This is a genomic window from Cupriavidus sp. CPT47-8839-RL05A, from assembly GCF_058792255.1.
This window is the reverse complement of sequence record NZ_JBYTEG010000001.1, coordinates 398,429-453,504: the sequence shown is the minus strand read 5'-3', so window position 1 is coordinate 453,504 and position 55,076 is coordinate 398,429. Positions and strand designations below refer to the sequence as shown.

Sequence of the window (55,076 nt, the reverse complement as noted above, 5' to 3'; positions counted from 1 at the left end):
CCCCCCCCCCCCCCCCCCCCCCCCCCCCCCCCCGCAACGCTGGGGCCAGACGCTCAGATGGTCACGCCGCCGTCCACGACCAGCGCCTGGCCGGTCATGAAGGTGCTGGCTGCCGACGCCAGGTAGACCGCCGCCCCGGCGATCTCGACGGGTTCGCCGATGCGGCGCAGCGGCGCGCCCTGGGTGGACTGCTTGTAGCGCTCGGGATCTTCCCACAGCGCGCGCGCAAAGTCGGTCTTGATCAGCCCCGGCGCGATGCAGTTCACGCGCACGTTGTGCGGCCCGAACTCGACGGCGAGGTTGCGCGCCAGCTGGAAGTCGGCGGCCTTGGAGATGTTGTACACGCCGATGGTGGGCGAGCCGCGCAGGCCGCCGATCGACGACACGATGATGATCGAGCCGTCCTTGCGGTCGATCATCTGCGGGGCCACCATCTGGATCAGCCAGTGGTTGGAGATGACGTTGTTGTCCAGCACCTTGCGGAACTGGTCGTCCGACACGCCGCTCATGGGCCCGTAGTACGGGTTGGACGCGGCATTGCAGACCAGCACGTCGATCTTGCCGAAGGCGCGGTTGGTCTCGTCGACCAGGCGCTGCAGGTCGTCCTTCGAAGAAATATTGGCAGGGACCGCGATCGCGGTGCCGGCGCCGTGGCGGGCGTTGATGGCATCCACCACTTCCTGGCAGGCCTCGATCTTGCGCGAAGAAATGACCACCTTGGCGCCCTGGACGGCCATCTGCTCGGCGATGGCGCGGCCAATCCCGCGCGAGGAGCCGGTGACGATGGCAACCTTGCCCGTCAGATCAAACAATGACATGGAGTCTCCTGTATGGCTGCGCCGGCGTCAGGGGCCGGCTTTGTCCTGGCGACGCGCCCGCAGGCAGCATCGCCGGGACATTATGGTGGCGCCGCTGGCCTCAGTCCACAGGCCCGGGTGCCGCGCGCCGGCCATATCAGGATTCTTTCTGCGGGCAATGCGCGCCGTGCATGGCAGGCATGCTGCATAGCAGAATAATGGCGCCTCAGGTGCCGGAGGATGCCGTTGCGGGCGCCAGCAGCGCTGGCAGGGCGTCGGCCAGGCCACGCCGCAGCTCATCGTCCAGCAGCACGCCAAAGCGATCCGACAAGGCCCGCACCACGGCCTCGGGCGAGGCCAGCCGGGTTCGGCGCACGGCGCCGTCCGGTGCGCGCTCGGCCAGGTCGCCGTCGGCCAGCGTCACGCGGGTGTCGCCGTCGGTGCGCGCGGCCATCAGCCGCTGCAGGAATACGCTGTCAGGGTGCGTCGATACATACCAGTTGCGCGGCACGAAATCGATCCACGGCTGCGGCGTCAGGTCGAAGCGGTAGACCTTGATCCAGCCGGCATCGCCGCGCGCCTCCAGGTCGTAGCTGTGGAACGCGGTGGCGGAGGTCTGCGGCGGCGAAGGCGCCAGACGGTAGGGGAAGCTGTCATCGGCCGGCTCGGACAGCGGCATCGCCCGGTATGGCGTGGGGCCGCCGAAGCCGACATCGGCCAGGTAGCTGCGATGCGCCACCTCCACACGCAGCAGCATGTGCGAGGTCGCGGTCGGCACGTCGTCGGGAACGCCCCAGCGCACGCGCGCGGCCAGCGGCGTCACGGCGTAGCCGAGCGCGCCCAGCCCGGCCGCCAGCAGGGTATTGAGTTCAAAGCAGTAGCCGCCGCGCCGGCGCGTGACGAGCTTGTCGAAGACCGCATCCAGCTCGATCCGTACTGGCCGGCGCAGCAGCGGATCGACGTTTTCGAACGGAATGCTGGCCAGGTGCGCGGCCAGTACGATATCCAGCGCTTCCAGCGTGGGCGAGGGCGGGGCGGCGATGCCGAGGCGCGCCAGCCAGGCATCCAGTTGGGGGGCATCCAGGGTCATCATGATGTGCGGGGCTCCGGTGCGATGCGTTCAGTTGAGCGCTTCCAGCGCCGGCAGGTCAAGCAGTTCGATGCCGCCATACTCCAGCCGCAGCAGCCCGCGCGCTTCCAGTTCGCGCAGCGCGTGGTTCACGGTCTGGCGCGACAGGCCCAGCATCTGCGCCAGCTGCTCCTGCGGGATGCGCACGCGCTGCGTGGCCTGGGCCTGCGGCAGGTTGCCGTAGCCATGCGCGATCGCGGCCAGGCGCCGGGCAATGCGGGCCGCCGGCGGCAGCAACTGCGCTTCCTCGACATAGTTGAAGGCCTGGCGCGTCTTGGCTGCCAGCAATTGCCCGAAGGCCCGCCACCATGCCGGCTGCTGCGCCAGGCGCTGCTCCAGGCTGGCGCGCGGCACATGCCACAGTGTCGTGGTGCTGACCGCGCGCGCGTCGTGGGTGCGCGGCAGGCCGTCGAACAGGCAGATCTCCCCGAACCAGGTGCCGGGTTCCAGCAGCCCGAGCAATGCCGCCTTGCCCGATTCGCCGCTGGCGTGGATCTGCATGGTGCCGCTGGCGACACAATACAGGCCGTCGAAACGGTCGCCGCGGGCAAAGAGCGTCTCGCCGGCCACCAGCCGGCGCAGGCTGCCGTCATCGAGCAGTGCCTGGCGCAGTGCGGGCGGCAACTGGCTGAACCAGGCACCGGCACGTACGGCAGCAAGCGCATCGTCGCGCAACGGCACCGGGGCGGGCAGTGTGCCGGCGAGTTGCGGTTGAGGGTGTTGCGGCGGGCGCGCCAGTCCCATGCCGGTCTCCTTTCATATGGGGTTGTGCCGGGTGTCAGCAGGGACACACAAGGGCACGCAGCGACGGTCCGGACTGTCAAAAACCTGACAGACCGCACGGTGCGCGCCCACTACTATAAATCCACATCGCGCCCCCCGCGCAGCAGCAGGCGGCAGCGTCCGGCCGCCCTTGCGGCGCGGAACGCGCACGCCTGCGCATACAAGGAGATACCCCCGTGAAAACCCTGATCGAACACCTGGCCAACTACGCCGCCTACCATCGCGACCCGCGCAACGTCTTTACGCACTTCATCGGCATTCCGATGATCGTGCTGGCAGTGACGACGCTGCTGGCGCGCCCGGCGCTGACGCTGGGCGACGGCTCTGCCTACCTGACGCCGGCGATGCTGCTGTACATCCTGTCGTGCCTGTTCTACCTGCGCCTGTCGCTGGTGTTCGGGGTGGCGATGGCGGTCATCCTGGCGTTCTTCCTCTATGCCGGCGCGCACATTGCGGCGATGCCCACCGCCTGGTGGCTTGCCATCGGCCTTGGCCTGTTCGTGGTGGGATGGGTGATCCAGTTCATCGGCCACTATTACGAGGGGCGCAAGCCGGCCTTCGTCGACGACCTGGTCGGCCTGCTGATCGGTCCGCTGTTCCTGGTGGCGGAAACCGCCTTTGCGCTGGGGCTGGCACGCGGCACGCGCGAGGCCATGGCCGCCCGCGCGCACTGATCAGGGCAGCCCCGCCGGCAGCCGCAGCCGCGCCGCCAGCCCGCCCAGCGGGCTCGATGCCAGCGCCAGGCTGCCGTCGTACATCGCCGCGATTTCCGTCACGATCGCCAGGCCCAGCCCGCTGCCGGCAGCGGCCTCGTCGAGCCGGCCAAAGCGGGCGGTGGCCAGTGCCTGCGCTTCCGGCGGCATGCCCGGGCCGTCGTCCTCGACCAGTATTTCGAGCTCGCCATCCGCTTCCTGCAGCGTGACGCGCACGCGCGTGCGCGCCCACTGGCAGGCATTGTCGAGCAGGTTGCCGAGTATTTCGACCAGGTCTTGCCGGTCGCCGGCAAAGTGCCCGGCGCCCTCAACCGTCAGCGCCAGCGCGCGCTCAGCGTGCAGCCGCGCCAGTGCTCGGGTCAGCTCCCGCACCGGCGCGCCGGCATCGATGCGTTGGCCGCGCGCCGCCGCGGCGCCCGCGGCGCGGGCGCGCGCCAGATGGCGGTCGACCTGCCGGCGCATCGCTTCAACCTGCGCCCCCACGGCTTGCGCCGGCGCCCCCGGCAGCGCCGCGGCCTCGTTGGCGAGCACTGCCAGCGGCGTCTTGACCGCGTGCGCCAGGTCCGCCGCCTGCCGGCGCGAGCGTTCCAGCGCCTGGGTGTTGCGTGCCAGCAGGGCATTGATCTCGGCCACCAGGGGTTCGACTTCGGCGGGCCAGTTGCCGCCCAGGCGTGCCTCGCGCCGCGCCTGCATCGTGCCCAGCGCGCGCCGCAGCCGCGCCAGCGGCGCCAGCCCAAATTTCACCTGCGCCGCAACCGCCAGCATCAGCCCCAGTCCCAGCGCCGTCAGCGACCACGCCAGCGTCCGGTTGAAGCTGCGGCGCGCGGCACGCAGCTCGGTCCGGTCCAGCGCCACCGAGATCTCCACCGGGGTATCCGCGGATGGCAGCACCAGTTGCCGCGACACCACCAGCAACGACTGGTTGCTGGGGCCCGGGCGCACGTCGGCCTGGGCGCCGGCAAGGCGGCGCTCCACCGTCACCGGCATTTCCGTATCCCACAGCGAGCGCGAGCGCAGCAGCGCGCCGGGCGCGCGCGCCTGCCAGTAGGTGCCGGAGTAGGGCAGCTCGTAGCGGGGATCGGCAGGGGTACGGGTGAGGACCAGCTTGCCGTCGGCGCTCCAGTCCAGCGCCGCGGCCAGGCCCGCCAACTGGTGGTCGAGCTGGCGCACATAGGTGTTGTTGACGTGGCGCTCGAACAGCGTCGACAGCAGCCAGCCGCTGGCGCCCAGCGCCGCTGCCAGCCAGACCGCCGCCACTGCCAGCAGGCGCAGCGCAAGGGATCGGCGCAGGCGGGCGGGCATCTAGGGCTGCAGTGGCGACGGCGGCCGCATGCGGTAGCCCTGGCCGCGCACGGTCTCGATGACATCCACGCCAAGCTTGCGGCGCAGCCGCCCGACAAAGACCTCGATGGTGTTGCTGTCGCGGTCGAAGTCCTGGGCATAGATATGCTCGGTCAGCGCGGTCTTGCTGACGATGGCGCCGGGATGGTGCATCAGGTAGTCCAGCACGCGGAATTCATGCGAGGTCAGTGCCACCGGCTTGCCGTCGACGGTGACCTTGCCTGCGCGCGGATTCATGCGCACTGGGCCGCATTGCAGCTCCGGCGCCGGCATGCCATGCGCGCGCCGGATCAGCGCGCGGATGCGCGCGAGCAGCTCTTCCATGCGGAATGGCTTGGCCAGGTAGTCGTCGGCGCCGGCATCGATGCCTTCGACCTTCTCGGTCCAGCTGTCGCGCGCGGTCAGGATCAGCACCGGCACGCTGACCTGCGCGGCGCGCCAGCGGCGCAGCACCGAAAGGCCGTCCAGCCGCGGCAGGCCCAGGTCCAGGATGACGGCGTCGTAGGGCTCCTGCTCGCCCAGGTGGCAGGCATCCAGGCCGTCCGCGGCCACGTCGACGGCATAGCCGGCGTCGGCCAGGCTGGCACGGACCTGGGCGGCGAGGGCGGCTTCGTCTTCGACCAGCAAGATGCGCATCGGGGGTTTCCTGTCGGTCAGGGTTTGCGGCGGGCGTTTTCCAGCCCACGCCCCTTCGCCTTGAGCAGGGCGGCCGTGCGTGCATCGTACTCGAGCTTGGCCACCGAACCACCCGGCAACAGCAGCTTGACCTCGTATTGCCAGATGCCGTCGTCGCGGTCCAGCTCAACGCCGATGACGTCGCCCTCGTACTGGCGCGACACCGTTTCCAGGATGCGCGACAGCGGCAGGATTTCGCCGGACTGCACGGCCGCGCGGGCGCGGTCGGCGTCCTTGTCGGCGTGCGCGGCCGGCATCGCCGCCAGCGCCAGCAGCGCCGCGGCGACCAGCATGCGGGGGTGCAGGAGGGCCGGGAATTTGAACTTCATGGCCCGGAGTTTGCATCAGATTGCCTGAATGCGGGCTGAACGCAGCCCTCGTGGCCAGGCCGCAAACGGTAGCGCCGCGGCTCGCGCATCGCTGCGCGCGCCGGCACCGAAGCGTCTGCCGCGAACGCCAAAACGGGGGGACGTAGGCCGTATTCGCGTTTCCACTGAGGCAAAGCCGCGACAAAACCCGGGGTTTTCACGGGGTTTTACGTTTCGCCTGCACGAAAACCCCTTGACTTACGGTACTTTCCGCTATGATTCAGTGGGCATCGAGAAGACGATTGCGCAACGCTGAGAAGCAATGCGAAACATCTGCCGACACCCATCTGTTCAACTTACGAATATCGATATGGCGACCAAAGCGAAACCGACCGCGAAGACCGCAACCAAGCCCGCTGCCAAGAAGGCCGCGGCAACCAAGGCACCCGTGAAGGCTGCCGCCAAGAAGGCCACGCCGGCCAAGAAGGCTGCTCCCGCCGCTGCGCCCGTTGCGCGCCCGCTGAAGGACACCTTCAACAAGTCGAGCCTGGTCGCTCACCTGGTAGCCCAGACCCAACTGGAAGCCAAGGCCGTGAAGACGGTGCTGGCCCATCTGGAAACCACCATCATCGGCGCGCTGAACAAGAAGGGCGCTGGCGAGTTCACGCTGCCCGGCCTGCTGAAGGTCACGGCGCAGCAAGTGCCGGCCAAGAAGAAGCGTTTCGGCAAGGACCCGTTCACCGGTGAAGAGCGTTGGTTCCCGGCCAAGCCGGCCAGCGTCAAGGTCAAGGTCCGTCCGCTGAAGAAGCTGAAGGACGCCGCAGCCTGATCTGCGCCACGTTGTCCTGACAAGAAAGGAGCCGCTTGCCGGCTCCTTTTTTATTGCGCGAGCGCAATACGTGCCGCGCGTTCCTGCATTTTCAGCCGCCGGCGACAGACCGGCGCGGGGGAGACACGATGCCGAGTCTGCAAAGCCAGCTGTGGCGGATCGCCTTGCGGCTGGTGCGCCGCAAGCAGCGGTTTGCCAGCGCCCAGGCGCTCCATGATGAAATCCGGCGGCGCCGTATTGTTGGGCGCGCCTATCCGTCCCGGCGCCTGCGTGCGCGGCAAGCGGTCAGCGAGGAGCGGATCGCCGGGATGGAGGTCTACACCGTGCAGCCCAGGAACGGGCCTGCGCACGGTAAACCCCGTCATGTCCTTTACCTGCACGGCGGCGGCTATGTTTTCGATATCGTCAGCCAGCACTGGAATTTCATCGGCAAGCTGGTGGACGCGCTGGGCTGCGCGGTGACCGTGCCGGTCTATCCGCTGGCGCCTGAACATACCCACCGCGACGTGTTCGCGGCCATGGTGCCGCTGTGGCAGGTGCTGCAGCAGCGCTATCCGGGCGCAGACCTGACCGTCATGGGCGATTCCGCTGGCGGCGGCATGGCACTGGCGCTGGCACAGGTGCTGCGTGACAGCGGCCAACCGCTGCCGCAGCGCCTGGTGTTGCTGTCGCCGTTCCTGGATGCCACCGGCGACAATCCCGGCATCGATGCCCTGGAGCCGTTCGACCCGATGCTGTCACGCCCCGGGGGCATTGAATGCGGGCGCGTCTATGCCGGCGCGGATCCTGTCACCTTGCCACAGGTCAGTCCCATGCACGGCGTGTTGCGCGGGCTGCCGCCCACCACGTTGTTTATCGGGACCCATGACATCCTGCTGCCCGACTGCAGGAAGTTCCGCCAGATGGCCGGCGAGCAAGGCTTGCCGCTTCGGTATCACGAGGGCGAGGGAATGTTCCACGTGTGGATGCTGCTGCCGATGCCGGAAGCGGACGCGGCGTTTGCCGAGATTGTGCGGTCAGTGCTGGCCGACGACGCACATGGCACGGAGGGCAGGGACGGGCTGGCGCCTGTGCGCGCTGCCGTTGCCCCGCAGGAGGTAACCGACCCAGGTTGATGCCGGCCGCCCGGTGACTCATGCCAGGCTGGCCGCAACCGGATCCGACTGGAGCAAGTTTAACCTGCGTCAAATGGACAGGACGGGCGCCCCCCTAGAATCGGTCAGGTCATGGGTGCGGGGGCGCTCCCCATGACAGAGCTTCCGGAATCTTCCTGAAGCTTCCGCCCGCGGCCGCAATGGCCGCGGGTTTTTTATTTGGCGGCGACCATCCGGCCCGCCAACTCAGGCCACCACCTGCTTGGCATAGGTTGCCCGCGCCATCTCGCAGACCTCTACCGAGACCTGCACGTCCTGGCCGGTGCCCGAGCCGGCCCGCACCGCTTCGGCGATCACGTTGCAGACGGCCTGCGCCAGCGCCTGGCGCACGGCGGTGTCGCGGCCGTCCAGGATCGACAGGCGCGCGTGGACAAAGGCCCGCTCGACCGCGTCCACACCCTGGCGGTAAGTCGACAGCGTGATGCAGCGCGACTTGATGTCCGCCTCCTGGAACTGTCCGGAGGCCAGCAGGGCGGCATTGGCTTCATCCAGCAACTCTTCCTGCGAGCAGTTCAGGCGGGTGTTTTCGGTGAGTTCGATGACGAGGTGAGGCATGGCGGCGTCCTGACTGTGTTCCGGTGAAACCGAGCATGATACGGGATCGCCGGCACGTGGCGGGCGCAGCAATGCAAACGGGGCGCCTTGGAGCGCCCCGTCGGGATGTGCTGCTGGTGCGGATCAGGCGTGGACGGGCGTGCGCTCGCGTGCCGGTGCCAGCGCGTTGCCGAAGCGGGCCGGATTCTCCCGGGCGAGTTGCTGCAGCTGGGCCAGCTTGGCCTTCAGGCCGGCATCCAGTTTCGGTGCGGGCATCACCGTGGACGGGCAGGCCACCCCCAGGATGCCGAGCGCCTGCTGGAAGTTCTCCAGGGTCAGCCCGGCAGCCGGGTCAACGGTCACGAGGTGCTCGCGCATGGCCTCGGGCATCGACTCCGGGGCGGCGCACGAAATGATCACGTAGTGGACCGGCTTGGCGCCCTGGGCGAAATAGGCTTCGATTTCCGCACCATGGCCGCCTGCGGCCGGCGGGGTCATGGCTTCGACCTGCAGGTCCAGCTGCTGCAGGATTGCCGCGGGCGTGCCGCGGCGCCAGGCGTCGGACACCACCACGCGGGCGCCGGCCACGCCGAACAACCTGCGTACGAACCCCAGCGCGACAGGATCAAAGAACCGGACGTCGCGCAGCGTGCCCGAATCCGGAATGCCGCCGAGGCGGGTGCGGGAGCGGTCGGAATACAGGACGCCGGGTACGTCCAGCATGATGAGTCGTTCAGCCATGGTTTCCTGTGCGGGTGACAGTTCAGTTGGTGTGAACCAAGATTACTCGCCACGGGCAGGCTGACACGTAACCGGCACCAGTTCAGTTGCAACAGATCTGTAACTTTATCGGGGTAGACGTAAATGCCGGTTACGTCGCCATGACAAATGTTTCGCCCAGACACATCTGCCCGTTACAAAGATGACACGCACTAGAAGCGGAAGCGGGCCACATCGTCGGCCAGTGCCGCTGCCTGCTGGTCCAGCCGGGCTGCCTGGCTGGCCAGGTCATCGACCAGCGCCGCGTTCTGCTGGGCGGTCTGGCGCAACTGCGATAAGGATTGTCCGGCGGCCTGCACGCTGCCGGCCTGCTCGTCGGCAAGCGTGCGCAAGGTCTCGGCCAGCGCATGGCTGTGCCCGACGGTAGCCGCGATGCGGTCCATTGCCGCCACCACGCTGGCGCTCAGGCGCGCGCCTTGCTCGATCTCGTGGGTAGCGGTGCCGACGATGCCGCCGATCTCGCGCGCCGCATCGGCGCTGCGCTGGGCCAGCGCGCGCACTTCTTGCGCGACCACCGCAAAGCCGCGGCCGGCGGGGCCGGCGCGGGCCGCTTCCACGGCGGCATTCAGCGCCAGGATATTGGTCTGGAAGGCGATGCCCTGGATCACGCCGACGATCTCGGCGATATGGCGCGAGTGGCCGTGCAGCGTATCCATCGCGCCGCGCATCTGCTGCACCACGGCAGCGCCGGCATCGGTGGCGGCGCGTGCCTGGCTGGCCATCTGGCTCGATTCGGTGGCCTGGGCGTGCGCGTCGGCCACGCGTGCGGCCAGTGCCTGCATGCTGCCGGTGGTGGCATCGAGCGCGCTGGCCTGCCGCTGGGTGCGCGCCGACAAGGCGTGGTTGTCTTCGGCGATCTGCTGGCCGGCCGCGGTGATCTCCTGGGCGCTGGCCTGGATACGGGCCAGCACGCCGGCAAGCTGGTCGCGCATGCCGGCCATGTGGTGCAGCATGCTGCTGTGGTCCGACGGGCGCAGGGCGATGGTGGCGGTCAGGTCGCCGGCGGCTATGCGGCGAGCGATCTCGGCGGCGTCGCGCGGCTCGCCGCCAAGTTCGGCACGCAGGCTGCGCGCCGCGATCCACGCCAGCGCGGCGGCCGCCAGCAGGCTGGCGCCGAGCAGGGCGGCCATCCATGCCTGCGCGCGCAGCTGGCTGGCCGCCACGCTGGCCACCGTGGCGGCGGCCTTTTGTTCCTGCTGCTGGCGCACGGCTTCCACCTGCCGGCTGAGGGATTGCAGCTGTTCAGTAACGAAGTGGCCGTCGACCGAGACCGCGCTGTCGAATTGCAGCGAGTCCAGCGGCTGCTTGCGCAGCAGCGCCACGTAGGCCTGCACCAGCTCGCCGGTGCGCTGGCGTTCGCGCAGCAGCGGCGCGGCCTGTGCCGCTGCGGCCTGGCGTACGCCGGCCAGCGCAGCATCGAGCTGCGACAGGCTGCGCGCGACGTCGGCGGCGGCATCGTCGCGCTCGGTGCTGCTAGTGGCCATGGTCAGCGCCAGTTGGGCACGGCCAAGGGTGGCCAGTGCCGACTGCGCGCGCTCGGCCGAGATGGCACCGTGCATGTCGTGCTGGTACAGGGTGTCGGTGCGCGCCTTGATCGACACCAGGTTGGCGATCCCCGTCAACCCGACCGCGGCACCGAACAAGTACACCAGGGCAAAGGCGCCGCACAGGCGCGCCACCAGCGGCAGGCGGCCCAGTCGTACGGAAAACCGCGTGAACAGCCGAGCGGGGGCAGCTGCCCGGCTGCGGCCGGGCAGGCGTGTCTTGATGACTTGCAACACGGAGAAGACTCCAAACGGGCGTGCTGGCTCCAGAAGGATGCACGGCCCGGGCTTGACCCGAATTGCCGCGCGCGCTGTCCTCTGTCCGGGACGGTCGCAGGCGGCGCACGGATGGTCGGTCATCAACGTGACGCCGGCGTGACATGGGATGAGGATTTTTGTCATCACGCTGTCATATCCATGTCATGCAATGTCGCTCGCCCTCTTGCTCTATCCCCGGATTTCCCGCCATGACAGGCCTGCCTGCCGCCACGCCTTTGCACGACCGCGCACCTGTCGCAGCTGGTACCCCCATCGCGGCGGCGCTCGCGCATGCGCGGCTGCCGCCGCTGCATGCGGTATTCCAGCCGATCGTGCAGGCGGACAATGCCGAGATCCTCGGCTACGAGGCGCTGATCCGGGGCCCGGCTGGCTCGCCCTGGGCGAGCCCGGACGCGTTGTTCCGGCTGGCGCAGGGCGTTGCCGCGACCATGGCGCTGGAGATCCACGCGGCGCGCACCGCGCTGGCCGCCTGGCGTAGCCTGGACCTGCCCGGCAAGCTCTTCCTCAATTTCAGCCCCATGACGTTGCGGCACCTGCTGGCCGAGCGCGGGCGGCTGATGGCGGCGCTGCTGGAGGCCGGCATTGCGCCGTCGCGCCTGGTGATCGAAATCACCGAACAGACCCCGATCGGCGATGCCGCCAGCTTTGCCCAGGCGATGGCGGTGCTGCGCGAGCTTGGCATGCAGTACGCGCTGGATGATTTCGGCACCGGGCATGCCAACCTCGACCTGCTTGCGCACCTGTCGCCGCAGTTCGTCAAGATCGACAAATCGCTGGTGCGGGGCATTGCGTCCTGCTCGCGGCGGCTGGAGATCCTGCGCGCGCTGCTGCGCGTGATGAGCGCCTTTGGCGGGCGCGTGATCGCCGAAGGCATCGAGGACGAAGACGAGCTCGCCGTGATCCGCGACCTGGGCGTGGCCGGCGCCCAGGGCTACTACGTGGGCCGGCCCTCGGCGCGGCCGGCCGCGCAGGCGCCGCAGCACGTGCACCAGACGCTGGCTTCGAGGCATATCGCCGTGTTTCCGCAAATGGTGCGCTCAGGCTGGTCGGGCATCACCGCCGGGCGCCTGCTGCGGCCTGCGCCGACGGTGTCGCCTGCCACCAGCAACGATGCGGTGCTGCGCGTCTTCCAGGACCAGCCCGACCTGCAGGCCGTGGCCGTCGTCAATGACGAAGGCCGGCCGCTGGCGATCATCAGCCGCCAGGCCTTTATCGACCGCTACGCGGCGCCGTTCCATCGCGAGCTGTATGGCAAGAAGGCCTGCATCGCCATGGCCAACCGCGAGCCGGCCTGCTTTGACCATCGCGCCAGCCTGGAGGAGATGGCGCAGATCCTGTCCGGCGAGAACACGCGCTCGCTTGCCGATGGTTTCGTGATTACCGAACAGGGCCGCTATATCGGCCTGGGCACCGGCGCTGACCTGATCCGGGCCATCACCGAAGTACGCATGGAGGCGGCGCGCTACGCCAATCCGCTGACCTTCCTGCCCGGCAATATCCCGCTGAACCAGCATATCGAGCGCCTGATCGAAGCCGCCAGCGAGTTCCGCGCATGCTATGTCGACCTGAACCACTTCAAGCCCTTCAACGACAAGTATGGCTACTGGAAGGGCGATGAAATGCTCAAGGGCGCGGCCGCCATCCTGGCCGAGGCCTGTGATCCCGCACGCGATTTTCTCGGCCACGTGGGCGGCGACGACTTCCTGGTGCTGTACCAGAGCAGCGACTGGGCCGCGCGCCTGCAAGCTGCGATCCGGCGCTTCAACGACGCGGCGCGCGCCATGTATTCGCCCGCCGATCGCAGCGCCGGCGGCATGCATGGCGAAGACCGCCACGGGCGGCCGGTCTTCTTTGCGCCAGTGTCGATGGCGGTTGGCGTGGTGTGTGTGAGCGGCGAGGGCGTGGCGGGCCTGCAGCGGCTGGGCAGCCAGCATATCGGCGCCGCGGCGGCGGCGGCCAAGCGCGAGGCCAAGCGCTCGGCAACCGGCATGGCCGTGCTGGATTTCCTGTCGCTGGCCGCGACGCTGTCGGTCTAGCGGTCCGGCTGCCTGCGCCTGGTGACCCGGCGGTCCGCCGCGGGCAGCCTGGGCGCGGCGCCCCCTTCCAGTACGTCGAGCCGGTAGCCGTGCGCGTAGACGACGGTGATGACGATGCCGTTGGCGATGCCGATGCGCAGGGTCTTGCGCAGGCGCGAGATCAGTCCCGCCAGTGCCCGCGACAGCGGCGCCAGTTCATGCCGCCACACGGCTTGCTGGATGCGGTCGCAGGACAGGACCCTGCCGACATTGGAAAACAACAGCATGGCCAGGTCGAATTCCTTCGGCGTCATTTCGATGCGCTCGTCGCGCAGCGTGGCAAAGCGGCCCACGCTGTTGAGCTGGTAGGGGCCCACGCGCACCACCAGGCCCTGGCGCAGGCGCTCGCCGGTCACCCGGCGGCGCAGCGCCGTGATGCGTGCCATCAGCACGCGCACATTGAGCGGGCGGCACACGTAGTCATCAGCGCCGGCATCGAGTGCATCGATGAGGCCGTCTTCACTGCTGTCGGCCGCAAGCATGATGATGGGTACATCGCGTGAGCGCGCACAGCGCACGGCACGGATAACGTCGATGGCCGGCAGGTCTGGCAATTCATCATCGATCAGCAGCATGTCGAACGGTACCTGGCTGACACCGTGGATCAGGTCGCGGCCCGTTTCAAACACGTTGCAACGATAACCGGAACGTGCCAGCAGTTCCGGCACCGGCCGGAGTTGGGGCGACTTGCCCATGAGCAGCGCAATATTCATCGATGGCGAAATACGAGAGCCGTGGCAGGGACGGCCGGACCGCGGCAGGGCTGGAGCCGGACAGCGAGGGAACGAAGGCAGGCGCCAGGCGTGCGCGCAGCACTACCGTTCGCATGCAGCAAGCGTACAAAAAGTGTGGTCCACAGGACAATCAGACATTTCTGAAATTTCTGCTGTTTTTTGATGGTGCTCGCGTTGGTCGCGTGACGAGCGTTTGTCGGCGGGGCCGATGGCGATATGGAAAGTTGTCCACAGCTCCTGTGGACAAGCCAGTGCGCAGTGGCCGGACTGCGGCCTGGCACCGTGGTGCTGTCGGCGTGCCAAAAAAGAAGGCAGCGCGCGGGCACTATGGGCGCCGTGCTGTCAACATTCGGGCAGGGTGTGCCAAAATAGCGCGCATCGCGTTCCGGTCCGGGGACTCAAGCCCACCGATGCTGCAGAGCCCGAGTGTCATCGCCATCATCGTCCTGTGCTTTCACGTCGTCGGCGTGGTGGCTGCCCTGCATGCCGTCATGACGGTGCGCACCGCGCCCGGCGCGATCGCGTGGGCGGGGTCGCTGCTGATGATGCCGTACTTCACGCTGGTGCCCTACCTGATCTTCGGGCGCAGCACCTTCGCCGGCTATGTCGACGCCCGGCGCTTCAATGACGACCACCTGCGCGAGCTGCGCCACGGCATGACCCCGCGCGAGCGCGAGGCGCGCAGCGCCTGCGTGGTCCATGCGCCGGCGCAGGCCTGCATGCGTGCACTGCCCCGGCTGACCGGCATGCCGTGCCTGGCCAACAATGACGTGCGCTTGCTGGTCAACGGCGAGCAGACCTTCGAGGCGATCTTTGCCGCGATCGCGCGGGCCAGCCAGGTGCTGATCGTGCAGTTCTTCATCGTGCATGACGATGCGCTGGGCCAGCGCCTGCAGGCGCTACTGTGCGAGCGCGCGCGGGCCGGCGTCAAGGTGTACTTCCTGTTCGACCGCATTGGCTGCCACGCGCTGCCGCGCCGCTACGTGCGCACGCTGGCCGAGGCCGGCGTCGATGCGCGGGCGTTCTCCACGCACCGCGGCTTTGTCAACCGGTTCCAGCTCAATTTTCGCAACCATCGCAAGCTGGTGATCGTCGATGGCAGCGAGGCCTTTGTCGGTGGCCACAACGTCGGCGTCGAATACCTGGGCGAACGCCCGCCACTGGCGCCGTGGCGCGACACCCATATTGCACTGCGCGGCAGCGCCGTGCTGGACCTGCAGATGGCCTTTGCCGAAGACTGGTTCTGGGCCGCGCGCGAGGTGCCGCACCTGCTGATGCCGCCGCCAGAAGTGGGCGGGCGCATGACCTGCCAGGTGGTGCCGTCAGGCCCTGCCGACGCGCAGGAGACCTGTTCGCTGTTCTTTGTCGAGGCCATCCAGGCGGCGCGCCACCGGCTGTGGATCACGTCGCCGTATTTCGTGCCCGACGAGGCGGTGTTTGCGGTGCTGCGGCTGGCCGTGCTGCGCGGCGTGGATGTGCGCATCCTGATTCCGGCGCGGCCCGATCACCTGGTGGTCTATGCCGCCTCCACCATCTATGCGTACCAGGCCGTGTCCGCGGGCATCAAGCTGTATCGCTACCAGCCGGGCTTCCTGCACCAGAAGGTCATCCTGATCGACGACGAAGCCGCGGCCGTCGGCACGGCCAACCTGGACAACCGCTCGTTCCGGCTCAACTTCGAGCTGATGGTGATGACTGCCGACAAGGGCTTTGCCGCGAGCGTGGCCACCATGCTCGAAGCCGACTTCGCCCAGGCCCAGCGCGTCGGGCTGAACGAGTTCCTCGATGCGCCGGCGCCGCTGCGCGTGGCGATGCACGTCGCCAAGCTGTTTGCGCCCATCCTCTGAAGCCCGCGTTCCGGTCCGCTGGTTCCTGCAATCCTCAATGCAACAGACTTGTTGCGGCCTGATTGTGTACACTGTTCACTATAAGCGTATGCACATCATGAACCGTTATCCATATTCAAGGGGAGCCGCATGACCCGGGCTGTCCCCGCGCCTCCGGCGCGCGCCACCTACCGCCACGGCGACCTGCGCCGCGCGCTGCTGGACGCAGGCATCGACCTGGCACGCGAGGGTGGCCCCGACGCCATCGTGCTGCGCGAGGCCACACGCCGTGCCGGCGTGGTGCCCAATGCCGCGTACCGGCACTTCGCCAGCCGGCAGGACCTGCTGCAGGCAGTGCGGGCCTCGGCCTTGTCGTCGCTTGCCATTGCCATGGAAGGTGAAATCGGCGGGCTGCGCCCGGGCCGTGGAGCCGCTGCGCATGCGCGTGCCTGCCTGCGTGCGGTCGGCACCGGCTACCTGCGCTTTGCGCTGGCCGAGACCGGACTGTTCCGCACCGCGTTTTCGATGCCGGATGAAGTGGAAGATGATGCCGATCCGGCCAAGGCAGGCAACAGCGGCCTCAATCCGTTCCAGCTGCTGGGCGCGGCGCTGGACAAACTGGTGGAAGCCGGCGTGCTGCCGCCCGAGCGCCGGCCGGGTGCGGAGTACCTGGCGTGGTCGGCCGTGCATGGCTTGGCCATCCTGCTGATCGACGGCCCGCTGCGCAGCCGCGCCAGGGAGCAGGCAGAGATCCTCGGGCAGCGCCTGCTCGACATGGTCGAGAAGGGCCTCTAGCGCCTGCAGCAGGATCACGGCGAAAAAAATGCCACGATGGCGAGAACCATCGTGGCAGTGTAAGGAACCAGGAAGGGGGTCAACCTGGCTCTGTCGGGGCACCCGCGGGCCGGGTGCAAGAGGACTGTATTCCGTTGCTTCTCATCTGAATATCGGACATTTCTTAAATATCGCCCTGAATTGTCTCGATCTACGCACGTCGATTGCCGCGCGCTATCAGGGCGCGTCCGCATTTCGAGGAATTGCGCGGCCTGCAGAACAGTCTAACTTGCTGTCAGGCAGCCGAACGCCGGCGCCACGGTGAGGAGCGGATCATGCGATATGAATTGGGAGCGGCCCTCTGCGTGGCAGTGCTGGCTGGCTGCGTCGCCTATCCCTATGCAGGCGACTCTTACTATCCGGCTTATCCGGCTTATCCGGTTTCCTCTGCCTACTATGACGGTTACCCGGCGCCGGCGTACTACCCGTACTACCGTCCTTGGCCGGGCTACGGTGGTTTCTACGGCAGCTTTACCTATATCCACGGCGGCAGCTACGGCAGGCATGGCGGGCATCACTGGCATGGCGGTGGTGGCCGTGGGCACGGCGGCTGGCATGGGGGCGGGCGCGGCGGCAGGGGGCGATGAGCCTGCGTCGCCGTGATGGCAATGCGGCCTGCACGGGACTACCATCGGCTCATGGATGCCAACGGAGCCCCATCGCCATGACCAAGCCCGCAACGCAGAAGCACCAGACGCCAGCCTCCCGTGAACAACAGCGCAAGGATGAACTGATCGAGCGCGAACTGGACGAGGGGCTGAAAGAGACATTCCCGGCGAGCGACCCGGTGGCAGTCGATACCCATGCGCCGCGCAAACCCAGGCCGGAACCAAAACCGGCGAAGTAGGCGGACAGGCTATGCCGCGGCGCGCGCAACGCGCCCGCGCGGTCCGGCGTGCTATGGCAACTGGCGCAGCTGCCCGATCACCGACATCAGCCGTCCGTGCGCCACGATGACGCCGGACTCGTCCTGCAGGGCTTCCTGGTAACGCTTGCGAAAGGCCGGGTCAGAACCGTCGCTGAACAGTCTTTCCGCTGCGCGTCCGACTGCACGGCAGGTTTCGTCGTGGTGTTCCTTGGCCTCCAGCTCTTCGTCGATCTCGATGATCAGGCGCGACAGCGGGTCAAGCCAGCGGAAGTAGTTGTCTTCAGTCACCAGTTGCACAAACAGGCCTGCAGGAATCGGGCCGTTCAGGCGCTCATACTGGGTCCTGTCATAGCCGATGACTTCCTTGTGAACCTGCAGCAAGGCAGCCCGCAGGGCTTTCAGCCCCGAGCGCCGGGTTTCCTGGGTGGCGAGGAATTGTTCGTTGGGCATCCCCATCTCCGCGTTTCTACTTGTTCCGGTCCAGGCAGGCGGTGCGCAATTGCATCCCATGGGCCGCCGCATCGTGCCAGTGGCGATTGCCTGCCGGATTTTCCGGGCGCGGCCGGCCATGCCTGGCACTGTGCGGCGCGCTGCCAGTATAGGCACCCCCCGCAGCCCGAGCCAGCGCTGCCAGCTAGCGAAATACCCGTATTTGCGCCGGCTGCGCGGCATGATTGGCGCCAGTTGCAAGCCGCCCTCAGTCGCCTCCGGCGGATTGCGGCGCTTGCGCCAGCAGGTCGGCAGCACGCGAGCGCCGTGCGTCCGCGGCGCGGAAGTAACGCACTACCGTCGACACGCTTGCATGGCCGGTCATGGCCATGGTCTCGGCCAGTGGCACCTGTTGCGCAGCAGCCTCGGTGACAAAGCCCGAGCGCAGTGAATGCGCTGAGTAGTCGCCCTCCAGTCCCGCCAATGCGCAGCGCGTCTTGACGATGCGGCTGACCGCCGCATCGGACAAACCTTCTCCCACATGCCCGCCGCGGCGGATGCGGCGAAACAGCGGCCCGCTGTTGATGCCGGCGGCAGCAAGCCATGCCTCCAGCGCCTGGCCGGCGGCACCGGTGACGGGCTTGGCGGTATCGGCGCGCTCGTTGCCTGACTGGTTGGTCTTGGACCAGCCCAGTGCATAGACGAAATCACCGGGGCCGAGCCGGGTGAGGTGGCCGAGGGTCGCGCGCGCGACTTCAGAGCGGCGGCGCCCGCCACTGGCCCAGGCAAACAGCAGCAGCGCGCGGTCGCGCAAGCCGCGCAGCGAGTCATCGCAGGTATCGAGCAGGCGCAGCAGCGGATCGCGGGTCAGCGCCGCCTTGCGCGCCTGGCGCTGTCCGCGGCGCGCATAGGCGCGCCGGATGCCAGCCATCAGTTCGCGCACCGCAGCTTCGGCGCAAGGGTTGGGCAAGGCCTGCAGGCGGTGGGCCTTGGCCAGTACCGCCAGCCGGTGCGTCAGCGTGGACAGCGCGGGCGGGCCGGGTCGTGCCTTGTATCCGTCATCGACCAGCGCCTGGTCGATGACCGCGGGCATCTCGCAGACAGGGCCTTGCGGCGTCTGTCGCGTGGCGTGGTCGACGATGAACTGGATGACGACGGCAGGCGCGAGCGGGAGCTGCACAGGTTGTCGGTAGCGCAGGACATACCAGGCAGACCAGTAGCGCAGTGCGGACCGGTAGCTTGCCACCGTGTTTCGGGATTCGCCTTCGCGGCGCAAGGCATTGGCCGCTTGCTCGGCAAGGGGATCCAGTTCGGACGGGCGAAGCGGCGCCGGTAGTTCGACATCGGATGCAATCGGTGGAAAGTAGGCTTCGTGGGCTTCTCGGATTTTTATCATATTAAATATGATGTATGCTGTAATATATCATACGAAATAGACAAATAGCAGCCGATAAGTCTCCATTATCGAACCTTATTTGCCTTCCTCAAAGACTTTTGCCGGATCCCATCATGGAAACCCTCCGCAGCCGTGGCATTACCCGAGACGACGTCTGGCAGGCCGCCGACAGCCTGCTCAAGGCCGGCCAGCGGCCCACCATCGAACGCATCCGCCTGCACCTGGGGCGGGGCTCGCCCAATACGGTCAGCCCGCACCTGGATGCCTGGTTTGGGGCGCTGGGTGGACGTATCCAGGATCCACAGGGCTTTGCGCCCGCACCCGGATGCCCGGAGCCAGTCACGGAGGCAGCGCGCTACCTGTGGGAAGCGGCGCTGCAGGTGGCCAAGGCTTCGGCCGAGGCCGCGCTGGTGCAGCGTGAGGCGGCGCTGGCCGAGGCCCGGGCGGCTCTGGAGCAGGAGCGCGAAGCCCTGGAGCAGGAGCGCCAGGTCATGCAGGCCCGACTGGAAGGGGCCGAGGCGGCAATGGCGGAACTGACACGTGCCCGCGACGTCGCCACGGAGCGCGCCGCGCGCGCTGAAGCCGCAGCCACCGCCCTGCAGCATCAGGGGGAGACAATGCGCGCAGAGTCGGCCGCGGCTCTGTTGGCACACAACGCGATGCAGCAGGATTTGGGGTCGCTTCAGAAAAGGGAAAATTTTGCACGCTAAGCGATTACGAGCCCACCGCCAGGCGCCAACTACTGGGTGACGAAGACCGGATCCGTAGAATTCGGAGATCCTGTTAATCCCTTCAGTTCCGAGCCACCCGCGGTCGCTTTGGAGGCACAGCCCTGGCAGGCCCCTTCCACGCCGGCCGCCGCGTCGAGCCGGCGACCGTCTGCTAGTACCCCCAAACCTAGCCCCCCAATGGATCCGCATCGGCGCACCGCCTCGCATGTACACCTACCCGTACACCCCACGTTCGCGGCGGCATTTCTTTATTTTATGACCAGCCGATTCTGCTCAACGAGGCGCAAGCCGGCGCTGCCGTCGAGGGCATATTCCAGCGAGTGGCGCTTGGATTACATTTGCGATTAACTTTGCCACGGCTTTGGCGATTAAGCCATGCACCGGCATGTTTGGGCGCAGTGCAACGGGAGCCCCCGGATGCGATGCCAAGCGAATGTGACCAAGGTGACCGGTGCAGCACGAATCGCCCGACGTCTTTTCGCGGAACGGCGCAGACTTGCCCCCTTGAAATTTGCGTGGCCAATTACTATTTTATTTTCGCTCAGGCAGTCGCGATCATTGCGCGCTGCGTGTTTCTGTTTGTTTGCCAGCAGCTTGGCAGGTGGATGGGAGCGCGTATGCCCCTTCGCCTCCTTGCTGCATCGAAGGAGGATACGACCATGAGCGATCTTTTCTTAGGAACCGACCTCTTCAGCGAACTCGACCGCATGCAAAGGCAGATGGCGAGTTTGTTCGGCGGCTTCCCATCCAGCATCCGCTCCGGCCGCTTCGGGGCATTTCCCCCCGTCAATATCGGCGCCACGGACGATTCCATTGAGATCGTCGCGTTCGCACCGGGGCTCAAGCCAGACAAGTTCGAGGTGTCGATCGACAAGGGCTTGCTGACCATCAGCGGCGAGCGTGAAGCGGCGCAAGCGGAGGATGATCCGGAGGTCCGGATGTACGCGCAAGAGCGATTCACAGGCACGTTCCGGCGTGTGGTCGAATTGCCGCAGAGCGCCGACCCCGACAAAGTTCAGGCGCGCTATGCCAACGGCTGCCTGTCTATCAGTGTCGGCAAGCGCGAAACCTCGAAGCCCCGGGCGATCACGGTTCAATAACGCGAGGAGAATGCCATGAACGAGACTACCCAAGTGGCGGAACGCAACCAGAACGCGGTGACAAAAGGTCAGGAGGACAGGTCGACGCCGACGATGACGCTGCTTCCCGCGGTCGACATCGTCGAGGACAGCAATGGCGTCACCCTCTGGGCGGACCTTCCAGGTGTGACCAAGGACAAGCTCGAGGTGAATGTGCACGACGGCAACCTTCATATCGAGGCGGAAGCGGTCGTACCCACCCCCCAAGGACTGCGGGTGCAACACGCGGAAATTCGCCAGCCGCACTTCGCACGCGCTTTCTCGTTGAGCGCGGATCTTGACGCGTCGAAGATCGAGGCGAACCTGCAGGACGGCGTGCTCAAGCTGACGATCCCGCGTCGCGACGAAGCGCGTCCACGCCGCATTGCAGTCAACGTGGCGTGAGTTGCCGTCGCCCCCTCGGGCACCGGTGGCGTCCGCAAGGGCGCCACCGCAGTGCCCGCGGCAATTGGCTGACATTCGGTGAGGACAAGATGAAAACAGACCTGGGCAAATGGAACCCCTTCAAGTTCCTACGCAAATCGACAGAGGACAGGCAACCGACGGGCGAGTCGTCCAATGCTCCCGCGCCAAGGCACTGGACACCGGACCGGCCTGACATTTCGCGGCTGTTTTCCAGCGATCCCTGGCGTGCGATGGGCGAGTTTCTGCATGAACCTTTTGCGGGCTTCGGGGGATTGGATCGATGGTTCGGCGACTTCAGTTCGTCGCGCTTCCAGCCGCGGATCGATGTGGTCGATGATGGCTCGGCGCTGAGGATCACGGCGGAGCTACCCGGCATGGATCGCGAGGACCTGACGACCACCATCGAAGATGGTGCGCTGGTGTTACGGGGAGAGAAGAAGCAGGACATTCGGAGCGAGGAAAACGGCTGCTACCGGCTGGAGCGGGCATACGGCGCCTTCATGCGCAGTATTCCGCTGCCCGATGGCGTCGACCTCGATCACATCGATGCGAAGTTTGACCGAGGTGTCTTGACGCTGCGTCTGCCAAAGACCGGTACGTCGCAGTCTTCGGTAAGGAAGATCGAGGTGAAGTGAGCGGAAGATGGCGAGCTGCCTCAAGATTATTGGCACCCTTGAGCCTGCTGCGCTCAGCCAGGAATTCCTGCTGGCCATGCATGGCGCCGCCCATGCCCCTCCCTGGTATAGGCGGCGCTCGGAACGCGCGGTGCTGGCTTGCGGCCCAGCAGCAGATCCGGGGGCGATGCTGAGGTCTTGAAATCGCCGGACTGGGCTCTATTTTGGCGGCAAGCACTTTCCAAGATGGAGACTTCGATGGAATTCGATTCTGAGTGGGTGACGCTAGGCAGGCATCGGGTGCGGCTTAAGTGCACGCGCGGCTTTCCTACCGAGCGGACGCGGCGCGTGGCGGAGTTGGTCACAGTCGCGATCGATAATAACCTCAGCGCGCGGGCCCGCTTGGTCGACGTCACGGCGCAAGGCGATGCTTACGTGATCAGCATCGGCACGACGTTCGAAAAGGACAGAGTGGCGGCTCCCCACCTCGAAGTGGCGCTGGCCACGATGTTCGGCTTGACGCCTGAGCAGGTCACGATTGACATCGTCGTCGTCAGTCAGGCTGAGGTGGATACGCATTTTGGCGTGTATGAGCGAATGCTGGCGGAGAAGCTCGGGACCGTGCCGCCCATTCAGTGAAGCGCCACACTCGGGCTTCCTGGCCAATGACGCTTATGCCGTGAATCCAGACACCGGCGTCGAGGCTTTCGCGCCCTGAACGCGGACGGGTCGGCCGGACAAGCCGGTGATCACAGAGATCGGACGAGGAGCAAGGCTATGAACATCCGTCCACTACACGATCGCGTCATCGTCAGACGCCTGGACGCAGAGCACAAGACGGCCGGCGGTATTGTCATCCCCGATGCCGCCGCCGAAAAGCCGGACCAGGGCGAAGTCCTGGCTGTCGGCCCCGGCAAGCGCCTGGGCGATGGCCATGTCAGCGCGCCGAGCGTGAAGATTGGCGAGCGCGTGCTATTTGGCAAATATACGGGCACCACCGTCAAGCTTGAAGGCGAGGAGGTGCTGGTGATGCGTGACGAGGACATTCTGTGCGTCGTCGAATAGAGGAAGGAACAGAAGGCTAGCGTCTCGCGAGGAGTCTCATCATGGCAGCCAAGGAGATCCAGTTCCAGGAGTCCGCGCGCCGCCGCATCGTAGCGGGTGTCAATCTGCTGGCCAACGCGGTCAAGGTCACGCTCGGTCCCAAGGGGCGCAATGTGGTCCTCGAGCGATCGTTCGGGGCCCCGCTGATCACCAAGGATGGGGTGTCGGTCGCCAAGGAAATCGAGCTGGGCGACAAGTTCGAGAACATGGGGGCCCAGTTGGTCAAGCAGGTTGCGTCCAAGACTTCTGACGTGGCCGGTGACGGCACCACGACCGCCACCGTGCTGGCCCAGGCGATGGTTCAGGAAGGCATGAAGGACGTGGTGGCGGGCCTGAACCCGATCGATTTGAAGCGCGGCATGGACCTCGCCGTGGGGGCCGTCGTCGAGGCGTTGCGAGAACTGAGCCGGCCCTGCACTACGAGCAAGGAGATCGGCCAGATCGGCGCGATCTCCGCCAATGCCGATGAGGCGATCGGCAAGATCATCGCTGACGCGATGGCCAAGGTCGGCAAGGACGGGGCCATCACGATCGAAGACGGCAAGTCGCTGGAGAGCGAGCTGGAGGTGGTCGAAGGCATGCAGTTCGATCGCGGTTACCTTTCCTCGTACTTCATCAACCAGCCCGAGAAGCAATCCGTCATGCTCGAAGAGCCGTACATCCTGCTGCATGACAAGAAGATCTCGGCGATTCACGATCTGCTGCCGGTGCTCGAGGCCGTGGCCAAGACCGGCAAGCCGTTGCTCGTCGTGGCCGAAGACGTGGAAGGCGAGGCGCTTGCGACCCTGGTCGTCAACTCCCTGCGCGGCACCTTCAAGGCCGCCGCGGTGAAGGCACCGGGCTTCGGCGACCGGCGCAAGGCCATGCTGGAAGACATTGCCATCCTGACCGGCGGCACGCTGATTGAGGAACAGACGGGCCAGCAGCTCAAGCATGTCGTGCTGGACGATCTGGGCCACGCCAAGCGCGTCGAAATTGAGAAGGAGAACACGACCGTCGTCGGCGGCGCGGGCGAGCACGCGGCAGTCGAAGCCCGCATCAAGGCCATCCGGCGGCAGATCGACGAGGCCACCAGCGACTACGACAAGGAGAAGTTGCAGGAGCGGGTCGCCAAGCTGGCCGGTGGCGTGGCGGTGATCCGGGTTGGCGCCGCCACTGAGGTGGAAATGAAGGAGAGGAAGGCGCGCGTCGAAGACGCCCTGCACGCCACGCGGGCCGCGGTCGAGGAAGGCATCGTGGCGGGCGGCGGCGTCGCGCTGCTGCGCGCCCGCGCCCAGCTTGCGCCGCTTCAGGGCGCCAACGCCGACCAGGAAGCCGGCATCCGAATCGTGCTGCGTGCCCTGGAGGAGCCGCTGCGGCAGATCGCCGCCAATGCCGGCGAGGAAGCGTCGGTGGTGCTTAGCCGGGTACTCGGTCATGACGGCAACTTCGGCTGGAATGCGGCCACCGGTGAATACGGCGACCTGTTCGAGATGGGCGTGATTGACCCAACCAAGGTGACCCGTACCGCACTGCAGAATGCGGCTTCGGTCGCCGGGCTGATTCTGACCACGGACGCGACCGTGGTAGAGATGCCGAAAGACCACGGCAAAGTCGCAGCGGTGTCACCGGAGCTGGAGTATTGACGGGGACACGCAAGGCGTGCGGCCGGTCCCATAGGCTGTGGAGGACATCATGAGCAAGATCATCGGCATTGACCTCGGCACTACGAATTCGTGTGTGGCGCTGATGGAAGCCAACCAGGTCAAAGTGATCGAGAACTCCGAAGGCTCACGCACGACACCATCCATCGTCGCCTATGTGAACGACGAGGAAATCCTCGTCGGCGCACCGGCCAAGCGACAGGCCGTCACGAATCCAAAGAACACGCTATTTGCGGTCAAGCGGCTGATCGGCCGCCGCTATGAGGAAAAGGAAGTGCAGAAGGACATCGGCCTGATGCCCTTCATGATCTTGAAGGCCGACAACGGCGATGCCTGGGTCGAAGCGCAGGGCACGAAGCTCGCCCCACCGCAAGTTTCGGCTGAAGTGCTGCGCAAGATGAAGAAAACCGCCGAAGACTATCTCGGCGAGCCCGTCACCGAAGCCGTCATCACGGTGCCCGCCTACTTCAACGACAGCCAGCGCCAGGCGACGAAGGATGCTGGTCGCATCGCCGGCCTCGACGTCAAGCGGATCATCAACGAGCCGACCGCGGCGGCGCTCGCGTTCGGCCTGGACAAAAAGGAAAGCCGCGACCGCAAGATCGCCGTGTTCGACCTCGGCGGCGGCACCTTCGACATCTCCATCATCGAGATCGCTGACGTGCAAGGCGAGAAGCAGTTCGAAGTGCTGTCGACCAATGGTGATACGTTCCTGGGCGGAGAAGACTTCGACCAGCGGATCATCGACTACATCATCGGCGAATTCAAGAAAGACCAAGGCGTTGACTTGTCGCGCGACGTGCTGGCGCTGCAACGCCTGAAGGAAGCTGCGGAGAAGGCCAAGATCGAGCTCTCGTCGAGCCTGCAGACGGAAATCAGCCTGCCATACATCACTGCCGACGCCAGCGGGCCGCGGCATTTGAACCTGAAGCTCACGCGTGCCAAGCTCGAAGCCCTGGTCGAAGACCTGATCGAGCGCACGATGGAGCCGTGCCGCATCGCCATCAAGGACGCCGGCGTATCGGTGGAAAAGATCGACGACGTGATTTTGGTGGGCGGCATGACCCGCATGCCCAGGGTGCAGGAGAAGGTCAAAGCGTTCTTCGGCCGCGAGCCGCGCAAGGACGTCAACCCCGACGAGGCGGTGGCGGTGGGTGCGGCGATCCAGGGCGCGGTACTCACCGGTGAGCGCAAGGACGTGTTGTTGCTCGACGTCACCCCGCTGTCGCTCGGGATCGAGACCCTGGGCGGTGTGATGAGCAAGATGATCACGAAGAATACCACCATCCCGACCAAGTTCTCACAGGTCTTCTCTACGGCCGACGACAACCAGGCGGCAGTAACCATCAAGGTGTACCAAGGCGAACGCGAGATCGTTACGGGCAACAAGATGCTGGGCGAGTTCAACCTGGAGGGCATTGCACCGGCGCCGCGTGGCATGCCGCAGATCGAGGTGACGTTTGACATCGACGCCAACGGCATCCTGCACGTGTCGGCGAGGGACAAGGCCACCGGCAAGGAGAATCGGATCACCATCAAGGCCAACTCCGGCCTGTCTGAAGGCGAGATCGAGCGCATGGTGAAGGACGCCGAGTCCCACGCCGACGAAGACCGTCGACAACGCGAGTTGGTCGATGCGCGCAACCATGGCGACGCACTGGCGCACAGTACGCGCAAGGCGCTGGCCGAATTCGGCGAGAAGCTGGAGGCGGGCGAGAAGGAGAAGATCGAAGCCGCAATCAAGGACCTCGAGGCGGCACTGAAGACCTCCGACAAGGCCGAGATCGAGGCCAGGGCGCAGGCCCTGGCCTCGGCCTCCCAAAAGCTTGGCGAAGAAGTCTATGCGGACGTTCAGGCTCAGCCGGACAGTGGCTCCGATCGCGCCGCGGACGCGAAAGAGGCGAGCGCCGAGAAGAAAGACGAGAACGTGGAGGATGTTGAGTTCAAAGAAGCAGGGGCCAAGCAGTAAGCCAGCCGACGTCAAACGTGGGGTGTCCTCAAGAAACGGCTCTCTTGTGCGTTAGCGACCTCTGCCGGTGTTTTCTTGTAATGACTTCGCGGCCGGCATATACGGCCAAGAACACGCCTATGTGTGGCCGCGACAGTCAGAGGCTCATCAAACCGGTTAGCACCGACTGACGCCTTCGCCGGGAACCAAAGACCAATTCGTACGGGTGTCATAACCTTACCGAAAACCGCCCCCAATACCGGTCCTGCTGCGGCTGCCATCTGTGAGATGTCTTCATGGAGATTACCCCGTGTGCTATTTGTGAACCGTCAGAAAACCGCACATCAGTGGGCTCCTGCGGCCCACAGATCATCGACGATGCGGCTGACACCGATTGGAATCCGGTTCTCCTGCCAGACCTCTTAATGGAGGATACGATGAACACCGACCCGAAAAAGTGGAATCTCTTCAAGTTCCTTCGCGGGGCGGCCCGCAAGTCCGATGCGGACAGCCCGGAAAGCCCGCCGGCAAGCGAACAGTGGCGTGCCTCCTGGCCTGACATTCCGCGACTGTTCTCACGCGAACCGTGGCGCGTAGTGGAGGAGTTCTTTCATGACCCGTTTGCCGGCCGTGGTGCGCTCGAGCGATGGTTTGGCGACTTCAGTTCCTCGCGCTTCCAGCCCCGCATCGACGTGGTCGACGAAGGGCAGGTGCTGCGCGTGACCGCCGAATTGCCAGGGATGGAGCGCGAAGACCTGAACGTGAGCGTCGAGGACGGGGCGATCGTGCTGCGCGGCGAGAAAAAGCAGGACGTGCGCAGCGAGGAAGATGGCTGCTACCGGCTAGAGCGCGCCTATGGAAGCTTCGTGCGCACGATTCCCATGCCGGAAAACGCCGACCCCGATCACACCCTGGCAAAGTTTGACAATGGTGTGCTTACGTTGACCGTGCCGAAATCGGAGCCGGCGCGATCCGCGAGTCGCACGATCGATATTGGCTAGCAGGCAAGAAGTGGCTTGGTGTCGGGCGGATATCGTGCGAGCCGTGCCATTAGCTCAGCAGCAGCGGACAGCGGACTCTTAATCCGTTGGTCGCTGGTTCGACTCCAGTACGGCCTACGGGACAAGGGCACCGGTGATCACCGGACGCATTCAGGTCCCGCCTGTCTCCGGCTCCCTGAGACTCACCGGAAAATGGATCTCAAAGCTTGTGCCGTGCCCTTTACGCGATTCGAAAAGGATGACGCCCTCAAGCGTCCGGCAAAGCTCCTTCACGATTGCCAGTCCCAGTCCGTTGCCCGGGATGTCCCCCTCTGCCGCCCGCTCGAATTCGTTGAACACGCGTGCCTGGTCAGATGGCGCAATGCCCACGCCCGTATCCGACACCCGCAGATACCAGTGATCCGCGTCCACCCTGCCCACCGTCAGGCGAACCTCGCCCTCGGGCGTGTACTTCAGGGCGTTCGACAGCAGATTCGTCGCCACCTGCTTAAGCCGGAGCCGGTGCGAGCGAACGGAACTCAACCCGGGATCCCGCTCGGCTTCGAGCCGCAAGCCTCTTTCTTCAACCAGCGGACGTGAAGTCGCCACCAGTTCGTCGAAAAGCTCGCCCAGGTCAACCGTGTCGGGGAGGACTGGTGAGACGTCGCCGAGGACGACTGAATACTCCACCATCTGGTCGACCAGTTGCTTCATGTCGGCCGCCTGCCGGCTCGCCAGTGCAACGCCGGTTTCCGCTTGCGCCGGCGCGCGGGAGATCAGTTGCAGCGCAATCGAGAACCCATTCAGGAAATTGCGCAGGTCGTGCACGACGCCGCGCGTGATCTGCATGCGCGACTCGTGCAGCTCGCTTACCAGCCGCTGCCTGAGTTCGAGCTCATGATTGGCGCGCTCGAGACGGGCAGTATATTGGTCGATCTTGCGCTCGCGCTCGGACACGACCGCCCGGATCGATGTCCGCGTCACGAAACTGCGCGCCTCATCGATCAGGCGGCGCGCGCGGGCTTCGTATTGTCGGCTGAAGCTCGGGACCGACTGCGCATATTCGTCGAGCGCGTCATCTAGCACCTGACCGAACAGGTCCAGCTCACGCACCAGTTCCACGATCTGGTAACCCTGACGCCAGCGCACATTGCCGTGCTGACGCGCCTCCCGTCCGATCTCCGGCTCGGCATGGTCGAGATCTTCCGCCTCGAGCGCCACGCAGATGCCGTCGAAAATCTGGGGCAGATGGTCAGCGAGCTGTTCGTACGTCAGCCGGTCGGCCTCCGTCAGGATTTCATCCGCAGATACAGCGCGCATCCACCGCTCAGTCAGGGCGGTTCGGCGCCGCTGGAGAAAGGCGGCAAAGCCGCGAAGCGGCGCCGGTTGCAGGTCGGGCATGATCAGATTGGGTCGGCAAATGGGAAACGAGGGTTGGCCCGGACGGATTGGCGCGTGACCAGCGACGAGGCTGCATGGGTTGATTCTCCGTCAGACCGGCCCTCTGGACCGGGACTTACATGATGCAGGGGCAATCTACACAGTATCAAGCTCAGACTCGCCGTGGAACCTACGTGTGTGACCCCGTCCATTAGCGCCCCAGCCAGCATCGACCCCGCGTACCCAACGTCCAATCCCGACATCTGCTCAGGTGTCAGCCAGTTGGTCCGCCGTCTCGGTACCGTCACCTGCTCGCCTGTGTCGTTTCTGGCCAGTCCCACTCACTGGTTGCAGCCCGACCTCTTCGAGCCTGGCCTTGAGAAAGGCATCGGCGTGATCCAGCCAGCTGCGCACTTCGCCTTCCGGTGTGTTCAGCAAGCGCGCAATGTTGTTCACTGGAACGTCGTCCACGCGTGCTAGCAGCACAGTTCGACGCCACTGGTTAGGCAGCTGCGATAGCAATTTGCCGACAATCTCGTGCAATTCGTTCTGGGCGGCTACCGCGTCCGGGCTAATGGCAGCGTCAGGCACCATATCTTCCATCCGCAGCAACTCATCCGGTTGCCAGTACTCGAACACCGCGTCATCAATCTCATCATGAGGGCGTGCCGGCAGAACCGTGGCCTTGGCCTCGAGCGAGACCCAGCGGCCTTCTTCGCTGCGCCGCCGCACAACCTCAGCTTCCAGCACGGCCAGCGCGAGGCCATGCAGTTCATCCTCGCTCAGTACCACCTGCGGAGCCTGGTTCAGTCGCTCGAGGGCGCGAGTCAGTGTCTCGTCGACCACATCGTCCAAGGTCGGATCCGTTTCTGCCAAGTCGCCGCGTGCCCGCAGATAGGACAACTCGCGCTGCGCGAAGCGTCGCAGTGGCGACAGCAGTGCCCGAACCTGTTCGTCGAAACGTGCCGATTCCGCCGGGGTCGCCGTGGTGGCGGCCTTAATTCGTCGCAGCCCCTCACGGCGCTGCTTGCGCCGCCAAGTATCTTCCCGGCGCAGGCGTGCGAGGTGGCGCTCGATCTGGCGTTCAAGGTCGACGAACGACGCCCTCAGCGCGCTTCGGATCGACTTCCCGTCTTCTGTGCTGACTAACGTGCCACGCGGCAGCGCCAGCCGCAGCCTGACATGATAGGAGGGGTGGGCGGCGTCCATCGCTAGATCGGCGCGCAGCAGCGCCCGTTCCGCCAAGAACCGTTTGAGATGACGCTTGAGATAATGCGCAGCAGACTCAGTGAGCATCTGCTCGCACCGCGCGTGCGAGGCCTCGGCGATGTTTTGGTATCTCACCAGCAGTTTCACGACATCCCCGCAATGTGTTTGCAGCCACGTGGTCGTATCTCGGGTGCCCCGACTGGCTAACGCGCCCTGTGTTGAACACAGTCGGCTGCAATAGCCTATCGCGCCGCGGGACGATTGCAGCCAACATCCGACTTCTCTTCACGAAGGGCCTCACCACGCGTGGGCCTCGCCAGCACGCTTGCGGCCGCATTCCCCCGGGGGGCCAGTTGCTGTTGGGCTGAAGTTGCCCGCTTCGGCTGGCCTGAGCCAAAACACCAAGGGCAAACTCCCCCTGGCACCACGGCGTGCAACCAAAACTCGCAAGTGGGTGTGCCGGTTCAGGGCACCCAACCAATCCGATCGCCAATGCACGGCCGTTACAGGGCGAAACGGAAATGCCCACTGTGCAGCACGATATTGCGTGATCCAGTCAAGTCAAATAGGGTGCGTGCGACGCTTTCAATATTATCGCGATGTCCCTGTAGGGCCTGTACCAGCTCCTCTGGCCGATGCGAGCCGCGCCCCAAAGTGATCCTCAAGCGCCTCCGCCGTAATGGCATAACATGCGGGCGTTCCGTCCACGCGCGCGGCGCATTCGAGGCTTAAGTCAGCAGCACGGTTCGGTGCGAGGGAAGTCAATCTGTTGCATTGCAATACCCCAGGAGCGAAACCGAGATTGCCATCGAACTCGGTCGCCGAGTCGGTTTGTTGCCAGTGTAGGCAGCTACAGACGGACTACAAGGTCGCGCAGCACGCCGTACGGCTAGCCGGTTCGTCAGCATTGCCAGCTATGTGGCCGGCGCGCCATGCAGCCCGGCGGCAGAGGCGGCCTATCGCTTGCGTTATGGCCCCCCCATGAGAGCTTGGACCATGGAGCGAGCGTCGGGCGAGCCATGCCCGGATCGCCGGCTACCCTGGGCGGCCCGACGAATCGAAATCCGGCGACTCGTCGTCCAGAATTTCGAACACCTCTTCCGCCTTGCGTCCCAAGCTGGACTCAGGGTTGCGCAATTGAGGCTCGTCGGCGCGCAACCGTTCGCAGGCCCGCCGCACATCCTCAACTGTCGGCTCGATGTCCAGGATCCGTGCGATCACTTCATCGTCAACGGGACCCACAATCTCGCGGATCTCACTTGCGCTCGCCAATCGCGAATCGCTCTTGGTCGTGTTCATGGCGATGTCTCCTATGCGGTGGAGGCGGCGTCTTGCCGAATCCGACGCCCGTACAGAATACAGACGCCGCAGCCTGAAGCGATGTGCCATCTGATCCTAGGTGGTTCCCGAGGGCGGCGCCAAGGGCTTGTCTTCTTCGCACCGGTTGGGGTAGGTGGTCGCCGCCTTCATCAGCCGTTCTTGCGTGTAGGCGCCGGCGAGCTGACCGTCCACCAGCAGGTAGAATTTCCACGGCTGGTCACTCCCGCGCGTGGCGTTCTGGTCGAGCAGGATCGCGGTGCGACGTACCACCTCTTGCCAGTCTCGGCTGACGACAATGTCGTGCGCGCTCTGATTGGCGCCATCGGGACGGTAGGTGACCAGTGTGTAGGTCAGCGTGTTCATGCTCCCTCCTCTTTGGTGCCGTTGTGCTCGTCTTGCCTCCGCGAGCGTAAAGCCTACGAACCGAGGACCCGCCCGGCTTCGCCCCTAATAGCTGAGCGCACTTGGCTGGTGCCTCTGGCGCACACGCATATCTCGCGCCACAGGTGCTCGCCCGCATGGGCATACGATGGGGGATCAGCCCGCGCTCAGCCCGGCCATCGCGGCTGGCAGCGTGGCAGGCGCTTGCAACGCGCCTGCTCGCTTGTAATATTAAGTGAGGCGGTGTGCGCGAAGGTGGCCCGCCTCGCTTGCGCTTGGAGCCGGCATGATCCCCGTGCCGACGGGCGCCGGTAGCACACTCGGATAGCCAAGAAGTGTCGCGTCGTGGCTGGATTTTCGCTGGCGTGGCAGTCGCCCTGTGCGTGGGTGGCTATGTCGCCTACGGCCTTGTTGCCAACGAAGTGCGCACTTCGCAATGGCAGGCGCACTATCTTGGTCGCTTCACCAGGCAGTTGAGCTTCGACGTGCAGTCGGGCGCCAGCGACAGCATCCGCTTTCCCCATTCCGGCCCCTATGACGCGCGTCTGGGTTACGGCCGGATGCCGGACTTCACCGAGCGGCTGACGCAACACGGCTACGTACCAGCGGAGCAGGCGCGCATGTCGCCTGCAATGGTTCGGCTGATGGACTACGGCATCTTCCCGCCCTACCGCGAGAAGAACCAGGCCGGCCTGGCGCTGCGCGACTGCAACGGCCTGACGCTGGCGTTCGAACGCTATCCGCAGCGGCAATATGACAACTTTGCGGCCGTGCCGCCGGTACTGGTCGGCGCGCTGCTGTTCGTCGAGAACCAGGGACTGCTGAATCCGGAGTACCCGAACCTGAACCCAGCGCTCGACTGGAAGCGCCTGTCGCGGGCGGTGATGGACCAGGTGATCCGCCTGGCCGACCAGTCGCACGAATCGCCCGGCGGCAGCACGTTGGCCACGCAGCTCGAGAAGTATCGGCATTCCCCGGATGGCCGCACGCAGTCGATTGCGGAGAAATTCCGGCAGATGGCCTCGGCCTCGCTGCGCGCCTATCTGGATGGGCCGGACACGCGGCGTGCGCGCGAACGCATTGTGGTCGACTATCTCAACACGGTGCCGCTATCGGCGCGGGTGGACTTTGGCGAGGTCAACGGCATTGGCGATGCGCTGTGGGTCTGGTATGGCGAGGATTTCGCCGAGGCCAACCGGCTGATGACGCAGATGGACCCGCACGCTCCCACCGGCCGCGAGGCGCAGGCGTTCAAGCGCGCGCTGGCGCTGATCATTGCGCAGCGCCGGCCTTCCTACCACCTGCGCCGTGACGACACCAACCTGGAGGCGCTGACCGGCAGCTACCTGCGTCTGCTGGCGGCCAACCGCGTCATCACGCCCGCGTTGCGCGACGCCGCGCTGCGACAGCCGCTGGCCAAGGCGGCACCGCCGCCCAAGCCCGAGCCGGAGCCCTTCGTCACGCGCAAGGCCGTCAACCGCGTGCGCGCGGATATCAGCCGGGTGACCGGCATCGACAACCGCTACGACATGGACCGCCTGGACCTGACCGCGGACAGCACCATCAACCGGGAGGCGCAGCGCATCGTCACCGATATCCTGCTGCGGATGCGCGACAAGGACGAAGCCCGCAAGATGGGCCTTTACGGCCACAACCTGCTGCGCGACCAGGATGACCCGTCCAAGCTGACGGCGAGCTTCACGCTGTTCGAGCGCGTGGGCAATGCCAGTGTGGTGCGGGTGCAGGCGGACAATGTGGATCAGCCGTTCGATGTCAATAGCGGGGCGCGCTTCAATCTGGGATCCACCGCCAAGCTGCGCACGCTGGTGACCTACCTGGAAATCGTCGCCGAGCTGCACGGCCGCTATGGCGGCATGAGCCGCGCGGAGCTCGCCGGCGTGAAGCTGGCGAAGCAGGATTCGCTCAGCCACTGGGCGGTCGATTACCTGAGCCAGGCGCGCTCCCCGGCGGAGCGCGAACTGACGCCGATGCTGGAAGCGGCCATGGAACGCAAGTATTCCGGCAACCCGGGCGAAGCCTTCTTTACCGGCGGCGGGCGGCAGAGCTTCAGCAATTTCGAGCGCTGGGAAGGCGAGCGCATCATGACCGTGCGCGAAGGTTTCCAGCATTCGGTCAACCTGGTCTTCATCCGCCTCATGCGCGACATCGTGCGCCATGAGATGTTCCACGCCAAGTCCGACATGAGCGACATCTTCGAGGACCGCAACTCGCCCGAGCGCCGCGCCTACCTGGAGCGCTTTGCCGACCAGGAGGGCAGCGCGTACATGACCGGCTTCTACCAGCACTACCGCGGCAAGAATTCGGACCAGCGCCTGGCAACGCTGCTTGGCCGCGTGCGCCTGAGCACGCCGCACTACTCCGCGGTGCGCCTGTCGGTGACGCTGCTAAGCGCGCGGCCGGCCCTCGACGAAGAGAGCTTCATCCGCATCATGCGCTCGCGGCTGCCAGCCAAGCAGCTCGCCGGCGAAGACCTGCCGGCGCTCTACCGCAAGTACGGCCACGACAAGTTCAGCCTCAATGACCGCGGCTACCTGTCGCGCATCCACCCGCTGGAACTGTGGATGGTGGAATACCTTGGCAAGCATCCGGATGCGACGCTGGCGCAGATGCTGCGCGACAGCACCGCCGAACGCCAGGAGGTATACCGCTGGCTGTTCCGCTCCCGCAGCAAGGCCGGCCAGGACAACCGCATCCGCACCCTGCTGGAGCAGGATGCCTTCCAGCGCATTGCGAAGCGCTGGCAGCGCCTGGGCTACCCCTTCGATTCGCTGACGCCGTCGTATGCCACCGCCATTGGCGCCTCGGGCGACCGGCCCGCCGCGCTGGCAGAACTGGCCGGCATCGTCCTCAACGGCGGGGTGAGCACCCAGACGGCCACCGTGCGCAGCCTGGATTTTGCCGCCAACACCCCCTATGCCACGCGCTTTGTCCTGCAGCCGGCGCCGGGCAAGCGACTGCTGCCGCCCGAAGTGGCATCCCTGGTGCGGCGCTCGATGCTGGACGTGGTGGAGCGGGGCACGGCCAGGTCGATCCGGGGCACGTTCGCGGTCCCCGGCAGGGGCGGCGCGCCGCTGCCGGTGGCCGGCAAGACCGGCACCGGCGATCAGCGCTTCCAGGTGTATGCCCCGGGCGGGCGGCTGGTCGCGTCACGCTCGGTGACCCGCTCGGCCACCTTTGTCTTCGTCTTGGGCGAGCGCTTCTTCGGCACCGTCACCATCAGCGCGCGGGAGCCGTACGCGGCCAGGTACCGCTATACGAGCGCGCTCGCGGTGCGGCTGCTGCGCTACATGGCGCCGCAGGTGGCGGCCATGGCCGCGCAAGGTGGCGAGCAGGCCCTGTTGCGTTGCGGCGACCGACCCCAAGAAGCTTCGCCGTCGGCGTCTCGGTGCACTGAACGGAACGCTGCGGAGATATGCCCTCGAAGTCTCAATCCGTTAATATTCGGTCGCTCCCACGTCCTCGCTCCCGCTACTACGAATGGCGCAACGAGATCGCCACAGGCACCACGCAACTAGGCTTTGACGAGTGGCTTTTCATCGGCTGAACTGCGTCGGAAAGAGCCGGCAGCCGGCAGAAGCCGCAACAAATGAACACCTGTGAGATACCATTTGGCCGAGGTCGAGTTTGAACTGGTCGATGGCGGCCGTTACCGGGTGGTCCATCCGACGAAGGGCGCACGGTACTTCCGGTGTCTGCTCGATGGCAACTACCTCCTCATCGCGCCAGACTCGTTTGTCCAGTTACCTTGGATCACCATCGCCGGCGTATTCACGCCAGGTGAGTTGAAGTCGCTGACGCGAGTTGACTAGACACCACGATGGCACCGCACGGGCAAAAGACAAAAAACAACCGCACCCTGACTGGTTACGAGCGTGGCTGCAAAAGGCAGACCAACGGGGATAGAGCGCTCCCGGGATCTCTTGGTCGACACTCATGGAATAATAGGAAAGCTCTGGCTGGGGAAGTAAGCCGCACTTGGTCATTGCTCGGGCGCGACATCGCTGAGGTTGCGACCGCTACGGTGCGGGGTAGAGTCCTGAGCAGTTCTTCATCGCAGTTCTACGCCAGGACTTTCGGCTCCGCTTGGGCGCGCCCGGCCAAGCGAAGAGCCAGGATTCCTCAGGCCGAGCCGCTACGTGGTGCACCCCATAGCTGAAGGTATTCCGGACGGTAAGGCTTGGGGCAGAAATGATCGAAGCCCGCCTCCAGAACTTCACTGGGCATCGTGTCGCCACGCCCACCGCTGAAGGCGACGATCACGGCTTGCTGGGCCCAGGGTTGGGCACGCAGGCGCCGGGCAACCTCCAAACCAGTGATTCGCGGCATGTCCAGATCGAGCACGAACAGCTGCGGCTGAAAGACCGCTGCAAGTAGCAACATGGTCTCGCCGTCGTCGGACCAACGGGCGTCCCACCCGGATTGCCGCAATAGTTCACAAAGCGCGCAAGCCCCGTTGGGATCGTCATCGAGAATGAGCGCACGTCGCAACACGGGTTCCGAGTTCCATTTGGGGCCTCCCTTCTATTTATTCGTAGCAAACGGTTGCCGCGGATGCAACGGTGTCGTTGGGACTTCCTGCGATGGGCCCGATTTCGGCCTGGATCTTCGACACGGCGTTCTGGCCTGAGTCCTAGTCGGCAACGTCGAGCAGGTTGGCCGGTAAGCGCCGACCCTGCGCTGCAAAGCGCTCCAATCTATCCATGGCGACAGTGCTGTTCTTCGGCGCATGGGTACCAACCAACGTAGCGACTGGCATAGTGCGCGGTCTCGTTGATGGAATCAAAGCGCCTATAGGCGACTCAGCGCTCCGGCAGCCGTAGCGGCCGGAACTTCCCTGCCTGCAGTTTGTTGCTTTGGCGCCACACATAATCGCCGGTCAAGTTAATGTGATCCCATCCCAGCGGGGACAGGTAGGAAAACAGTGCGGGATCGATTGCCATGCCGCAGCCCATCAGTGCCTGCACAGCACGTTCGAGATAGACGGTGTTCCACAGCACGATTGCCGCTGTGACCAGGTTCAGTCCACTGGCGCGGTAGCGTTGCTGCTCGAAGCTGCGGTCGCGAATTTCGCCGAGCCGGTAGAAGAAGACGGATCGCGCAAGCGCGTTGCGGGCCTCGCCCTTGTTGAGGCCCGCATGGGTACGACGGCGCAACTGCAGGTCCTGCAACCAGTCCAGCGTGAACAATGTCCGTTCGATGCGGCCAAGCTCGCGAAGTGCTACCGCTAAACCGTTCTGTCGCGGGTAGCTGCCGAGCTTTCGCAGCATCAATGAGACGGTAACCGTGCCCTGGCGGATCGACGTGGCCAGGCGCAGGATTTCATCCCAGTGTGACCGGATCAGTTTTTCCTTGTACGCACTGCCGATCATCGGTGCCAATGCCGGATAGTCGTCTGGGCTGCCCGGGATGTACAGCTTCGTGTCTGCGAGATCGCGGATCCGGGGCGCGAACCGGAATCCGAGCAGATGCATCAGAGCGAAGACGTGGTCGGTGAAGCCGTTGGTATCCGTGTAGTGCTCCTGGATCCGCAGGTCCGACTCGTGGTACAGCAGGCCGTCGAGCACGTAGGTCGAATCCCGAATGCCGACGTTGACCAGCTTGGAATGATAAGGCGCGTACTGATCCGAGATGTGCGTGTAGATCATCCGGCCGGGTTCGGAGCCGTACTTCGGATTGACGTGCCCGGTGCTTTCGGCTCGGCCGCCGGCCTTGAACCGCTGACCGTCCGACGATGACGTGGTGCCATCCCCCCAATGGGCAGCGAACCCATGGGCGGACTGCGCATTGACCAGATCGGCAAGGCCCTGAGAATAGGTTTCGTCCCGAATATGCCACGCCTGCAGCCAGGACAGCTTGGCGTAGGTGGTGCCCGGGCAGGATTCCGCCATCTTGGTCAAGCCGAGATTGATGGCGTCGGCAAGGACAGTCGTGAGCAATAGCGTCTTGTCGGCGGCCGGTTCGCCCGTCTTCAGGTGCGTGAAATGGCGGGTGAATCCGGTCCAGCCGTCGACTTCCATCAGCAGTTCCGTGATCTTGACGCGTGGCAACAGGAACGCGGTCTGGTCGATCAACGTCTGTGCCGCCATTGGGACGGCGGCGTCGAGCGGCGAGATCTTCAGGCCGGACTGGGTGATGATCGCGTCCGGCAGCTTGTTCGCGGTGGCTAGCCGGTTGACGGTTGCCAGTTTCAGTTCGAGCAACCGGCGCCGCTCATGCAAGTAGCGGTCGCAATCGGTGGCGACCGGCAGCGGCAGCAGGCGGCTCTGTTGGAGCGCGACGAACTTCTCTGGGGGCAGCAGGTACTCATCGAAATCCTTGAATTGCCGCGAGCCCTGGACCCAGATGTCACCGGAACGCAGCCGATTCCTGAGCTCCGACAGCGCGCACAGCTCATAGTAGCGACGGTCGATGCCATTCTTGGCGCGTACCAGCGGCTCCCAGCGCTTTTTGATGAAGGAAGTGGGCGCATCGGCCGGGACTTTGCGTGCATCGTTGACATTCATCTTTCGGATGGTGTCGATGGCGGCCAGCACATCCTTGGCAGCCGGCGCGGCACGCAGCTTCAGGACCTCTAGGAATTCGGGCACGTAACGTCGCAGCGTCGAGAAATGGTCGCCGACCAGATGGAGGAAGTCGAACGCCTCAGGCTGGGCGAGCTGCTCGGCCTCAGTGACGCTCTTGGTGAAGATATGCCACGGCATCACCGTTTCGATCGCCTCGAAGGGGTCGCCGCCGCGCTCCTTCGCCTCCAGGAGGGCCCGGCCGACTTTTGAGTACTGCCGGATCTTGTCATTGACCGCCTTACCGGACAGGTGAAACTCCTCCCGGTGCTTCTTCTTCGCCAGATTGAACAGGCGCCCCAAGATACGGTCGTGCAGATCGACAATCTCGTCGGTGACGGTGGCGCAGGCCTCGACCACGATGGCGGTCAGGGTCGCGTGACGGCGCTGTGGCTCGAACTTGGCGAGGTCATGGGGCGTCATCTGGCCGCCCTCGCGGGCGATCTTGAGCAACCGATTCTGGTGAACCAACCGCTCGATGCCTTCTGGCAAGCCGACGGACCGCAACCTCTTCAGCCGATCGATGTGCTGCAACATCTGTCGGGAGCTGGCCTTGCCCGGTGGCAGTCGCAGCCAGGCCAGCCAGGTCAGGCGCCCGTCCGGGCGGCGCTGCAAGAGATGATCCAACTGTTGCCGGTGGTGTTCCGTGAGCGGCTCGGTCAGTATCTGGTAGATGCGGCGGGTGGCTCGCGTGACGGCCTCCGCGCAAATGCGTTCGATCACGTTCATGCCCGGCAGCAGCAAAGATTGCTCACGCAGGTGGTCAATCAATGCGGTGGCAAGGATGACGGCCTTGTCGGTTTGCTGCGCCAGCTCCGACAGCGACTGCACGGCGGCGCGATAGTCTGCCATCGTAAAAGGACGCATCCGAAGCACCGTCTGCAGTTCCGCCTGGTGCTCCCTTCGGGTCTGATCGCGCCGCCCGTAGTCCCGCCAATGCGTGGGCGCAAGGCGTAGCTGCTGCGCGACCATCTCCAGCAAGGTCGAGGGAGGATCCTCGCCGGCGGCCAGCATGATGCCGGGATGGCGCATGTAGCAAAGCTGGACGGCGAACCCGAGCCGATTGGCGGCGCCGCGACGCTGGCGGATCAGCGCGAGATCTGACTCGTTGAACGTGTAATGACGGATGAGTTCGTCCTCGCTGTCTGGGAAAGCGAGGAGGCTCTCCCGCTCAGTGGTGGAAAGTACAGTACGACGTGGCATGCCAATGCTTTCGATCGAGTGGAAACGGTCGTGCCGCGCCGGTTTCCGCGGGTCAGGTTTCGGGAAAAAGTGCGGAGTTTAAAGCGTTCTATTCAGATAATCCTTCTTATCACAACAAATCTGTTTCTGTCGTAAACTGGCAACCATGAAATCACGCCAGACACCGCCCCCCGCACTCGGCATCCCGGAGTCCCACGACTTCCCCGATGAGGCTTCGCTCGCCGCACTGCGCGGCTGGTATGCGGGCCTGTCTTCCCGCGCGGCGGTGGAGCGCTATCTGCCCCACGCGAAGGCCCCCGGCCAGTCGGCGCGCGGCATCCTCGGCCGAATCCGCCGGCAACTGATCGCCTTCGCCCAGCACCGCCAGCGCGCCGACCTGGCCGAGTTGCTGCGGCATCCGGTCAACGAACGGCTGCCGCGCGCGAGTGCTGTTGGCCACGCCATCAACGTTCTGCGCGCCCTCCCGGCGCCGCAGCCACAGGTTACTGACGACATCGAACTTTGGCTGGCGCCGCGGGCCGTGCGCACGCTGCGGGCTCATGGCATCCGGACGCTGGCGGACCTGACCGTGCGCGTGCCGCGCCGGCGCCGCTGGTGGAGTACGATCCCGGGACTTGGGCAAGCGAGCGCGCGGCATATCGAGGCGTTCTTCCACACCCATCCGCAGTTGACGGAACGGGCGCGCGCCCTGATTGCCGCCACGCCGCCGGGCGCCGTGGTGCCGTGGGAGCGACTTCGCCTGCCGCACGAGGTGGACGGCTCGCGGGGGAGTTTCCGGGCACCGCAGCAGGCCTGCACGCTCGACGCCGCCAATGACTACGAAGCGGTGCGGGCCTGGCTCTCCCTGCACGAAGCGCCGACCACGCAGCGCGCCTACCGCAAGGAAGCCGAGCGGCTGATCCTGTGGGCGATTGTCGAGCGCGGTCGGGCGCTGTCATCGCTCACGACTGAGGACGCCATCGCCTATCGCAGCTTTCTGCGGCGGCCGACCCCGCGCGAGCGGTGGATCGGACCTCCGCGAGCGCGCAGCGCGCCCGACTGGCGCCCCTTCGCACGGGGGCTGTCCGCACGCTCGACGGCCTACGCGCTCTCGGTGCTGGGCGCCCTGTTTCGCTGGCTGATCGAACAGCGCTACGTCCTGGCCAACCCTTTTGCCGGCATCAAGGTGCGCGGCCGCACGCGAGTCGCGGCACTCGATACCTCGCGCGGCTTTACCGAAGGCGAATGGTTGCTGGTGCGCACCATTGCCGATGGCCTGGAATGGTCATACGGCTGGGACGCGCCCGCAGCGCAACGCTTGCGATTCATCCTCGATTTCGCCTACGCGACCGGTCTGCGGGCCAGTGAACTGATTGGCGCGACGCTTGGCGATATCCACACGGACGAACACCACGGCCACTGGCTCCACCTGGTCGGCAAGGGCAGTCGGCCGGGGAAAGTGGCGCTACCTCCGCTTGCGCGCACGGCGCTCGATCAGCACCTTGTGCAGCGCGGCCTGCCGGTAACGCCAGCCCGTTGGGATCCCAAGATGCCCCTGATCGCCAGCCTGGAGCAGGACAGCGCAATCAGCATCACCGGCACCCGCCTGTGGACGGTAATGCGGCGCTTCTTTGGCCAGGCTGCGGACATCATCGCCGGCGATCACCCGGCAGTCGCGGAAAAGCTGCGCCGGGCCAGTCCCCACTGGATGCGGCACACGCACGCGACCCATGCCCTGGCCCGCGGCGCGGAGCTGACCACCGTGCGCGATAACCTTCGCCACGCGTCGGTGGCCACCACCTCGATCTACCTGCAAAGCGATGAGGTCAAGCGAGCACGCCAGATGGATCAGGCCTTTGCCGCACGGTAGCGAGCCTCTGGCCGGGTTTCCAAAAGCCTAGCGTGCAATATTGTCCGTTTTCTGAAGCGCCCCCGATTTCGCCGCGCAGCGGGCGGCGTGGGACCAGGAGCGGGAAACCGTGACCCAGCGCGCCGCCGCCAATGAGCGTCGTATGGCGCTGGAGCTGGACGCGGCGCGTGTGGCGGCCAAGGAGACCCAGAAGCTGCTGGAAGCCGAGCGCAAGGCGGCCGTTGAGCGGCTGACGCGTGCCGCCGAGGCCGCGTCGCGGCAGGGCAGCGAGATGACCCGCCTTGGCCAGGCGCTCGCCGTTCTGGAAGAACGGGTGCGGCAGCGGGAGAGCCTGCTGGCCGAGTATCGCGACCAGGCGGGTGCCGCAACCACGGCCACCGCCGGCCCCGTCAGTCCGGCCGTCCGCCGCACACGGCCTGCCCGCGCTGCACTGGCTGCCGGCAAGGGCAGCCGGCGATACACGCGAGGCTTATAATGTGCCTGGCAGAGCAACCACCCACGGATGCATGGCGGGTGCGCAGGCGGCTTTTGTCAATTGAGCTATACTGAATGCTCATTTGATGGGGTCTGCCATGCCGCTCACACTCACTCCCGACGGCCGTTATCCGCTGGCTCATGAACGCCCGGCTCCGCCCGAGCTGAGCGTCAACAACTACGTCGCCGTCTATGAGGCCAGCCTGTCGACGCAAGGCGCCATGTCGGTCATCCGCGCGATTCGTGAAGGCGTGCCGGCTTCAGACCTGACCCGCCTGGCCGAATCCATGGGCACCACCAAGGAGCAGCTGATCAAGACACTGGACTTGCCGCGCGCCACCGTGGACCGCAAGGCGCGGGCGCACCAGAACCTGTCGAGCGAGCAGAGCGAGCGTGTGCTGGGCATGGCGCGGCTGGTCGGGCAGGTCCAGGCGCTGGTGGAAAGCTCGGGCGATCCGCGCGGGTTCAGCGCGGCACAGTGGGTGGCGCAGTGGCTGGAGCAGCCGTCGCCGGCGCTGGGCGGGCGCCGCCCCGCTGAGCTGATGGATACGCTCGCCGGCCAGCGCATCGTTTCCGACCTGGTGGCCAGGATGCAGAGCGGGGCGTACGCGTGAGGCCAGCCTGGCGGATCGCGACCGACACCCCAGACTACACCGCGGACGATGCCAGCGGCGCCGGCGCCAAGGCTACCGGCGGGCGCTGGAACCGGCAGGGCACGCCCTTGATCTATGCGGCGTCCAGCATCGCGCTGGCTTGCCTGGAAACGCTGGTCCACCTGGGCGCGGGCGGGCTGCCGCTGAACCGCTACCTGGTCCGGATCGACATCCCCGACGAGCTATGGGCGGCCGCGCAGCAACTGAGCGCGGACACCGCCCCCGTTGGCTGGGATGCCATTCCCGCCGGCAAGACCAGCCTCGACACCGGCGAAGCCTGGACCGCCGCGGGCACCAGCGCCTTGTTGCTGGTGCCTTCCATCGTCATTCCCGAAGAGCACAACGTGCTGGTCAACCCGGCACACCCCGACGCCGCGCGGCTGGCCTACGTCAAGCTGCGCCGCTGGCAGTACGACGCGCGCCTGGTCTGAGGCTCAGGCGGTGGCGCCGGCGCGCAGCATGTGCTTCTGGATCTTGCCGCTGGTGGTCTTGGGCAATGCATCCAGGAAGTGATAGCGGCGCGGGCGCTTGTACGCTGCCAGCCGGTCGCCCTGCAGCAGGAAGGCGTCGAGCTGCGCCGCGCTGACCGGTGCGTCGCCGTGTGTCACCACATAGGCGCCGACGACCTGGCCCCAGGTCGGATCGGGTTCGCCCAGCACCGCTACTTCCAGCACGGCCGGGTGCTCGATCAGCGCGTCTTCCACCTCGCGCGGATAGACGTTCTCCGCGCCGGAATTGATCATGTAGTCGATACGGTCGCGGATCCACAGGTAGCCGTCCGCATCCAGGCTGCCGAGGTCCCCGGTGTGGTACCAGCCGTGCGCGAGCGCGCGCGCATTGGCTTCCGGGCGGTTCAGGTAGCCCTGCATCATGCAGGGGCCACGCACCAGCACTTCGCCGACTTCACCGGGCGCGCACGGCTGCATGGGGTCGGTCGGCTCGCCGTCGTCGCGCAGCCTGGCCACCACCAGGTCATGGCCGAGCGCGGGCAGGCCTGCCGAGCCGGCGTGGCTCAGCTGCTCATGCGGGTAAAGCACCGACATGCACGGGCCCATTTCCGTGGTGCCGTACACCTGCACCAGCCCGGCGCCGACCTTGCGGTCCCATTCGCGGATCAGGTGCGGCGCCATTGACGCGCCGCCGTATTCCACCAGCCGCAATGAAGACACGTCGCGTGTTTCGGCATCCGGATGGTTCAGCAGCATGCCCACCATGGCCGGCGCGGCAAAGAAATGCGTGACGCGCTCGCTTTCCACCAGTTGCCAGGCCTCGCCCGCGTCGAAGCGGCGCTGCAGCACCTGCGTGGCGCCAAGCTGCAGCCGCGGCAGGAAGCTGGTGTGCAGCTCGGCGGTATGGTTCAGCGGCGCCACCGACAGGCCTACGTCCTCGCGCGACAGCGTCATGGCCTGGTGCATCATCGCGTTGTGCTGCAGCTTGCTGCGATGGGTGTGCACCACGCCCTTGGGGCGGCCGGTGGTGCCGCTCGTGTACATCAGGATGCAGGGGTCGTCTTCGTGGACCGTCACCGCGGGCAGCGTGGCCGGCTGGCCCACAACCAGCGTGTCGAGCCGATGTGTGGCAAAGGCGGGCGCGGCATCGGGGTTGGCATAGATGCGCAGCGCGGTGACGGGGGCCAGTTCGGCCGCCTTCTCGACGACGCCCGCGCCTTCCTGCTCGAACAGCACTGCCTTGGCACCGCCATCGTTCAGGATGTATGCCAGTTCCTGCGCAGCCAGGCGGTAGTTGACCGGGTTGTAGACCGCGCCGATGCGCGCCGTGGCCAGCAGCGTGAAGACGAAGGCCGGAGTGTTATAGAGGAAGGCCGCGACTACGTCGCCCTTGCCGATCCCCAGCGACTGCAGTGCGTGCGCGTGGCGGTCGACCTCGGCATCGAGCTCCGCGTATGTCCACGCGCGTCGCCCGGCGCCAATGCCGCTGACCAGCGCGGTCTTGCGGGGCAGGTAGCGCGCGGGCCAGGAGAGGGTGTCGCCAAGGGTGATGCCGCGGGTCAAGGTTGTGCTCCGGTCATGGTCCGCCGCCGGCTTGCCGGCAGGCGGTTGTTGTCTTGTAAGCCGGACAATATAGAGCGGCGGGTGGGGCACATGGAAATAAAGTTTTGCTCTTTCCTTATGCCGGAGCGGCGGTCACGCGATAAGGCTCTTGCGTGATACTGTATATTCATACAGTTACCGCCGCGCCCCGTTTCCTGTGTCCGCCGTCCCGCCACCCATTCCAGCCCCGCCTGCCATGCCAGCCGCACCGGCCTACGTGGTGGCCGTGCGCGCGCTGTGCGAATTCACCGCCAAGGCGGGCGACCTGGACCTGCGCTTCGTGCCGACGCCATCGGCGCAGGAGGGCGTGGCCGGGCATGCGGTAGTAACCAGCCGGCGCGGGGAGGCCTACCAGGCCGAAGTGGCGCTTGCCGCCGATTTCGGGCCCTTGCGTGTGCGCGGCCGTGCCGACGGCTACGATCCCGTCGCCAACCGGCTCGAAGAAATCAAGACCGTGCGCGGCGATGCCGCGGTGCCGGACAACCACCGCCACCTGCACTGGGCGCAGGCCAAGGTCTATGGCTGCCTGCTATGCCGCAAGCTGGGGCTCCCCGGGCTGGAGATCGCGGTGGTCTATTTCGACATCATCAGCCAGCGCGAGCACCCGGTTGCGGAGCACTTCACTGCGCAGGCGCTTGAAGCCTTCTTCGTGCAGACCTGCGAGCAGTTCCTACACTGGGCGCAGGCGGAACTGGCCCACCGGCAGGCACGCGATGGCGCGCTGGCGCAGCTGGCCTTTCCGCACCAGGGTTTTCGCCCGGGCCAGCGGGAACTGGCGCAGGCGGTCTACAACGCCAACCGCGCGGGCCGCCACCTGCTGGCGCAGGCGCCCACCGGCATCGGCAAGTCGGTCGGCACATTGTTCCCGGTGCTCAAGGCCATGCCGGGGCAGGGCATCGACAAGGTGTACTTCCTGTCGGCCCGCTCCACCGGGCGCGGGGTGGCGCTGCACGCGGCCAATGCGCTGCGCGGCCACGGCGCGCAGCCGCTGCATGTGCTGGAGCTGGTGGCCCGCGACAAGGCCTGCGAGCATCCGGAGCTGGCCTGCCACGGCGAGTCCTGCCCGCTGGCGCGCGGCTTCTATGACCGCCTGCCGGCAGCACGCGAAGCGGCGCGCGGCGTGCCGGTGCGCGACCACGCCGCGGTGCGCACGCTGGCACTGGCACACGGGATCTGCCCTTACTACCTGTCGCAGGAGCTGGTGCGCTGGAGCGACGTGGTGGTGGCCGACTACAACTACTACTTCGACCGCAGCGCGTTGCTGTATGCGCTGACCGCGGCCAATGGCTGGCGCGCCAGCGTGCTGGTGGACGAGGCCCACAACCTGGTCGAGCGTGGCCGCGCCATGTACACCGCCGAACTCGACCCCCAATCGCTGCGCGAGGTGCGCCGCGGCGCGCCGGCCGTCGTGCGCAAGCCATTGGCGCGGCTGGCCCGGCAATGGAGCGCGCTGGCGCGCCAGGGCGACGACGCCTATGAAGTCCTGCCCGAAGTGCCCGCCGCCTTCCGCCGCGCACTGGACGAATGCTGCGCGGCGGCACTGACGCATATGACGGAGCATCCAGGCGCGCAGGATCCGGCGCTGCAGCGATTCTATTTCGATGGGCTGCATTTTGGACGCCTGGCCGAGCAGCTCGACGCGCATTCGCTGTTCGATATCCAGCGCGTGCCGCGCAGCGGCCGCGGCCACCATGCGCGGCTGTGCCTGCGCAATGTCATCCCGGCTCCGTTCCTGCGCCCGCGCTTTGCAGCCGCGCATTCGGTCACGCTGTTCTCAGCGACCCTCGACCCCGCCGCCTACTACCTCGATACGCTGGGTTTGCCGGCCGATTGCGCGCGGGTGCAAGTGCCATCGCCGTTCCGCGCCGAGCAACTGTCGGTGCGGATTGCAGCGCGCATCTCCACCCGCTATGCGCGGCGCGAACAATCGCTGCCGGCCATCGTCGCGCTGATGGCCGGCCAGTTCCGCGCGCGGCGCGGCAACTACCTGGCGTTCTTCAGCAGCCACGAGTACCTGCAGCAAGCCGTGGCCCGCTTTGCCCAATCTCACCCCGATATTCCGCATTGGGTGCAGTCGCGGGGCATGGACGAAGCCGCGCAGGCGGCGTTCCTGGGTACGTTTGCGGAAGGCGGCGAGGGCATCGGCTTTGCGGTGCTCGGCGGCGCCTTTGCCGAAGGCGTGGACCTGCCCGGCGAGCGCCTGATCGGCGCCTTCGTTGCCACCCTGGGGCTGCCCCAGTTCAACGCGGTCAACGAGCAGTTCCGCGCGCGCATGCAGCAGGCGTTCGGGCGGGGCTATGCCTATGCCTACCTGTATCCCGGGCTGCGCAAGGTGGTGCAGGCGGCGGGCCGGGTCATCCGCACGCAGCAGGACCAGGGCGTGGTCTACCTGATCGACGACCGCTTTGCCGCGGCCGAGGTGCGCGAACTGCTGCCGGCATGGTGGGAAATCGCCACGGCGGCGTAGAAATTACACAGCCGGGCCGGTCTGGGGCATCCTCTTTGCGCGGAGCCTGCCCGGAGTCGCCGCTGGAACGAATCTGGCAGGCATGCGGATACCATCAGCCAGCTATCGCGAAAGGATCAGATCCATGCCCATGACCCAGCAATACGCGGCCACCGAGCCGACCAGCACGGAAGTGGATGCGCTGCCGGGCGCCACCGTGCTGGAATTCGGCGCGCCGTGGTGCGGCTACTGCCAGCGCGCCCAGCCGGCGCTGGCCGAGGCCTTTGCCGTGCATCCGGCATTGCGCCATCTCAAGATCGAGGACGGCAGCGGGCGCCGGCTTGGCCGGTCGTTTCACATCAAGCTGTGGCCGACGCTGGTGTTCCTGCGCGACGGGCAGGAAGTGGCGCGGCTGGTGCGCCCGACCGAGTCCGAGCCGATCCGCGAGGCCATGCGCCGCATTGCCTAGCCCGGCCGCCGCGCGCTGCCTTACTTGGCGAACACCTGGCTCAGGTCGCCAAAGGCCTTGAACTCCAGCGCATTGCCCGAAGGGTCCAGGAAGAACATGGTGGCCTGTTCGCCCACCTGGCCCTTGAAGCGCACATGCGGCTCGATCACGAACTGCGTGCCCGCCGCGCGCAGCCGCTCGGCCAGGGCCTCCCATTCGGCCATCGGCAGGATCGCGCCGAAGTGCCGCACCGGCACGTCGTCGCCATCGACGGCACTGGTGGCGCGGTGTCCGCACTCCTCGGGCGACAGGTGCGCCACCACCTGGTGGCCATAGAAATTGAAGTCCACCCAGGCCTCGGAACTGCGCCCTTCGGGGCAACCAAGCAAGTCGCCATAGAAGCGCCTCGCCTCGGCCAGGTCGCGCACGGGGAAAGCCAGGTGGAACAGGGGAATAGAGGAAGTCGCGCTCATGCGGGGGCCTTTGTCGGGGGTCGTTATGCGGGCAGGCGTTGGCCTGCGCGTTGATTGTAGCCAGCACAACCCGTAATATGAAGCGGATCATTTTTGCCCTGAGCATCAGACTTTTCGATAGATGACCCGCTACTTCCAGACCTTCCTGGTGGCCGCCGAAACCGGCTCGTTCTCCGCCGCCGCGGCGCGGCTGGCGCTGACGCAGTCGGCCGTCAGCACGCAGATCCGGCGGCTGGAAGAGGACCTGGACTGCGTACTCTTCGATCGCACTGGCAAGTCGGTCGCGCTCAGCGAAGCCGGGCGCCGGCTGGTGCCGGAAGCGCGGCGCTTTGTCGAGCTCTATGCCGCGATGAAGGACCGCGCCGGCCCGCATGCCGACGCCGCGCCGGTGGAGCTGGGCGCGGTGTCGACGGTCCAGGCCACCTTGCTGGCCGATGCGATGCGGCATTTCCGGGGGCGGTTTCCGGACTCGCACGTCAACGTGGTGCCGGGCATGTCCACCCAGCTGCTGACGCAGGTGGATGCGCGCGAGCTGGACATCGCCGTGCTGATCCGGCCGCGGCTGGGCTTTCCGCCGGACCTCAAGTGGGTGCCGCTGGTGCGCGAAGGCTTTGTCGGCATCGGGCCCGCCGGTGCGCCTGCAGACCTGCGCGCGTTGCTGGAGACGCTTCCGTTCATTCGCTACAACCGCCACAGCACCGGCGGGCAGCTGGTGGACGGCTACCTGAAGCGGCAGCGGCTATGGGTCAGGGAAGGGATGGAGCTGGATGAGCCGGCCGTGATCCTGCAGATGGTGGCAGCTGGCCTGGGTTGCGCCATCATCCCGTCCGAACTGGTGCCATTGCAGCAGTCCGCGGGCGTGGTGCAGGCGCCATTGCCGGGCGGGCCGCTCTATCGCGACGTGGGCGTGCTGGTGCGCGAATCGGCACTGCGCCGCGCGCCGGTGGCGGCGCTGATCGATGCCTTTGTTGCGGCCAGCGCACGCTGGCAGCCTGCCGTGGTGTAAGGCGCGATACTCAGCGGCTGCCGGGCAGGACCAACGTGACCAGCACCGAGGCATCGGAGATGGCGGTCACGTCGTAGCGCACGCTCGGCCCCAGGTAGAGCAGGTCGCCCTGGTGCAGCTGGCGTTCGGCGCCGTCCACCCGCACGCGCACCTCGCCCTCCAGGCATTGCACGGTCATCGGGCCATCCACCGCATGGGGCGGCACATGCTTGCCCGCCTTCAGCACCAGCCGCATCACTTCCAGCGGGCCTTCCTTGAACAGGGCCTGGGTGGCGGTCTGGTCCAGCCGTGTGCCCAGTGGCAGCACGCTGGCGATCTGTCCGGATTCAAGATGGGGAAGGGACATGCGCGGCTCCTCGCTCTTCTGGTGGGGTGGCTTGTCAGGCACGGCCGGCGCCTGGCGGCGGCACGCCTTCTCAATCTAGCACCCGAGCGCGCATCTCAGAAGCGCTCAGCCTGATGTAACCGGCGAAGTCGCCGACGCGGCAACTTCCGCTTGTGCGCAAGGCGTGGCATTGCGGGCTTGTGCGGTGCGCTCGGCAGCAGTCCTGGCAGCGGCGCGGCCGCGCTCGATCACGGCCCAGTCAGGACCGGCGACCGCGGGAAAAGACGCGGCCAGGGCGCCAAGGCCGAGCAGCGCGAACAGGATGGTTTTCATGAGGGGGGCTTCAGGGAGGTACGGGAAAGGAGACGGGGCCTTGCGCCCCGTCGACACGCCACGGCGGCTGCCGTGGCGCGGGCAGGCGCCGGTCAGGCGGCAGCCGATACGCGTGAGCCGCCATGGGCCGGCGGTGCCGACACGCCGCTGCGGTCCATGCCTGCCACTTCCATGCCGGCGGCAGCGCGGTTGGCGCCGTCGGTGAACGGGTCGCGCCGGTCGTTGACGCGGGCGCCATCGGTGAAGGGGTCGCGCTTGCCATTGACGTGCGCACCTTCGGTAAACGGGTCGCGCTTGCCGTTGTGCAGGTTGTAGCCGTAGCGGTCGGCGGCGACGCCGCGGTCATTCAGGCCTTGCGCCATGGCAGGGCTGGCCAGTGCGGCGGCACCGAGTGCTGCAATCGAGAGGGTCGTGGCGAGAAGGGCTTTGAGAGCGTTTTTATGCATGTCTGCTGTTTTTGGGTGGGTGGACGGCATGGCCCGCGAAGGGCCGCGCGGGGATGGCGGATCTGCCTCCCGCGCCGTCCGGGTTCGCCTTTTGGGCGGTGCGGTCGCGTGGGAAACGCGCGGCACGGGACGAAGTTTAGTCAGGTCGATGCATTCCTGTGATGATTTAAATGTCGAAAGATCAGTCGTTTTTTTCATCGATAATCGAATGGGCGGCAACCACCTTGCGGCCGGACTGCCACCCCCCGCCGAGCGCGAGGAACAGGTCGACCTGGCGCGCGGCGACATGGCCTTCGGACGCAGCCAGTGCGGCCTCTGCATCGGCCAGCGTGCGCTCGGCGTCCAGGTGCGTCAGGTACGGGATGCGCCCCGCCTGCTGCAGGCGGCGCTGCAGCCGCGCAGCTTCTGCGGCCTGTTCGCGCGCCGCGTGCAGGGCGTCGTGCCGTTCCAGTTCGCGCGTGTAGGCCGACAACGCCGTTTCGGTTTCCTGCAATGCGCGCAGCACCGCGCCATCAAAGCGCGCCAGGGCGGCGTCGGCCGCGGCTTCATGCCCGTGGATGCGATGGCGCACGCCGTTGGTCGGCAGCGACCAGCTCAGCAGCGGCCCCACGCTCCAGCGCGCCGTCGGGCCGCTGCCAAGGTGGCTCAGCACGCCGGTCAGCCCGGCGCTGGCGCCGATGCGGATCGATGGATACAGGTCCGCCGTGGCCACGCCGATGCGAGCGGTGGCCGCGGCCAGTTCGCGTTCCGCCTGGCGGATATCGGGCCGGCGCCGGAGCAGCGCTGCGCCGTCACCCACTGGCAGCGGCACGCGCAGCGTGGGTTCGGCATGGCAGTCCACCTCGGCCTCTGGCAGTGCCGCAGGCGGCTTGCCCAGCAGCAGCGCCAGCCGGTGGCGTGCGTCGCTAAGCGCGGCTTCCAGCGTTGGCAACGCAGCGCGCAGCGCTTCGGTGCGGGCACGCTCGCGCGCTATGTCGGCGGGTTCGCCGCGGCCGGCGCCGACCAGGCGGCTGGTGGCGTCCAGCGTGCGTTGCTGTACCGCGAGCTGCTGCGTGGCGGCAGCCAGTTCATGCGTGGCGGCGCAGCCCTGCACGTAGGCGCGCACCGTCTGCGCCGCCACGGTGACGCGCACCATGTCGAGCGTGGCCTCGCTGGCTTCGGCGCCGGCCAGCGCGGCCTCGTCGGCGCGGGCCAGCTTGCCGAAAAAATCGATCAGGTAGGACACGCCGAAACCGAAGTCGCCCAGGTTGAATACCGGTGGCCTGGTGGTCTGCAGGAAGCTCTCGCCCGACAGCTGCGCGCGCGAAACGCTGGCGCTGGCGCCGCCCTGCGGCAGGTTCTCGGACTCCACCTCGTGCAGGAGGGCCACCGCGCGGCGCAGGTTGGCGCTGGCGGCGCGGATGTCGGTGTTGGCGGCCAGCGCCTCTTCGACCAGCCGGTTGAGCCGCGCGTCGTCATACAGCCGCCACCAGTCGTTGGGCACGGGCGCGATGGCCACGCCGTGCGCTTCGGCGCCCTGAAGCGGGCCGTTGGCGGCGGCCGCGCGCACCGCCGCATGATCCGGCACGCGATAGTCCGGGCCCACGGTGGTGCAGGCGCACAGGCAGGCCGCGGCGCACGCCAGCCAGGAATGGCGCCGCTTCACGACCGGGGCCCCGTGCGGCGGCCGGCGTCATCGTCGCGCCGGGCTTCGCGAACGGCCACAGTCGCGGTGCGGCCGGACACCAGGCGCACATCCGCGGGCACGTCCTCCAGCACGATGCGCACCGGCACGCGCTGTGCCAGCCGCACCCAGTTGAAGGTCGGGTTGACGTTGGGCAGCAGGTTCGAGCCCGCGCTGCGGTCGCGGTCCTCGATGCCGGCGGCGATGCTCTGCACGTGCCCGCGCAGACGCCGGGGCTCGCCCATGATATGCACGTCGACCGGGCTGCCGATGCGGATCCGGTGCAGCTTGGTTTCCTCGAAATAGCCTTCCACGTGGAAGGACCCGGCATCGACGATCGACAGCACCGGGCGGCCGGTCGAGACATAGTCGCCCAGGCGCGGCAGCCGATCGTTGAGGTAGCCCGCCACCGGGCTGCGCACGCTGGTGCGCTCCAGGTTCAGCCGGGCCAGCCGCAGCGCGGCTTCGGCCAGCGCCAGCGCGGCTTCGCCTTGCTCTACGCGGGCACGCCCCTGTTCCGCGACTTCGGCGGCAACCAGGCCGTCGAGATTGCGGTTGCGCGCGGCTTCGCGCCGCGCCTGCGCCAGCGCGGCGCGCTGCGTCGCTACCGCGGCCAGCGCCTGCTGCAGGGCCAGCGCGTAGCGGTCGCGGTCGATCTCGAACAGGACTTCGCCTTGCTGCACATGCTGGTTGTCGCGCGCCAGCACGCGTGTGACCAGCCCGGACACATCGGGCGCCACCTGGATGATGTCGGCACGCACATGGCCGTCGCGGGTCCATGGTGCGGCCGTGTAGTAGTCCCACAGGTGGCGCAGCACCAGCAGGGCGGCAATGGCTGCCAGCAGCGTTGGCAGCAAGGGAAGCAGGGGGCGGAGTCGGAAGGTCATGACGGCAGTCCCGGCACCGCGACAAAGACTGCGGCCACGGCGCCAAGGACGATCACATAAAGGGAAAGGTTGAACAGCGAGCGGTGCCAGATATGCCGGTAGCAGCCCAGCGCGGCCAGCGCCATGCGGATCGCGGTAGTGACGGCGAAGGCCAGCACCATCAGCACCAGCACGCCTGGCACGAACACGCCATAGAGGTCGATTTCACTGAGCATTCGGCGGCAGCGGAGAGTTGGGGAGGTCAGCGGGACAGGGCAGCCGCCGGGCCAGGCAGCAGCGTGACCTGCAGCACCACCAGCGCGCCGAGCGTGCCGCGGTGGTCAGGGCGGCCACCTGCGGGCAACGCGGCCACGCTGGCGATGGCATCGGCCACCCAGGCGGCCAGCCCCGCCGGAGCCGGCACGGCATGGCCCGCGCGCAGCCGCGCGCGGAAATGCCTTGCCACCGCGGCCAGCACGCGGCGCACCGGCTTGCGTGCCGCGGGCGGCAAGGCCGGCAGCGCCTTCTGCAGCGCCAGCGCGCAGTAGCCGACTTGCAGCGCGTGGAAGCCGTCGGAAGACAAGGGATCGCCGGCAGCCCCCAACCGCGGCACCAGCTGGCCGAGCCGGTCCAGCATGCGCGCGCCCAGCCGCGCATCGCCATCGGCCGCGCGCAGCGTGGCGGCCTGGGCCAGGTCCCGCCAGCTGGCGCGCACCAGCCGGTGCGCCGCCGCGCGCGCGCCGAACGGGCGTACCGCCATCGACCACAGCGGCGCGAACAGCATTGCCGCGGCGCTGGCCATGCAGGTATTGAAGGTGCCGAGGAAATCCGCATCGAACACGGCCTGCACGTTGGCGAACGAGGCCGTGTTGACCGACAGCAGCATCGCAATCAGCTGGAAGCCGGGCCGCGCAATCAACAGGCCAATGCCGAGATAGGGCAGCGCCAGCATCGCGGCCAGCGCTTCAAAGGTGTGCGCGTGCGGCACCACCAGGAACAGGTAGCCGCACGACACCAGCAGGCAGATCGTGCTCCAGCGCAGGAAGGCACCGGCCATGCGGCGCGGCTCGTCGATGGCCGCAAAGAAGCAGCAGGCGATCGATGCCACCGCGACCGCGCCGGCGCCGTCCTCCCAGCCCGAGAAGATCCACAGCAGCCCCGCGCAGAATACGGCCAGGCCGCTCGACACGGCGCCGAACAGCAGCATGCCGTGGTCGTGGTGATGGCCTGCAGCGTCCGGGGCCGCGTTGCCGCGCAGCGGCGGCGCGCCGGCGCTGCGGTCGCCTATGCCTTGCTGCAGGGCGTGGCATTCAGCGTACAAGGTGCCCAGGCGCTGCAACTGGTCCGCCGCCGTGGCGGCAAGGCCGGCTTGCCAGTCGACCTCGCCCGCGCGGCCATCGGCAGGCCACCTGCGCGTGGCGACTGGAGGCGGCGTGGCAGCATCGGTCGCCAGCCAGGCGGTCGTCGCCGCCATGGCCTCGCGCAGTGACAACGGGATGCCGTCCGGATGGCCGCGCAGCGCCTGCAGCACGCTTTCCAGCGACGACAGCAGCGGCATCAGCATGGTCATGCGCTGGCGCAGCGCGCGGGCATGGCGCAGCGTGTGGCTGCCCTCGGTGTCATAGGCCAGCTGGCTGACCAGCTGGTCCAGCGCCAGGATGTCGGCGGCGAGCCGGTGGCGGCTGTCGTCGGCGCGCGGGCTGCCGGTGAGGATGTCCGATGCCCAGGCCGCCGCGTCGGCCAGCCAGGTGGCTGCGCGGGACCGCAGCGCGGGCGCCACCTTGGCCGGGAAGACGACCGAGCCCACCAGCCCGGCGCAGACGATGCCGATCACGATTTCCTCGATCCGGGCCACGGCAATATCGAAGATCTGCGCCGGCGCGCTGACGGCCGGCAGCGCGACGATCGGCAGGGTGTAGGCCGCCAGCAGGTACACATAGCTGCGCGGCGTGCGCTGCAGCAGCGACAGGTACACCAGCACGGTGATCCACAGCGCGATCGCACCCATCAGCACGATCGGCATGTTGACCAGTTGCGGCACCGTGGCCACCGCGGCGGTGGCGCCCAGCATCGTGCCGGCCACGCGGTAGGCCGCCTTGGAACGGGTGGCGCCGGTCAGGGGATGGGAAACGAAGTACACCGTCGCCATGGCCCAGTAAGGCCGAGGCAGGCCCAGCGCCAGCGCGATATAGAGCGCCAGCATCGCGGCGGCGAATGCCTTCAGCGAGAACAGCCACTGTCGTGCATTCGGCCAGCTAGCCATGGAGCGGGGTCTTCAGGAAGCGTTGAGGGCACGCCGCGGCCTGCCGCTCCACGCTTCATTTGGCGGCGCGGTTGGGCGGGGGCGATGTGTGAAAGCGAAGTGTAGCCAAACCTT

Annotated in this window: 53 protein-coding genes and 1 pseudogene; 26 read left to right on the top strand and 28 right to left on the bottom strand. The window is 66.6% G+C overall.

What is annotated here, in order from left to right:
• Positions 1-53: 53 nt before the first annotated feature.
• The 3 genes from AC3WVS_RS02010 to AC3WVS_RS02000 form a co-directional block, all read right to left on the bottom strand.
• Positions 54-818, bottom strand: a complete 765-nt coding sequence (locus AC3WVS_RS02010; RefSeq protein ID WP_011617096.1) for an SDR family oxidoreductase — start codon at positions 816-818, stop codon at positions 54-56.
• A gap of 205 nt (positions 819-1,023) precedes the next feature.
• Positions 1,024-1,890: an arylamine N-acetyltransferase family protein gene (locus AC3WVS_RS02005; protein ID WP_492317156.1), complete on the bottom strand. Its 867-nt coding sequence runs from the start codon at positions 1,888-1,890 to the stop codon at positions 1,024-1,026.
• Positions 1,891-1,917: 27 nt separating this feature from the next.
• Entirely contained in the window at positions 1,918-2,670 is a 753-nt protein-coding gene (locus AC3WVS_RS02000) for a Crp/Fnr family transcriptional regulator (protein ID WP_492317155.1), read from the bottom strand.
• Between the two features lie 215 nt (positions 2,671-2,885).
• Here AC3WVS_RS02000 and AC3WVS_RS01995 point away from each other — a divergent pair, with 215 nt between their 5' ends.
• Positions 2,886-3,383 carry an Mpo1 family 2-hydroxy fatty acid dioxygenase gene (locus tag AC3WVS_RS01995; protein WP_492317154.1) on the top strand — a complete coding sequence of 166 codons (498 nt, stop codon included), beginning with the start codon at positions 2,886-2,888 and terminating at the stop codon, positions 3,381-3,383.
• Here the strand turns inward: AC3WVS_RS01995 and AC3WVS_RS01990 are convergent, their stop codons facing one another.
• The 3 genes from AC3WVS_RS01990 to AC3WVS_RS01980 are packed head-to-tail and all read right to left on the bottom strand — an operon-like array spanning position 3,384 to position 5,767.
• On the bottom strand, positions 3,384-4,724 hold the full coding sequence (locus tag AC3WVS_RS01990) for a sensor histidine kinase (RefSeq protein ID WP_492317153.1): 1,341 nt from the start codon (positions 4,722-4,724) through the stop codon (positions 3,384-3,386).
• Entirely contained in the window at positions 4,725-5,399 is a 675-nt protein-coding gene (locus AC3WVS_RS01985; protein WP_492317152.1) for a response regulator transcription factor, read from the bottom strand. It lies immediately after the preceding gene.
• A 17-nt stretch (positions 5,400-5,416) separates the two neighbouring features.
• Positions 5,417-5,767 carry a PepSY domain-containing protein gene (locus tag AC3WVS_RS01980; RefSeq protein ID WP_492317151.1) on the bottom strand — a complete coding sequence of 117 codons (351 nt, stop codon included), beginning with the start codon at positions 5,765-5,767 and terminating at the stop codon, positions 5,417-5,419.
• Positions 5,768-6,116: 349 nt separating this feature from the next.
• Here AC3WVS_RS01980 and AC3WVS_RS01975 point away from each other — a divergent pair, with 349 nt between their 5' ends.
• Positions 6,117-6,575 carry an HU family DNA-binding protein gene (locus tag AC3WVS_RS01975; RefSeq protein ID WP_010809407.1) on the top strand — a complete coding sequence of 153 codons (459 nt, stop codon included), beginning with the start codon at positions 6,117-6,119 and terminating at the stop codon, positions 6,573-6,575.
• Positions 6,576-6,703: 128 nt separating this feature from the next.
• The gene (locus AC3WVS_RS01970; RefSeq protein WP_492317150.1) at positions 6,704-7,690 is read left to right on the top strand and encodes an alpha/beta hydrolase fold domain-containing protein; all 987 of its coding nucleotides are present in this window, start codon (positions 6,704-6,706) and stop codon (positions 7,688-7,690) included.
• 225 nt (positions 7,691-7,915) lie between these two features.
• Here AC3WVS_RS01970 and AC3WVS_RS01965 read toward each other — a convergent pair whose 3' ends face one another.
• From AC3WVS_RS01965 to AC3WVS_RS01955, 3 genes are all read right to left on the bottom strand, one after another.
• Complete coding sequence (locus tag AC3WVS_RS01965) at positions 7,916-8,284, bottom strand: 5-carboxymethyl-2-hydroxymuconate Delta-isomerase (RefSeq protein ID WP_492317149.1); 369 nt, start codon at positions 8,282-8,284, stop codon at positions 7,916-7,918.
• Positions 8,285-8,407: 123 nt separating this feature from the next.
• Positions 8,408-9,004, bottom strand: a complete 597-nt coding sequence (locus tag AC3WVS_RS01960; RefSeq protein ID WP_492317148.1) for an HAD domain-containing protein — start codon at positions 9,002-9,004, stop codon at positions 8,408-8,410.
• A 191-nt stretch (positions 9,005-9,195) separates the two neighbouring features.
• The gene (locus AC3WVS_RS01955; RefSeq protein WP_492317147.1) at positions 9,196-10,824 is read right to left on the bottom strand and encodes a methyl-accepting chemotaxis protein; all 1,629 of its coding nucleotides are present in this window, start codon (positions 10,822-10,824) and stop codon (positions 9,196-9,198) included.
• 230 nt (positions 10,825-11,054) lie between these two features.
• Between AC3WVS_RS01955 and AC3WVS_RS01950 the strand changes: the two genes are divergently transcribed.
• A complete protein-coding gene (locus AC3WVS_RS01950) occupies positions 11,055-12,902 on the top strand; it encodes a phosphodiesterase (protein ID WP_492317146.1) in 1,848 nt (615 codons plus the stop codon).
• Here AC3WVS_RS01950 and AC3WVS_RS01945 read toward each other — a convergent pair.
• Complete coding sequence (locus AC3WVS_RS01945; protein WP_492317145.1) at positions 12,899-13,654, bottom strand: response regulator transcription factor; 756 nt, start codon at positions 13,652-13,654, stop codon at positions 12,899-12,901. The genes AC3WVS_RS01950 and AC3WVS_RS01945 overlap by 4 nt on opposite strands.
• Positions 13,655-14,085: 431 nt before the next feature.
• On the opposite strand from AC3WVS_RS01945, the gene cls reads away from it, so the two are divergent.
• The 4 genes from cls (at position 14,086) to AC3WVS_RS01925 (ending at position 17,182) form a co-directional block, all read left to right on the top strand.
• Entirely contained in the window at positions 14,086-15,522 is a 1,437-nt protein-coding gene (cls, locus tag AC3WVS_RS01940; protein ID WP_492317144.1) for a cardiolipin synthase, read from the top strand.
• A 129-nt stretch (positions 15,523-15,651) separates the two neighbouring features.
• Positions 15,652-16,296 carry a TetR/AcrR family transcriptional regulator gene (locus tag AC3WVS_RS01935; protein ID WP_492317143.1) on the top strand — a complete coding sequence of 215 codons (645 nt, stop codon included), beginning with the start codon at positions 15,652-15,654 and terminating at the stop codon, positions 16,294-16,296.
• Between the two features lie 314 nt (positions 16,297-16,610).
• A complete protein-coding gene (locus tag AC3WVS_RS01930; protein WP_492317142.1) occupies positions 16,611-16,922 on the top strand; it encodes a hypothetical protein in 312 nt (103 codons plus the stop codon).
• 77 nt (positions 16,923-16,999) lie between these two features.
• Positions 17,000-17,182, top strand: a complete 183-nt coding sequence (locus AC3WVS_RS01925; protein ID WP_492317141.1) for a hypothetical protein — start codon at positions 17,000-17,002, stop codon at positions 17,180-17,182.
• A 51-nt stretch (positions 17,183-17,233) separates the two neighbouring features.
• Here the strand turns inward: AC3WVS_RS01925 and AC3WVS_RS01920 are convergent, their stop codons facing one another.
• Together AC3WVS_RS01920 and AC3WVS_RS01915 are read right to left on the bottom strand one after the other, a co-directional pair.
• Positions 17,234-17,659, bottom strand: coding sequence for a hypothetical protein (locus AC3WVS_RS01920; RefSeq protein ID WP_035823937.1), 426 nt, complete (start codon positions 17,657-17,659; stop codon positions 17,234-17,236).
• Positions 17,660-17,900: 241 nt separating this feature from the next.
• On the bottom strand, positions 17,901-19,028 hold the full coding sequence (locus AC3WVS_RS01915; protein WP_492317140.1) for a site-specific integrase: 1,128 nt from the start codon (positions 19,026-19,028) through the stop codon (positions 17,901-17,903).
• Positions 19,029-19,141: 113 nt separating this feature from the next.
• Between AC3WVS_RS01915 and AC3WVS_RS01910 the strand changes: the two genes are divergently transcribed.
• The 9 genes from AC3WVS_RS01910 (at position 19,142) to AC3WVS_RS01870 (ending at position 27,613) form a co-directional block, all read left to right on the top strand.
• On the top strand, positions 19,142-19,738 hold the full coding sequence (locus AC3WVS_RS01910; protein ID WP_492317139.1) for a DNA-binding protein: 597 nt from the start codon (positions 19,142-19,144) through the stop codon (positions 19,736-19,738).
• Positions 19,739-20,418: 680 nt separating this feature from the next.
• Positions 20,419-20,859, top strand: a complete 441-nt coding sequence (locus AC3WVS_RS01905) for an Hsp20/alpha crystallin family protein (RefSeq protein WP_492317138.1) — start codon at positions 20,419-20,421, stop codon at positions 20,857-20,859.
• 15 nt (positions 20,860-20,874) lie between these two features.
• Positions 20,875-21,282 (top strand): Hsp20/alpha crystallin family protein, encoded by a 408-nt coding sequence (locus tag AC3WVS_RS01900; RefSeq protein WP_492317137.1) that lies wholly within the window; start codon positions 20,875-20,877, stop codon positions 21,280-21,282.
• A gap of 89 nt (positions 21,283-21,371) precedes the next feature.
• Positions 21,372-21,938, top strand: coding sequence for an Hsp20/alpha crystallin family protein (locus AC3WVS_RS01895; RefSeq protein WP_492317136.1), 567 nt, complete (start codon positions 21,372-21,374; stop codon positions 21,936-21,938).
• A 237-nt stretch (positions 21,939-22,175) separates the two neighbouring features.
• Complete coding sequence (locus AC3WVS_RS01890; RefSeq protein WP_492317135.1) at positions 22,176-22,556, top strand: hypothetical protein; 381 nt, start codon at positions 22,176-22,178, stop codon at positions 22,554-22,556.
• A gap of 138 nt (positions 22,557-22,694) precedes the next feature.
• On the top strand, positions 22,695-22,982 hold the full coding sequence (locus AC3WVS_RS01885; RefSeq protein WP_492317134.1) for a co-chaperone GroES: 288 nt from the start codon (positions 22,695-22,697) through the stop codon (positions 22,980-22,982).
• A gap of 41 nt (positions 22,983-23,023) precedes the next feature.
• On the top strand, positions 23,024-24,646 hold the full coding sequence (gene groL, locus AC3WVS_RS01880; RefSeq protein ID WP_492317133.1) for a chaperonin GroEL: 1,623 nt from the start codon (positions 23,024-23,026) through the stop codon (positions 24,644-24,646).
• A gap of 49 nt (positions 24,647-24,695) precedes the next feature.
• The gene (gene dnaK, locus AC3WVS_RS01875) at positions 24,696-26,633 is read left to right on the top strand and encodes a molecular chaperone DnaK (RefSeq protein ID WP_492317132.1); all 1,938 of its coding nucleotides are present in this window, start codon (positions 24,696-24,698) and stop codon (positions 26,631-26,633) included.
• A 416-nt stretch (positions 26,634-27,049) separates the two neighbouring features.
• A complete protein-coding gene (locus AC3WVS_RS01870) occupies positions 27,050-27,613 on the top strand; it encodes an Hsp20/alpha crystallin family protein (RefSeq protein WP_492317131.1) in 564 nt (187 codons plus the stop codon).
• Between the two features lie 150 nt (positions 27,614-27,763).
• On the opposite strand, the gene AC3WVS_RS01865 is transcribed toward AC3WVS_RS01870, so the two are convergent.
• The 5 genes and pseudogenes from AC3WVS_RS01865 to AC3WVS_RS01845 form a co-directional block, all read right to left on the bottom strand.
• The gene (locus tag AC3WVS_RS01865; protein ID WP_492317130.1) at positions 27,764-28,993 is read right to left on the bottom strand and encodes a sensor histidine kinase; all 1,230 of its coding nucleotides are present in this window, start codon (positions 28,991-28,993) and stop codon (positions 27,764-27,766) included.
• Between the two features lie 246 nt (positions 28,994-29,239).
• A complete protein-coding gene (locus AC3WVS_RS01860; RefSeq protein WP_492317129.1) occupies positions 29,240-30,328 on the bottom strand; it encodes a sigma factor-like helix-turn-helix DNA-binding protein in 1,089 nt (362 codons plus the stop codon).
• Positions 30,329-30,684: 356 nt separating this feature from the next.
• Positions 30,685-30,956, bottom strand: a pseudogene (locus AC3WVS_RS01855) (DUF1488 family protein).
• Between the two features lie 260 nt (positions 30,957-31,216).
• Positions 31,217-31,480 (bottom strand): hypothetical protein, encoded by a 264-nt coding sequence (locus tag AC3WVS_RS01850; protein ID WP_492317128.1) that lies wholly within the window; start codon positions 31,478-31,480, stop codon positions 31,217-31,219.
• A 96-nt stretch (positions 31,481-31,576) separates the two neighbouring features.
• On the bottom strand, positions 31,577-31,864 hold the full coding sequence (locus tag AC3WVS_RS01845) for a hypothetical protein (RefSeq protein ID WP_492317127.1): 288 nt from the start codon (positions 31,862-31,864) through the stop codon (positions 31,577-31,579).
• Positions 31,865-32,217: 353 nt separating this feature from the next.
• On the opposite strand from AC3WVS_RS01845, the gene AC3WVS_RS01840 reads away from it, so the two are divergent.
• Positions 32,218-35,418, top strand: a complete 3,201-nt coding sequence (locus AC3WVS_RS01840) for a transglycosylase domain-containing protein (protein WP_492317126.1) — start codon at positions 32,218-32,220, stop codon at positions 35,416-35,418.
• 93 nt (positions 35,419-35,511) lie between these two features.
• Positions 35,512-35,712, top strand: a complete 201-nt coding sequence (locus tag AC3WVS_RS01835) for a hypothetical protein (protein WP_492317125.1) — start codon at positions 35,512-35,514, stop codon at positions 35,710-35,712.
• Positions 35,713-36,022: 310 nt separating this feature from the next.
• Here the strand turns inward: AC3WVS_RS01835 and AC3WVS_RS01830 are convergent, their stop codons facing one another.
• A complete protein-coding gene (locus AC3WVS_RS01830; RefSeq protein ID WP_492317124.1) occupies positions 36,023-36,394 on the bottom strand; it encodes a response regulator in 372 nt (123 codons plus the stop codon).
• Positions 36,395-36,702: 308 nt separating this feature from the next.
• On the bottom strand, positions 36,703-39,666 hold the full coding sequence (locus tag AC3WVS_RS01825; protein ID WP_492317123.1) for a Tn3 family transposase: 2,964 nt from the start codon (positions 39,664-39,666) through the stop codon (positions 36,703-36,705).
• A 145-nt stretch (positions 39,667-39,811) separates the two neighbouring features.
• Here AC3WVS_RS01825 and AC3WVS_RS01820 point away from each other — a divergent pair, with 145 nt between their 5' ends.
• The 4 genes from AC3WVS_RS01820 (at position 39,812) to AC3WVS_RS01805 (ending at position 43,073) form a co-directional block, all read left to right on the top strand.
• Positions 39,812-41,515, top strand: coding sequence for a site-specific integrase (locus AC3WVS_RS01820; RefSeq protein ID WP_492317122.1), 1,704 nt, complete (start codon positions 39,812-39,814; stop codon positions 41,513-41,515).
• 109 nt (positions 41,516-41,624) lie between these two features.
• Complete coding sequence (locus AC3WVS_RS01815) at positions 41,625-41,990, top strand: hypothetical protein (protein ID WP_492317121.1); 366 nt, start codon at positions 41,625-41,627, stop codon at positions 41,988-41,990.
• A gap of 97 nt (positions 41,991-42,087) precedes the next feature.
• Complete coding sequence (locus AC3WVS_RS01810; protein ID WP_492317120.1) at positions 42,088-42,603, top strand: Xre family toxin-antitoxin system antitoxin; 516 nt, start codon at positions 42,088-42,090, stop codon at positions 42,601-42,603.
• Complete coding sequence (locus AC3WVS_RS01805; protein ID WP_492317119.1) at positions 42,600-43,073, top strand: RES family NAD+ phosphorylase; 474 nt, start codon at positions 42,600-42,602, stop codon at positions 43,071-43,073. Before AC3WVS_RS01810 ends, AC3WVS_RS01805 begins: the two co-directional genes overlap by 4 nt.
• A gap of 3 nt (positions 43,074-43,076) precedes the next feature.
• On the opposite strand, the gene AC3WVS_RS01800 is transcribed toward AC3WVS_RS01805, so the two are convergent.
• The gene (locus tag AC3WVS_RS01800) at positions 43,077-44,654 is read right to left on the bottom strand and encodes a fatty acid--CoA ligase (RefSeq protein ID WP_492317118.1); all 1,578 of its coding nucleotides are present in this window, start codon (positions 44,652-44,654) and stop codon (positions 43,077-43,079) included.
• A gap of 235 nt (positions 44,655-44,889) precedes the next feature.
• Here AC3WVS_RS01800 and AC3WVS_RS01795 point away from each other — a divergent pair, with 235 nt between their 5' ends.
• Together AC3WVS_RS01795 and AC3WVS_RS01790 are read left to right on the top strand one after the other, a co-directional pair.
• A complete protein-coding gene (locus AC3WVS_RS01795; protein ID WP_492317117.1) occupies positions 44,890-47,160 on the top strand; it encodes an ATP-dependent DNA helicase in 2,271 nt (756 codons plus the stop codon).
• Between the two features lie 124 nt (positions 47,161-47,284).
• Positions 47,285-47,608, top strand: coding sequence for a thioredoxin family protein (locus AC3WVS_RS01790; protein ID WP_492317116.1), 324 nt, complete (start codon positions 47,285-47,287; stop codon positions 47,606-47,608).
• 20 nt (positions 47,609-47,628) lie between these two features.
• Here AC3WVS_RS01790 and AC3WVS_RS01785 read toward each other — a convergent pair whose 3' ends face one another.
• Positions 47,629-48,060, bottom strand: coding sequence for a VOC family protein (locus tag AC3WVS_RS01785; protein ID WP_010809388.1), 432 nt, complete (start codon positions 48,058-48,060; stop codon positions 47,629-47,631).
• 121 nt (positions 48,061-48,181) lie between these two features.
• On the opposite strand from AC3WVS_RS01785, the gene AC3WVS_RS01780 reads away from it, so the two are divergent.
• Entirely contained in the window at positions 48,182-49,066 is an 885-nt protein-coding gene (locus tag AC3WVS_RS01780) for a LysR family transcriptional regulator (RefSeq protein WP_492317115.1), read from the top strand.
• A 10-nt stretch (positions 49,067-49,076) separates the two neighbouring features.
• Here the strand turns inward: AC3WVS_RS01780 and AC3WVS_RS01775 are convergent, their stop codons facing one another.
• The 7 genes from AC3WVS_RS01775 to AC3WVS_RS01745 form a co-directional block, all read right to left on the bottom strand.
• Positions 49,077-49,412 carry a cupin domain-containing protein gene (locus tag AC3WVS_RS01775; RefSeq protein WP_492317114.1) on the bottom strand — a complete coding sequence of 112 codons (336 nt, stop codon included), beginning with the start codon at positions 49,410-49,412 and terminating at the stop codon, positions 49,077-49,079.
• Positions 49,413-49,517: 105 nt separating this feature from the next.
• Complete coding sequence (locus tag AC3WVS_RS01770; protein WP_492317113.1) at positions 49,518-49,724, bottom strand: hypothetical protein; 207 nt, start codon at positions 49,722-49,724, stop codon at positions 49,518-49,520.
• Positions 49,725-49,816: 92 nt separating this feature from the next.
• Entirely contained in the window at positions 49,817-50,170 is a 354-nt protein-coding gene (locus tag AC3WVS_RS01765; protein WP_492317112.1) for a hypothetical protein, read from the bottom strand.
• 181 nt (positions 50,171-50,351) lie between these two features.
• Positions 50,352-51,815, bottom strand: a complete 1,464-nt coding sequence (locus AC3WVS_RS01760) for an efflux transporter outer membrane subunit (RefSeq protein WP_492317111.1) — start codon at positions 51,813-51,815, stop codon at positions 50,352-50,354.
• Positions 51,812-52,720 (bottom strand): efflux RND transporter periplasmic adaptor subunit, encoded by a 909-nt coding sequence (locus AC3WVS_RS01755; protein ID WP_492317110.1) that lies wholly within the window; start codon positions 52,718-52,720, stop codon positions 51,812-51,814. Before AC3WVS_RS01755 ends, AC3WVS_RS01760 begins: the two co-directional genes overlap by 4 nt.
• Positions 52,717-52,935, bottom strand: coding sequence for a DUF1656 domain-containing protein (locus tag AC3WVS_RS01750; RefSeq protein WP_492317109.1), 219 nt, complete (start codon positions 52,933-52,935; stop codon positions 52,717-52,719). The genes AC3WVS_RS01755 and AC3WVS_RS01750 overlap by 4 nt, the downstream gene beginning before the upstream one ends.
• A gap of 26 nt (positions 52,936-52,961) precedes the next feature.
• Positions 52,962-54,962 carry an FUSC family protein gene (locus AC3WVS_RS01745; RefSeq protein ID WP_492317108.1) on the bottom strand — a complete coding sequence of 667 codons (2,001 nt, stop codon included), beginning with the start codon at positions 54,960-54,962 and terminating at the stop codon, positions 52,962-52,964.
• Positions 54,963-55,076 lie beyond the last annotated feature (114 nt).

What these genes read in the sequence shown, in the direction of transcription:
- AC3WVS_RS02010 (WP_011617096.1), bottom strand. Translation starts at nt 818, where the DNA reads ATGTCATTGTTTGATCTGACGGGCAAGGTTGCCATCGTCACCGGCTCC.
- AC3WVS_RS02005 (WP_492317156.1), bottom strand. Translation starts at nt 1,890, where the DNA reads ATGATGACCCTGGATGCCCCCCAACTGGATGCCTGGCTGGCGCGCCTC.
- AC3WVS_RS02000 (WP_492317155.1), bottom strand. Translation starts at nt 2,670, where the DNA reads ATGGGACTGGCGCGCCCGCCGCAACACCCTCAACCGCAACTCGCCGGC.
- AC3WVS_RS01990 (WP_492317153.1), bottom strand. Translation starts at nt 4,724, where the DNA reads ATGCCCGCCCGCCTGCGCCGATCCCTTGCGCTGCGCCTGCTGGCAGTG.
- AC3WVS_RS01985 (WP_492317152.1), bottom strand. Translation starts at nt 5,399, where the DNA reads ATGCGCATCTTGCTGGTCGAAGACGAAGCCGCCCTCGCCGCCCAGGTC.
- AC3WVS_RS01980 (WP_492317151.1), bottom strand. Translation starts at nt 5,767, where the DNA reads ATGAAGTTCAAATTCCCGGCCCTCCTGCACCCCCGCATGCTGGTCGCC.
- AC3WVS_RS01975 (WP_010809407.1), top strand. Translation starts at nt 6,117, where the DNA reads ATGGCGACCAAAGCGAAACCGACCGCGAAGACCGCAACCAAGCCCGCT.
- AC3WVS_RS01970 (WP_492317150.1), top strand. Translation starts at nt 6,704, where the DNA reads ATGCCGAGTCTGCAAAGCCAGCTGTGGCGGATCGCCTTGCGGCTGGTG.
- AC3WVS_RS01965 (WP_492317149.1), bottom strand. Translation starts at nt 8,284, where the DNA reads ATGCCTCACCTCGTCATCGAACTCACCGAAAACACCCGCCTGAACTGC.
- AC3WVS_RS01960 (WP_492317148.1), bottom strand. Translation starts at nt 9,004, where the DNA reads ATGGCTGAACGACTCATCATGCTGGACGTACCCGGCGTCCTGTATTCC.
- AC3WVS_RS01950 (WP_492317146.1), top strand. Translation starts at nt 11,055, where the DNA reads ATGACAGGCCTGCCTGCCGCCACGCCTTTGCACGACCGCGCACCTGTC.
- AC3WVS_RS01945 (WP_492317145.1), bottom strand. Translation starts at nt 13,654, where the DNA reads ATGAATATTGCGCTGCTCATGGGCAAGTCGCCCCAACTCCGGCCGGTG.
- cls (WP_492317144.1), top strand. Translation starts at nt 14,086, where the DNA reads ATGCTGCAGAGCCCGAGTGTCATCGCCATCATCGTCCTGTGCTTTCAC.
- AC3WVS_RS01935 (WP_492317143.1), top strand. Translation starts at nt 15,652, where the DNA reads ATGACCCGGGCTGTCCCCGCGCCTCCGGCGCGCGCCACCTACCGCCAC.
- AC3WVS_RS01930 (WP_492317142.1), top strand. Translation starts at nt 16,611, where the DNA reads ATGCGATATGAATTGGGAGCGGCCCTCTGCGTGGCAGTGCTGGCTGGC.
- AC3WVS_RS01925 (WP_492317141.1), top strand. Translation starts at nt 17,000, where the DNA reads ATGACCAAGCCCGCAACGCAGAAGCACCAGACGCCAGCCTCCCGTGAA.
- AC3WVS_RS01920 (WP_035823937.1), bottom strand. Translation starts at nt 17,659, where the DNA reads ATGGGGATGCCCAACGAACAATTCCTCGCCACCCAGGAAACCCGGCGC.
- AC3WVS_RS01915 (WP_492317140.1), bottom strand. Translation starts at nt 19,028, where the DNA reads ATGATAAAAATCCGAGAAGCCCACGAAGCCTACTTTCCACCGATTGCA.
- AC3WVS_RS01910 (WP_492317139.1), top strand. Translation starts at nt 19,142, where the DNA reads ATGGAAACCCTCCGCAGCCGTGGCATTACCCGAGACGACGTCTGGCAG.
- AC3WVS_RS01905 (WP_492317138.1), top strand. Translation starts at nt 20,419, where the DNA reads ATGAGCGATCTTTTCTTAGGAACCGACCTCTTCAGCGAACTCGACCGC.
- AC3WVS_RS01900 (WP_492317137.1), top strand. Translation starts at nt 20,875, where the DNA reads ATGAACGAGACTACCCAAGTGGCGGAACGCAACCAGAACGCGGTGACA.
- AC3WVS_RS01895 (WP_492317136.1), top strand. Translation starts at nt 21,372, where the DNA reads ATGAAAACAGACCTGGGCAAATGGAACCCCTTCAAGTTCCTACGCAAA.
- AC3WVS_RS01890 (WP_492317135.1), top strand. Translation starts at nt 22,176, where the DNA reads ATGGAATTCGATTCTGAGTGGGTGACGCTAGGCAGGCATCGGGTGCGG.
- AC3WVS_RS01885 (WP_492317134.1), top strand. Translation starts at nt 22,695, where the DNA reads ATGAACATCCGTCCACTACACGATCGCGTCATCGTCAGACGCCTGGAC.
- groL (WP_492317133.1), top strand. Translation starts at nt 23,024, where the DNA reads ATGGCAGCCAAGGAGATCCAGTTCCAGGAGTCCGCGCGCCGCCGCATC.
- dnaK (WP_492317132.1), top strand. Translation starts at nt 24,696, where the DNA reads ATGAGCAAGATCATCGGCATTGACCTCGGCACTACGAATTCGTGTGTG.
- AC3WVS_RS01870 (WP_492317131.1), top strand. Translation starts at nt 27,050, where the DNA reads ATGAACACCGACCCGAAAAAGTGGAATCTCTTCAAGTTCCTTCGCGGG.
- AC3WVS_RS01865 (WP_492317130.1), bottom strand. Translation starts at nt 28,993, where the DNA reads ATGCCCGACCTGCAACCGGCGCCGCTTCGCGGCTTTGCCGCCTTTCTC.
- AC3WVS_RS01850 (WP_492317128.1), bottom strand. Translation starts at nt 31,480, where the DNA reads ATGAACACGACCAAGAGCGATTCGCGATTGGCGAGCGCAAGTGAGATC.
- AC3WVS_RS01845 (WP_492317127.1), bottom strand. Translation starts at nt 31,864, where the DNA reads ATGAACACGCTGACCTACACACTGGTCACCTACCGTCCCGATGGCGCC.
- AC3WVS_RS01825 (WP_492317123.1), bottom strand. Translation starts at nt 39,666, where the DNA reads ATGCCACGTCGTACTGTACTTTCCACCACTGAGCGGGAGAGCCTCCTC.
- AC3WVS_RS01820 (WP_492317122.1), top strand. Translation starts at nt 39,812, where the DNA reads ATGAAATCACGCCAGACACCGCCCCCCGCACTCGGCATCCCGGAGTCC.
- AC3WVS_RS01810 (WP_492317120.1), top strand. Translation starts at nt 42,088, where the DNA reads ATGCCGCTCACACTCACTCCCGACGGCCGTTATCCGCTGGCTCATGAA.
- AC3WVS_RS01795 (WP_492317117.1), top strand. Translation starts at nt 44,890, where the DNA reads ATGCCAGCCGCACCGGCCTACGTGGTGGCCGTGCGCGCGCTGTGCGAA.
- AC3WVS_RS01790 (WP_492317116.1), top strand. Translation starts at nt 47,285, where the DNA reads ATGCCCATGACCCAGCAATACGCGGCCACCGAGCCGACCAGCACGGAA.
- AC3WVS_RS01785 (WP_010809388.1), bottom strand. Translation starts at nt 48,060, where the DNA reads ATGAGCGCGACTTCCTCTATTCCCCTGTTCCACCTGGCTTTCCCCGTG.
- AC3WVS_RS01780 (WP_492317115.1), top strand. Translation starts at nt 48,182, where the DNA reads ATGACCCGCTACTTCCAGACCTTCCTGGTGGCCGCCGAAACCGGCTCG.
- AC3WVS_RS01775 (WP_492317114.1), bottom strand. Translation starts at nt 49,412, where the DNA reads ATGTCCCTTCCCCATCTTGAATCCGGACAGATCGCCAGCGTGCTGCCA.
- AC3WVS_RS01770 (WP_492317113.1), bottom strand. Translation starts at nt 49,724, where the DNA reads ATGAAAACCATCCTGTTCGCGCTGCTCGGCCTTGGCGCCCTGGCCGCG.
- AC3WVS_RS01765 (WP_492317112.1), bottom strand. Translation starts at nt 50,170, where the DNA reads ATGCATAAAAACGCTCTCAAAGCCCTTCTCGCCACGACCCTCTCGATT.
- AC3WVS_RS01755 (WP_492317110.1), bottom strand. Translation starts at nt 52,720, where the DNA reads ATGACCTTCCGACTCCGCCCCCTGCTTCCCTTGCTGCCAACGCTGCTG.
- AC3WVS_RS01750 (WP_492317109.1), bottom strand. Translation starts at nt 52,935, where the DNA reads ATGCTCAGTGAAATCGACCTCTATGGCGTGTTCGTGCCAGGCGTGCTG.
- AC3WVS_RS01745 (WP_492317108.1), bottom strand. Translation starts at nt 54,962, where the DNA reads ATGGCTAGCTGGCCGAATGCACGACAGTGGCTGTTCTCGCTGAAGGCA.